This is a genomic window from Actinomyces oris (assembly GCF_006546825.1).
GTDB lineage: Bacteria > Actinomycetota > Actinomycetes > Actinomycetales > Actinomycetaceae > Actinomyces > Actinomyces oris.
On sequence record NZ_VICC01000004.1, the window covers coordinates 1 to 57,671 of the forward strand.

Genomic DNA, 57,671 nt, shown 5'->3' on the forward strand with positions numbered 1-57,671 from the left:
GGAGCACCCCCGGGGCTGAACCTATCCCCGCATCCCCGCACCGGGACGGCACGAAACCCACCTCGATAACCCGGGGAACAGCACGATCACCCACCCCGAGCCGCACCCCCCGCCCACACAACCAGCACAAGGGTTCTGCGCCCGCTTCGGCTCGCCTCTCCCATGCGTGGCTGACGGCGAGAGCGTGGCCGGTCTCCTGAAAGACAGTGACGCCGCTGTGGTCGCACTGCGTCCGCCCGCAGGTCACGAGAGCGACCTGGCCCAACTGACGACGGCCGTCCTGGACGCCGCTTTCAGGAACCGAACGCCCCTGCTCATCATCGGGGGCGCGGCTCCGCTGAGCTCGCCCGGCAATCCCGGCACCCTCGCCATTGAAGACCCCACCATTGTGCCGCCGGCCTGGAGAGACGTGGCCCAGGCAAGCCTCGATCAGTTCCGGGCGTGCCAGGCGCACAACTACAAGGGCTGGGTCTATCTCAGCCCTCCGGCGATCTTCGCTCCAGGAGATGCCACCGGCTCCTACCGCCGCGGAACCACCACGCTTCTGCGGGACGCCCATGGTGAGTCCCGCATCAGCCCTGAGGACCTGGCTCTCGCCGTCGTCGACGAGCTGGAGCATCCCGGCGGCGATCAGCACATCACCGTCGTCGCCGCGGACCCAGGGGACTTAGATCCAGGACGACAGGAACATGTGGGAGACCCAGAAGGAGCGTGAGACCGTCTGCCCGGTCCAGATCGGCCACCAGAAGGCCGTTGCCACGCAGGCCAGAAGCGTGACCACGATGATGAGGCCGATGCCCTCGGTGCGGATCTGCCACGTGGGGGCCATCGTCCACTTCGCCAAGGAGTCCCACGGGCTGCGGCGGCCAGCCAGCCGTGGCACCCCGCCGTCGGACCACGCCGGCTTGGTGGTGTCCCCCGATGTCGACGGGGCCGGGTAGCCGGTCAACTCGTCGTAGCTGCGCGCCAGGGCCGCATCGGTCCGCGGGTCGCTGAAGGGGACGCCGGGCTCGAGGTCGTCGTCGACGTCGACCAGAGCCGGGTTGATGCGGTAGATCCCGGGGTCGGTCTCCTCCACCGGCGGCGTCCACACGGGTGTGCGCGCGAACTGCGGGCCGAAGCCCAGGAATCTGGCGCCCATGCCGCGCCACGGCCGGATGCCCGGGCCGATCTGCCGCCTGAGGAGAGCCTCCAACTGGGTGTCGGCGCTCGCCGAGCCCGGCAGCGGTGGCAGCAGCCCGGAGGCCATGCCCAGCGCCAGCACGAGGACGAGCACAACGCAGGGCACGAAGGCCACCGTGTAGAAGGTGAAGATGGTGCGATCCCGGTACTGGAACCAGGGCACGTACAGGCCCAGGTAGCCGATGAGCGGCACCCAGGCCCGCCAGTCGCGGTTCTTGACCCCGATGATGACCACGGCCACCAGCGCCACCACGGCCGACCACCAGATGACGATGTTCCCGATCGAGGTGATGGCCTGAATGCAATCCCCACCCCCGCAGGTCTGCGGCACCTGAGCCTTGTCCTCCCAGAAGAAGGAGGTCGGGCGGGTCTGCAGCAGCCAGCCCGAGGGCTTCGACTGGTACGTGTGCGGGGCGTCCAGGCCCACGTGGAACTCGTACATCTGCTGGTGGTAGGCGATGAAGTCGTTGATCTTCTCGAACACCGAGTTGTCGACGTAACCGGACAGCCAGGGGGCGGGAACCGGCAGCCCCTGCTTGATCTGCTCGGCCGTCCAGCCGTGCTTGAAGGCACCCAGGTGGGTGAACCAGGACCACCAGCAGCCGACGTAGACCACGATGACCACCGGAATCGCCTGCAGGAAGTCGCTCACGCCCTGGGCGACCGTCCCCTCCAGGAACCAGGCCCGTGCGCGCACTCGCCGTAGCGCCAGAGTGTCCCAGATGACGACGGCGATGCCGGATACCGCCACGAGGTAGAGCCCCGACCACTTGATGGAGCAGGTCAGCCCCAGCGCGATGCCCGCGGCCAGCAGCCAGGGACGGATGGTGGCGTGCGGGGCGCGCGCCCCGGGCGTGGTCCCCGCCATCCTGCGGGCCAGTCGCGCCCGTGACCACTCCCGGTCGCGGACCAGGCAGTACAGGGACAAGGTGGCGAAGAAACCGATGAACACGTCCAGCAGCCCGATGCGGGACTCGGTCAGGGCCACGCCGTCGATCGCCAGGAGCAGCCCGGCCAGGCCCGCCAGCAGCGGTGAGCGCGTCAGGCGCATCGTCAGGCGCGCCAGCAGCATCACCGTGAGGATCCCGGCGACGGCCGGCATGAACCGCCAACCGAAGGGCGACTCCGGCCCGAAGATCTCCATGCCGGCGCCGATGAGCCACTTGCCCAGCTGCGGGTGGACGACGTAGGCGGCGCTGTCGGTGAGCTTGGAGAAGTCCCCCATGGCGAAGGCCGCGTCAGCCGAGCCGGCCTTGTCGTCCCACGCGGCCTCATAGCCCAGGTGCCACAGGGAGTAGGCGTCCTTGACGTAGTAGATCTCATCGAACATGAGTGTCTTGGGGTGGTTCAGTCCGATGAGGCGTAGCAGGGCGGCGATGACGCCGACGACGCCGGTGACGATCCACCCGCGGGCCCTCACGCCGAGGGGCATCACGGCACCCACCGGGCCCAGCCCGAGCATGGTGCGCAGTTCGGCCTCGGTGCGCTCGGCGGCGGGCTCGGTGTCGCGTTCGGTGATGACGGGCTCGGCGACGGCGACCTCGACCGGCGCGGGGCTCGTGGCCTCGTCCCGCGCCGGGGCGGCTTCCTGTGCTCGTTCCTGCTCCGCGTCCGGGCCGGGGGAACCGTCGCGGGACTGCTCGGGGGACTGTTCGGGAGACAGCGCGCTCAGAGTCGTCACACCCCGAGTGTAGGCGGAGGCTACATCGAGGGCGCACCGACATACTGTGTCCTATGACTGAGAGCAGCCCGCCCCCACCTGCCGCCGCCGACGACGCCGACGTTGATCCCGTCGATGCTCCCGCCGCCCACAGCCCGGACCTGCGCGGCGGGACGATCACCCTGGCTGCCACCCCGATCGGCAATGTCTCTGACGCCTCACTGCGTCTGCGTCGCGCCCTGGAGCAGGCCGACCTCATCGCCGCCGAGGACACCCGCCGGTTGCGGTCCCTGGCCCAGCGCCTCGACGTCGAGCCCCGAGGGCGCGTCATCGCCTTCCACGAGCACAACGAGCGCGAGCGCGCCGCCGAGCTGCTCGAGGCCGCCCGCGCCGGCCTGCGCGTCCTGGTCGTCTCCGATGCCGGCATGCCCTCGGTCTCCGACCCCGGGTACCGACTCGTCCAGGCGGCGGTGCGCGAGCAGGTGCCCGTCACGGTCGCACCGGGCCCCTCAGCGGTGCTGACCGCCCTGGCCCTGTCCGGACTGGCCTCCGACCGCTTCTGCTTCGAGGGATTCCTCCCGCGCAGGCCGGGGGAGCGGCGCCGGGCCCTGGAGTCCCTGGGCACCCAGGAGCGCACCATGATCTTCCTGGAGTCCCCCCGCCGCGTCCACGACTCCCTGGTCGCCATGGCCGAGGCTCTCGGCGCCGAACGCCCCGCGGCACTGTGCCGGGAGCTGACCAAGACCCATGAGCAGGTGCTGCGGGCCCCCTTGTCCGAGCTGGCCCTGGCCACGGCCGACGGCGTCCTGGGGGAGGTGGTCCTCGTGGTCGCCGGAGCCGAGCCTGTCGCCGCCAGCCCTGAGGCCGCCGCGCGCAAGGCCCTGGCGCTGGCCGAGGCCGGCATGCGCCTCAAGGCAGCCGCGGCCCAGGCGGCCGGTGAGGCCGGTCTGCGCCCCAACGAGGTCTACCGCGCGTCCCTGGCGCTGCGTGACACCACAGACTGAGCCGACCGGGCTCCTGTCGGGGCCGATCCCGCTATGGTCGTGTCATGAACACCGAGCACCGCACCGGTTCCCAGGCCCCCGCTCGGCGGGCCCTCATCATCGTCGACGTCCAGCCCACCTTCTGCGAAGGAGGCGCCCTGCCGGTGACCGGCGGCAACGCCGTCGCCGAGCGCATAGCCGCCCACCTGTCCTCCCACCGGGGGGACTACGACCTGGTGGTCACCACCCAGGACTGGCACATCGACCCCGGTGAGCACTTCTCCAGCGAACCCGACTTCATCGACACCTGGCCCGTTCACGGCGTGGCTGACTCCGCCGAGGCCCAGCTCCACCCCGCCCTGAGCGCCCTGGAGGCCGACGCCGCCGTGAAGAAGGGCCAGTACGCCGCCGCCTACTCCGGCTTCGAGGGCGTTGACGAGGACGGACGCACCCTGGCCGACATCCTCAGCGCCGCTGGAATCGAGGCCGTTGACGTCGTCGGCCTGGCCGAGTCCCACTGCGTCAAGGACACCGCCCTGGACGCGGTCCGGCAGGGCTACCGGGTGCGGGTCCTGACCGATCTGACCGAACCGGTCAGCCCCGAGCTGGGGCGCGCCGCCCGCGCCGACATGAGTGCTGCCGGCATCGAGCTGGTGCCCTCCCACTGAAGGACTGCTCGCACCGGCCACCGGGGCCGGTCGCCGGGGTCGGGCCCCGAATCGCCCCGAACACCATGGGTGCCCTCACCGATTGTCTCGGTGAGGGCACCCATGCGTTGCCAGAGGTGGGCTACTGGGCCGGCCAGCCGCCGGGCTGCTGGTACGGGCCCGGCTGCCCGGGCTGAGCCTGCTGCTGCCCCTGCTGCACGGGCTGGGTGAACACCGAGGGCTGTGCGGGCTGAGCCTGCTGCTGCGCAGGTTGCTGAGCCGATTGCTGACCCGTCCACCCGAACTGGGCGGTCGGGGCCACCTGCGAGTACTGGGGCTGGGCTCCCGCCCCCGCAGCCGAAGCCGCGTAGGGGGCCTGCTGGGGGGTCGGCTCCGGCTGCTGGTACTGGGGCTGCTGGGCGTACTGCGCCGCCTGCGGCTGCTGGTCGGACTGCCAAGTCCCCTGGGTGTAGACGGTCGGAGTCCCGGGCGTCGCACCGGCCGTTGTGCTGAAGGCCTCACCTGCCGCAGCCGGGGCCGTGCCAGTGGCGGCCAGCTTGGAGCGCCAGGCCATGCCGCCGGCACCCATCGCCAGACCCACGACCGCCATGATGATCGCGCCGACGGCCCCGAACAGTGACAGCAGGGTGGCCGTCGCCGACGAGGGGGCGATGATCTCACCGACGGAGACCCCTGCAGTGCTATTGCAGTCAACGGTGTAGGCGCCCGACTTCTTGGAGGAGAAGGTCGAGAAGAGCTTGCCGCCCTTGACCTTCGTGGACGACGAGCTGGACTTCGTGTCGACGTCGTCGCCATCAGGAGAGGTCACCGAGCACTCCGGCGCGTCGTCGCCGTCGCTGTAGAACAGCCCGTAGGTGCTGCCCTTGTCCAGCTCCACCGTGGCGGCCTGGTCATCCGGCAGGCTGGTGACGGTGGCGTTGAACTGGCCGCGGGTGACCGCCGAGCCGATTCCGCCGATGATGGCGATGAGGAGGATGGCCAGGCCGGCCACCGCCAAGGCCGTCGGGGCGGCCAGGCTCTTGGACGTCGCCGGCTGGCTCGCGGCACCTGAGTAACCGCCCTGAGGCGTCTGGAATGGTGCGGCCGGCGGGTACTGCGAAGACTGAGCGCCGGCGAGAGCCGGGTCGTAGCCGTTGGCCGACCAGCCGGCTGGGCTCGCTGGGTACTGGGAGCCGGGGTACTGGGACATAACTGGCCTTTCTGGTCCATCGTGTCCGTGTGAGAGGCGCGTGGGAACACGTCATGACGGCGTGCACGGCAGCATGGTGATGCCGGAAGCCCGCAGCGCACCCGAGACCTCACAGGAGGCGTCGATATGTCGGAACAATCACCGGGCGGGAGCCGCACGACTCGGACAGACTACCGGGTGACGGTGCACCCCCGCAGGCCGTGGACCAGATCCGTGGCCCTGGACTGAAGCGGCCGCGGAACCCGATAGGCTGACCTCCATGACCCACATCCTGTCCGCAGTCGCCTGGCCGTACGCCAACGGCCCGCGTCACATCGGCCACGTCGCCGGCTTCGGTGTTCCCTCTGACGTCTTCTCACGCTACATGCGCATGGCCGGTCATGACGTCCTCATGGTCTCGGGCACCGATGAACACGGCACCCCGATCCTCGTCGCCGCCGACGAGGAGGGCCTCAGCGCCCGGGAGCTCGCCGACCGCAACAACCGGCTCATTGTCGAGGACCTCGTGGCTCTGGGGTTGTCCTACGACCTGTTCACCCGCACCACCGCCGGCAACCACTACCACGTGGTCCAGGACATGTTCACCACCGTGCGGGACAACGGCTACATGGTCCAGCAGGTGACCCGCTCGGCGATCTCCCCCTCCACCGGGCGCACCCTGCCTGACCGCTACATCGAGGGCACCTGCCCGATCTGCGGCGCCGAGGGCGCCCGCGGGGACCAGTGCGACACCTGCGGCAACCAGCTCGACCCCACCGACCTCATCAGCCCGCGCTCGCGGATCAACGGCGAGACCCCCGAGTTCGTGGAGACCACCCACTGGTTCCTTGACCTGCCCGCCCTGGCTCAGGCCCTGGGCGCCTGGCTCGACGAGCGTGAGGCCTCCGGCACCTGGCGGCCCAACGTCATCAAGTTCTCCCAGAACCTCCTGGGGGACATCCGTCCGCGCGCCATGACCCGGGACATCGACTGGGGCATCCCGGTGCCCGGCTGGGAGGACCAGCCCACCAAGCGCCTCTACGTCTGGTTCGACGCCGTCATCGGCTACCTGTCCGCCTCCGTGGAGTGGGCGCGCCGCAGCGGCGACCCCGAGGCGTGGCGCGCCTGGTGGAACGACCCCCAGGCCCTGTCCTACTACTTCATGGGCAAGGACAACATCGTCTTCCACTCCCAGATCTGGCCCGCCGAGCTCCTGGGCTACAACGGCCAGGGCGCGGCCGGCGGCGAGCCCGGGCGCCTAGGCGTGCTCAACCTGCCCACCGAGGTCGTCTCCAGCGAGTTCCTCACCATGGAGGGCAAGAAGTTCTCCTCCTCCCACGGCATCGTCATCTATGTGCGCGACTTCCTCGAGCGCTACCAGGCCGACGCCCTGCGCTACTTCATCTGCGCGGCCGGCCCGGAGACCGCGGACGCGGACTTCACCTGGGCGGAGTTCGTGCGGCGCACCAACGGCGAGCTCGTGGCCGGCTGGGGCAACCTGGTCAACCGCACCGCCTCCATGATCCACAAGCGCTTCGGACAGATCCCCGAGCCCGGCGAGCTTCAGGACATCGACCGGGCCCTGCTCGACGCCGTCGAGGCCGGCTTCGCCTCCGTGGGCGACCTCATCTCCCAGCACCGCCAGAAGGCCGCCCTGGGGGAGGCGATGCGCCTGGTCGGCGAGGCCAACAAGTACGTGGCCGACACCCAGCCCTTCAAGCTCAAGGGCGAGGACCCCGCCACCCAGGCCCGTCTGGCCACGGTCCTGCACACACTGGCCCAGGCAGTCACTGACCTCAACCTCATGCTCTCGCCCTTCCTGCCGCACGCCGCCAACGACGTCGACCGGGTCCTGGGCGGGTCCGGCCGGATCGCCCCGATGCCCCGCATCGAGGAGGTCGCCGAGCTCGACCCCGAACACCTGCCCGAGGCCTTCGACGGCCGCACCGGTTACCCGATCATCACCGGCGACTATCAGGACGCCCCGACCTGGGGACGTCACCCGGTGACCGTCGGCACCCCCGTGGCCAAGCCGGCCCCGGTGTTCACCAAGTTGGACGAGTCGATCGTCGAGGCCGAGCTGGCCCGTTACGCCGGCTCCGTGCCCGACGACGTCACCGGCTTCTGAGGGCGCATGGGATCGAGGAAGCGAGACCGCTCCTGGCCGCCGGCCGACGCCGTCGCCCCCCTGGCGGCCCCGGTCACAGACAACCACACGCACCTGCCGGTCGCGGCGGACGCCGGCGGCCCCGGCTCCGAGGCGCCGCTGAGTGCCGCTGAGCTGGTCGCGCGCGCCGCCGCCGTGGGTGTGACCCGCGTGGTGACCTCCGCCTGTGAGGTCACCACCTGGCAGGAGAGCCTGGCACTGGCGCGCCAGCTGCCCGGCGTGCGTGTGGCCCTGGCCGTGCACCCCAACGAGGCCGTCCTCCACGCCGGGGTGCGCGAGACCGGCCCCGACGGGCTCGAGCCCCGGGCTCAGGAGCACCATGCCGAGCCGCTCGAGGAGGTCATGGTCCGCCTGGAGGAGACGCTCAGGGCGAACGCCGACGTCGTCATCGCTGTCGGGGAGAGTGGTCTGGATTTCTTCCGAACCGGTGAAAAGGGGGCCGTCGCCCAGCGCGAGGCCTTCCGGGCGCACATCGCCCTGGCCAAGGACCTCGACCTGCCCCTGCAGATCCACGACCGTGACGCGCACGCCGCCTGCGTGGAGGTTCTCAAGGCCGATGGCGCCCCCGATCGCACCGTCTTCCACTGCTTCTCAGGCGGGCCGCAGCTGGCCGCCGCCTGCGCCGAGCACGGCTGGTACGCCTCCATCGCCGGCCCGCTCACCTACCCGGCCAACGACACCCTGCGGGAGGCAGTCGCCGCCCTGCCCGAGGCGCTGCTCCTGGTGGAGACCGACGCCCCCTACCTCCCGCCCAAGCGCTGGCGCGGCCGCCCCAACGCCTCCTACCTGCTGGGCGACACGGTCCGCTTCCTGGCCGAGCAGCGGGGCCTGAGTGAGGAAGACCTCTGCCGGCGTCTGCAGGCCACCACCGAGACGGTTTACGGGACCTGGTGATCGCCGTCGGCCGCCGAGGGGCGACGGGATCCGTCTAAGACTCCGACTTATGGACCCTGACGTCCTGCGGGGAGGATGCCCGCCATCGGAGGGAAAGGAAAAGACCCCGCGACCGTCCCGGTACGGCCGATTTTGTCCGGACGTTGCCTCCCAGGTTGCCACCGTTCGTCCAGGGGTGTCCCAGGTGGGAGACAGGTTGGAATCAGGGCCTATCTGCACGGTTCCATCACAAGCCCACAGGGTGTGAGCAGGTGCATTGGCACGCCCTTGGGTCATCGGTTACGGTGACATGCAGTCGTCAAAACGAAGGAAGTTCTATCGTGGGTCGTCACTCCCAGACCAGCTCCCTGAGTACTACACTCGCCGGCCTCGGGTCCTTGGCCTCCAAGAAGCGGGCCGTCTCCGCAAGTCACGGCCGTCGTCGCGCCGAGGGGCCTGCCAAGACCTCCCTGACCCCCATGCTCTTCAAGGCGGGGGGTGCTGCTGCGGCCTTCTCCCTGGCGGTCTCCGGTGCCGCCTACGCGGCCATCTCCGCGGGGGATGACGAGGGGCGTTCCTCCTCGGGCGGCTCCTTCGGGTTGATCGGTGGCGAGTCGGACGGACAGGCCAAGGCCGCTGCCACCCCGAAGGCCGGCGCCGGCAAGATCGCCAGCGCCCAGACCTCCACCACCACCGTCGACGAGCCGCAGGTTCACAGCACGGTGAAGAAGGAGACCGACTCCCTGCCCAAGGGTGAGACCAAGGTTGAGACCGCCGGCGTTGACGGTCTCGTGCGCACCACCTACGAGGTCACCACCCAGGACGGCAAGGAGGTCTCCCGCACCCCCGTCGCCCAGGTCGTCGTCACCAAGAAGGTGGACGAGGTCGTCCTGGTAGGTACTGGAGAGCAGCAGGATCAGCAGGCGCAGCAGGATCAGCAGCAGGCCGCCCAGCAGGCCCAGTCCGCCGGTGACGGGCAGGCCGCCCAGGCCAACGGGGGCAGCGAGGGCTCGAACGGCAGCACTCCGGCTCCCGCGGCCAACCCCGGCGCGGGGACCGACCCCGACAGCGCCAAGGCCATTGCCCGCTCCATGATGGCCAGCCACGGCTGGGGGGACTCGGAGTTCTCCTGCCTGGAGAGCCTGTGGACCCGTGAGTCCAGCTGGAACTACCAGGCCGAGAACGCCTCCTCGGGCGCCTACGGCATCCCCCAGGCGCTGCCCGGCACCAAGATGAGCGAGGTCGCCGACGACTGGGCCACCAACCCCAGCACCCAGATCACCTGGGGCCTGAACTACATCTCGGGCCGCTACGGCACCCCCTGCTCGGCCTGGGCCCACTCCGAGTCCGTCGGCTGGTACTGAGCCGAAGTAGTCGCCCGGAACGTCGTCGACGGCGCCCGTCTCCCAGTGGGACTGGCGCTGTCGCCATTGTCATGGGACGCAGGTCACGCCGGCGTGAGGTGGCTCATTGTCGCCGCCGTGACGCTTCCACTACCGTGGCACTCGCCGTCAACTGGAAGGACGTCTCCCCATGACTCCCCTCGCCCGTTCCCACGCCCACGCCCTGCCGGAGGAGCCGCAGGCGCCGGTCCCGCAGGAGACGGCCCTTGGGGAGCATGGGCAACATGGGCAACACAGCATGCGCGCTATCGCGCTGCGCGCCGGTCTGGCGGCCCTGGCTCTGTCGGTCGCGGTCTCCGGGGCCGCGTACGCCGCTGTCCGCGCGGGGGAGCCCTCACGCACCTCCGGTGTCGAGGCGGCCGCGAAGGGCACCGATGGTCTGGGGGCTGAAGGCGGTCGCAGCCGGGTCTCGGTCACGCCGAGCACCCAGAAGGTGACCACCGAGACGGTCGACGCCACCGACCCCCACGGCTCGGTCCAGCAGGAGAGCGGCGATCTGTCCGAAGGTGAGACCAAGGTGGCCACAGCCGGTGTCGACGGCGTCGTGCGCACCACCTACGAGGTCACCACCGTGGGCGGCAAGGAGGTCTCCCGTACTCCCGTCGCTCAGGTCGTCGTCACCCAGAAGGTTGATGAGGTCGTGCTGGTCGGCACCGGCGCGGCCAAGAAGCAGGAGAGCAAGCCGGAACAGTCTCAGGGCCAGGCTCAGTCCCAGGGGCAGGGTCAGACTCAGGCACCCTCGGCGTCGTCGGAGTCCTCCGGAGGCTCTGGTGGTTCGGCGTCCGGCGGCAGCGCCGGCACGACCGGAGGCGAGGTCGGCGACGACGTCTGGGCCCAGCTCGCCCAGTGCGAGTCAGGCGGCAACCCGGCCACCAACACCGGCAACGGCTTCTACGGCATGTACCAGTTCACCCTGGAGACCTGGCAGTCCCTGGGCGGAACCGGCTACCCCTACGAGGCCGATGCCGCCACCCAGACCGCCATGGCCAAGAAGCTTCAGGCCCAGGCCGGCTGGGGCCAGTGGCCCGGCTGCGCCGACAAACTCGGCCTGCGCTGAGCGGCCCGAGCCGCGTCCGGGGTGCCGCGCAGACCCCGGAGTGAATGATGCAGAGAGCATGCGGCATGTTCCCAGATATCTCACAGTGACAAAAGGCGGGCGCCGGTTACTGTGTCCTCATGACGTTGCCGGCCCCCGATTCACAGGTGCCCCCGGCAGGAGCCGCCCCCACCGACGGGCCCGACCCTGCAGGAGCCTGTGAGGCCACCTCCGAGCCCCCCGCCGATGCCGCCCTCGCGGAGCACCCCCACCCGGGCCCTCGGGATCCTGAGGATCCTGAGGATCATGGCGCCTCCCCGAGTTCCCGTGCCGCCGGCCTCCTGGGCCCCACGGAGGTCCGCGGCCTGTCCCAGGCGCTGGGCATCCGCCCCACCAAGACGTTGGGGCAGAACTTCGTCCACGACGCCGGCACGGTGCGCCGCATTGTCAAGAGCGCGGGCGTGCGCCCCCAGGACACGGTCCTGGAGATCGGGCCGGGTCTGGGCTCCCTGACCCTGGCCCTCCTGGAGACCGGGGCGCGAGTGATCGCCGTCGAGATCGACCCCGCCCTGGCCCGGGCACTGCCCGTCACCGTCGCCGACCGCATGCCGTATGCCGCCGGCCGCCTGACCCTCATCCAGGCCGACGCGCTGAGTATCACCGGCCCGGACTCGCTGGGCGAGGCCGGGCCCCCTCCCACCCGCCTCGTGGCGAACCTGCCCTACAACGTGGCCGTCCCCGTCCTGCTCACCGCGCTGGAGGCCCTGCCCAGCCTGGAGAGCGTCACCGTCATGGTCCAGGCCGAGGTCGCCGACCGCCTCGCCGCCGAACCCGGCTCGCGGACCTACGGGGTCCCCAGCGTCAAGGCCGCCTGGTACGCCGCGGCCCGCCGCACCCTGACCATCTCCCGCCACGTCTTCTGGCCCGTGCCCAACGTCGACTCCGCCCTCGTCGAGCTCGTGCGCCGTCGTCCCCCCACCACGCGCGCCACCCGCGGGCAGGTCTTCGCCGTGGTCGACGCCGCCTTCGCCCAGCGCCGCAAGACCCTGCGCAAGGCCCTGGCCAAGCTCGCCGGAGGGGCCGACGCCGCCGAGTCCGCCCTGCGCGCCGCCGGCATCGACCCGACCCGGCGCGGCGAGACCCTCGACATCACCGCCTTCGCCGCCCTGGCCGAGGTGCTGCAGCCCGTCGTCGCCGACGAGACCGCTGCGCCAACGCCTCCCACCTCACAGGAGCAGTCATGAGCCATCTGCATGCCGTCCCCGACGGCCCCGCCGGTCCGCGCGAGTCCACCGTGCCGCCCCGCAGCGGCTCGGCCAGCTCGGTGCGCGTCGAGGCCCCCGGCAAGGTCAACCTCTTCCTGTCCGTCGGCGCCCCCGGCCCCGACGGCTACCACCCGCTCACCACGGTCTTCCAGGCGGTCCGCCTCATCGAGACCGTCACCGCCCGCAGGCAGTCCGCCCAGGACCACGGCACCGTCACCCTCACCCTCGAGGAGCCCGACGGCGACGTGCCGGTGGACGAGTCCAACCTGGCCGTGCGGGCCGCCACGCTCCTGGCGCAGACCACCGGCGTCAGCGAGGGCGTCGACCTCCTGCTGCGCAAGCGCGTCCCCGTCGCCGGCGGGATGGCCGGAGGATCCGCCGACGCCGCCGCCGCCCTCGTGGCCTGCAACGCCCTGTGGGGCACGGGCCTGTCCCTGCCCGAGCTCTCCGCCCTGGCCGCGCGCCTGGGGGCCGACGTCCCCTTCCCCCTGACCGGGGCCACCGCCGTCGGGAGCGGCCGCGGCGACCTGGTCACCCCGATCATGACCCGGGGCGCCTACCACTGGGTCTTCGCCCTGGCCGAGGAGGGCCTGTCCACCCCGGCGGTCTTCCGGCGCTTCGATGAGCTGACCGGTGGCGGGCAGCCCGCCGTGCGCGACGTGCCCGAGGCCCTCACCGCTGCCCTGCGCGCCGGGGACGCCCGCGCCCTGGCCGACTCCCTCCACAATGACCTCCAGGCCGCCGCCCTCGACCTGCGTCCCGAGCTGGCCGAGGTCATCGCCGTGGCCGAGGAGGCCGGGGCCCTGCGCGCCATCGTCTCCGGCTCCGGCCCCACCATCGCCGCCCTCGTCGAGGACCCCGGCAGTGCCCAACGGGTCTCGCGCGCACTGAAGGCCTCGGGCCAGGTCGCTGACGTCCTGCGCGCCGACGCCCCCGTGGCCGGCGCCCGGGTGGTGGGCTGATGGCGCACCTGCTCGGCGTGGAGAACCTGCGCCTGACGGTCGGCTCCCGCCTGCTCCTGGACGAGGTCACCCTGGGACTGGAGGACGGCACCCGCGTCGGCGTCCTGGGCCCCAACGGCGCCGGCAAGTCCACCTTCCTGGCGGCCCTGGCCGGTCGGCGCGAGCCCGACGGCGGCCGCGTCACCCGCACCGGCGGCGTGAGCGTGGCGGTCCTGAGCCAGGCCGACGACCTGGTGCCGGGCACCACCGTGCGCACCGCCGTCCACGGCCAGGCCCCCGAGCACGAGTGGGCCTCCGACCCGGCCGTGCGTGACATCCATGCCGGCCTCATCGCCGACCTCGACCTGTCCGCCGACGTCGCCACCCTCTCCGGGGGCCAGCGCCGCCGCGTCGCCCTGGCCGCGGTCCTCACCCGCCGCGCCGACGTCGTCATCCTCGACGAGCCCACCAACCACCTCGACGTCGAGGGCGTGGACTGGCTCGCCCGTCACCTGCGGGCCCGCTTCAACGGCCCGGGCGGCCGGGCCTCCGGCGCCCTGGTCACCGTCACCCACGACCGCTGGTTCCTGGACGCCATCTGCACCAACGTGTGGGAGGTCGTCCCCGGCATCGACCCCGGCGGCGGGCGCCCCCAGGTGGCCGGTCGTATCGAGACCTACGACGGCGGGTACGCCGCCTACGTCCTGGCCCGGGCCGAGCGCGCCCGCCAGGCCGCGGTGGCCGCCGTCAAGCGGGAGAACCTCCTGCGCAAGGAGCTGGCCTGGCTGCGCCGCGGCGCCCCCGCCCGCACCTCCAAGCCCCGCTTCCGCATCGATGCCGCCGAGGCCCTCATCGCCGACGTGCCGCCCCCGCGCGACACCGTGGCCCTGACCGCCATGGCCACCGCCCGCCTGGGCAAGAAGGTCCTCGACCTCGAGGACGTCACCGTGCGCTACCCCGGGCCGCCCACCGACACCGGCGAGGCGACCCAGCGGGAGATCCTGCGCCGAGTCACCTGGCGGCTCGCCCCCGGTGAGCGCGTCGGCGTCGTCGGCGTCAACGGCGCCGGCAAGACCACCCTGCTGCGCCTGCTCGAAGGCGTCCAGGATCCCACTGAAGGCCGTGTCGCCCGCGGCAAGACCGTCCAGGTGGCCACCCTGTCCCAGTCCACCCACGAGCTCGACGCGCTCGCGGACCTGCGCGTCGTCGAGGCCGTGGCCATGGTGGGGGAGAGGGTTGTCGTCGGGGACAAGGAGATGACGGCGGCCCAGCTCGTGGAGCGCCTGGGCTTCACCCGTCAGCGGGCCTGGACCCGGGTCGGGGAGGTCAGCGGCGGGGAGCGCCGCCGGCTCCAGCTCCTGCGCCTGCTCATGACCGAGCCCAATGTGCTCCTGCTCGACGAGCCCACCAACGACCTGGACACCGACACCCTGGCCGCCGTCGAGGACATCCTCGACTCCTTTCCCGGCACCCTCGTGGTCGTCTCCCACGACCGCTACCTCCTGGAACGGGTGACCGACCACCAGGTGGCGCTTTTGGGCGACGGCAGTGTGCGTGATCTGCCCGGCGGGGTCGAGCAGTACCTCCAGATGCGCCGCGAGGCCATGGTCGGCGCCGGGAGCCCCAGAGCCTCAGCGGGCGCTGCGGCATCGGCGGCGACGCGGGCGGCAGCGGAGGCCTCTTCTGAGCGCAGTGCTTCCAGCGGGGCCCGTCGGCACGAGGCCCGCAAGGCCCTGGGGCGCATTGAGCGGAAGATGGAGCGGGCGGCTCAGTCTCTCGCCGCCCTGCACGCGCGCATGGAGGAGGTCTCGGCCGATCCGAACCGGGTGGGGGAGCTGGCCGGGCTCGGCCGTGAGCTCGTGGCCGCTGAGGCGATCCACGCCGATCTGGAGGAGCAGTGGCTCGAGGCGGCGGAGGTGCTGGAGGCCTGAGGGGCGCTGCCCCCGCGCCCTGGCGGGGCCTTGTCGCTGGAAGCGGTGGGGAGGGAACGGGGCTCGGGGAGAGGGATCGGGGAGGTCAGCGGTGACGTCGCCGCTCACGAACGCCCGGGCCGTCTGCGCCGATCAGACGACGGGAGCGACCTGGCGGGCCAGCTCGACGAGATGATCCAGGTTGGGGGCGATGTCCTCAGCGGCGGCGCCCCACAGGCGCATGACCAGGTCCACCGGGACCGTGGGCAGTCCCGCCAGCCTCAGGACGACGACGCCCTGGGTGGGGCCGTTGGACTCGTAGAAGGCGGAGAACCCCACCATGTCCGGGCCCGGCCGCAGGCGCACCAGCTCGGCCTCGGGCAGGAGCGCGGCGACGATCTGGCGCTGGGTGGCGCGGCGCCCCTCCTTGGAGCCGTCATCCTTGGCGATCTCCAGGCTGAGGTCGATGACGAAGGGCGGGTGGGCGACGTCGTCGATATGCATGAGGCGGGCGAAGCGGCCCTGGCGCTCCATGGCCTGCAGCTCGTTGAGCAGGGACTCCAGCTCGGAGCGCCACTGCGGCCCGGTCACTCCCAGGTGGGCGCTGCGGTGCCTGGCCTCCTCCCGCGCCCATCCCGGCGGTGGGAAGGGCGGGATGATCACCCATCGCTGGGGATCAGGAGTGACCGCGATCTGCACTGTGTGTTCCTTCCGAGACCTCGTCCGACTGCGAGGCAGTGGGCTGGGCGCCTACCATGTCTGTCCTATGAGGACCCGAGAGCGACATACGACAATTATGCCTGCATCCGCACGCCGACGTGTGGTCCGCGTGCTGGTGGATGCGGGGCTCATCATCGCACTGTGTGCCGTCACGGAGCGCTGCTGTGGAATCTTATTCGCTGTCGGGGCGGTTGTGCTGCTTATTGCTGTGATGACTGCCATGATGGCGATGACAGGCGCCACACCCGGCGGGCTGGTGACGGGGGTCCGGCTGCGGAGGGTGGCGGACACAAACGGTCCGCCCGGACGCTCAGCGGTGATTTACGTCGCATTTTTGGGCCTCTCTTTGGTGGCAACCGCAGGCCTGGCCCCCCTGGTGTTGTGGATCCTCTCACTATGGCGTGCTGAACAGCGCACCTGGTTCGACCGACTGGCCGGAACGGTTCTTCTCAGCGCCAGGCCGACCTCGGTGTCGGCCTGTTCTCTGGTGGTTGAGGGCTCAGTAATCCCAGTTCTGGGGCCGATTGTTCTCGGGCGCCGGCCGGCCCCGATCGAGTCCCACCCCGATGCGCAGCTCGTCGCGGTGCTCCGTTCGGAGGACTCCGTGTCCAAGACGCACGCCCTGTTCGTGCCCGCTTCGGATGGGGTACTCGTCACAGATCTGGGTTCGACGAACGGAACCCACATCGAGGACGAGGAGGGCGTTCACCGACTCTCACCCGGCCGACCGGAGTACGTGCACCGGGGACGGCAGGCATACTTGGGTGACGGTGTCTGTATCGTCCGTTGAGGAGAAAAATGATGACAAACAGCCCGAACAGCAGCGCGAACAACGAGGTCTGGTGGACCGAGGGTTCGTGGACAGGCGTGGTCACGCCACGTGCTGTGATGATCCTGCCCCCGTCGGTGCCGCAGGACCTCACCGAGCGCCTGTGGCGGCTGCTGCGCAGTGAGGAGGCCTCGCTGACGCGGGCCCTGGATGAGCTGGTGATGGGGATGGGCGGACGTCTGGGTGCGATCCCGGACTTCGTGCTCGCCGTCTCGGCGCCCGAGGATGTCTTCCACGTGGCGCTGCGCGGTGCCCCGCAGATGGAGGTCGACGGCAAGGCGCTGGACGCCTCCGCGGTCACCACCTGGTTCGAGACGACGGTGACCGCCCCCAACTCGGTCATCGTCAGCGCGCCCGACGGCGCCGGACAGGTGCGCCGCCCGGCGGTCGACGCCGTCGTGAGCACCGGCCACCTGGTGCTGCGCGGATCGGAGAAGTCGAGCGGGACCCCGTCCCCCAGCCGTGCATCGTCGAAGGGGTCCGGTGACTCCGACGACGATGACCCTGACCCGGCTGGTCCTGACTACTCCACCGCTTCTGCCGGCTCCGCCGGAACCCCCGCTGCTGCCGTGAGGACCTCTCGGTCCTCACGTCGGGCATCGCGTCGCGCCTCGCGCCGTCAGTCCGCCTCGTCGGACCACTCGGAGCAGGACGACTCGTCTGAAGGGGCGCCTGCCGAGACCGCCGAATCCGCCGACGTCGTCGACGACCTCATCGAGATCGCGCAGGACAACGCCGAGCAACAGGCCCTCGATGGTGCTGAGCTCGCCGCGTCCCTCGAGAGCGCCGAGGCCGCTGAAGCCGCCGGTCAGTCGGAGGACTCTGCTGAGGACTCCGATGCTGCTGAGGAGTCGGCCCTGATCGCCGACTCCGAGGGACCCGCTGACCTGCTGGCCGTCGTGGCGGGCATCTCCGAGGCCGCTGAGGCGACCGAGGTGACGCCGTCGCCCGAGCTGCCCGAGTACTCAGAGACTCCCGACGAGACCCCGGAAGCCCAGACCCCTGAGGCCGCCGAGGTCGCCACTGAGTCCTCACCGGAGACCTCCGATGAGGATCTGCTGATCGCCCCCGTCTTCGATATCCCGGCCCTGCCGATCCCCTCCGCTCAGGAGGCAGAGGCCATGATCCCGCCCCCTCCGCCCCCGTCGAGCGAGGATCTTGAGGCTGCTGGTATCAAGGACGCTGCCGCCGAGGTAGCCGAGGTCGCCCAGACCCCGGCCGACTTCGTGCCCGTTGAGGCCGCCGAGGCTGCCGTGGTCGCGGAGGCCACTGCTGTTGCCGAGGCCGCCGCGCAGGCGCACGCCGAGGAAGAGCCCGTACGCTCCGGGGACCACGACGGACAGACCATCAACAGTCTGCCCGAGGACCTCTCCCAGGAGCTGCGTGCCGAGCTGCTCAACCAGGGGCTCGGTCCCCTGGAGCCGAGCCAGTCGGCGGAGGCCGTCGAGTCGGCCGGTTCCGCGGCTGTGGATGCCGCAATGGTCGAGCTCGTGCAGCCCTCCGTCGGCGAGCCGGCGACTGCCGAGCTCGGTCGCGGGGACCACGATGGTCAGACCATCAACGGTCTGCCCGAGGACCTGGTCGGCGAGCTCGTCTCCCTCGTGGGCACCGGGCCCTCCAGCCCGGCGTCCCCGGTCTCGGCGAGCTCTCCCAGTGAACCCGACGCCATCCGGATCGTGCTGTCGGCGGTGTGCCCCCAGGGCCACCCCAACCCCACGAACTACACCGTGTGCCGCGTCTGCGGAGCTGAGCTCAACCGTCCGGCCAAGTCGGTGGCCTGCCCCCCTCTGGGGCGCGTGGTCACCTCCGGCGGCGAGAGCATCGAGCTCAACCGTCCCCTCCTGGTGGGTCGCAACCCTGTGGCCGACGACATCAGCAGCGTCGCGGAGGTCCCCCTCCGTCCGCTGACTGTCGCCAGTCCCAACCAGCTCGTCTCCCGCAACCACATCCTCATCGACCTGGATGCGTGGAGCGTTCTGGCCCAGGACCTGGGCAACTGCAATGGCACCGTTCTCAACCGCCAGAACGAGGCGCCCGTGCGCCTGTCCTCGGCGAATCCGGTGCTCCTGCGCAGTGGAGACGTCCTCGACCTCGGCGATGGTCAGACCCTCGCCTTTGAGAACCTCCCCTGATGCTGGATCACAAGGGACCGCCTCCGGTCATCTCCGGGTTCACGTACCTGGAGAGACTCGGAGCGGGAGGCTACTCCACGGTCTACCTCTTCGAGCAGCACATGCCCCGCCGCGAGGTCGCGGTCAAGGTCATGAACGCTGACGTGGAGGACAAGACCGCCTCCCGCTTCGAGTCGGAGGCGAACCTCATGGCGCGGGTCTCCTCCCACCCGGCCATCCTGTCCATCTACGGCGCGGGCGTCTCCGCCGACGGCCACCCCTTCCTGGTCATGGAGTACTGCCCGCCGCCGCAGCTGGGCGCCATCTTGCGCCAGGGTCCCCTCAATGTCGCTGAGACCCTGTCGACGGCGATTCAGATCGCCGGAGCGGTGGAGACCGCTCACCGGGCCGGCATCGTCCACCGGGACATCAAGCCCGCCAACATTCTGTTCACCACCTACCGCCGCCCGGTGCTCTCCGACTTCGGCATCTCCGCCATGAGTGGCCCGGAGGGTGCCGAGGAGCTGCGGGGGATGAGCGTGCCCTGGGCTCCCCCCGAGCAGCTGGTGGGGATGCGCTCGGCCAACCCGGCCTCCGACATCTACTCCCTGGGCGCGACCACCTTCGCGATGCTCACGGGGCGCAGCCCCTTCGAGACCGACGGCATTCCGGACGTCTACGAGCTCTCCCGCCGTATCGTCAAGGACCCCCTGCCGCCGCTGGGGCGTCAGGACGCCCCGCCGTCGTTGCACCGCGTGCTGTCGGTGGCGATGGACAAGAACCCGGACTCGCGCTACCCGACGGCGCTGGCCTTCGCCCGGGCGCTCCAGCAGGTCCAGGCCGAGCTCGACCTGCCCATCACGACGGTCGACCTGTTCCAGGAGCCGGACAAGGCCGCGAAGTCCGCCCGGCGCCCCAACCCCGACGAGGCCGACACCGCCACGAAGATGGGGGTCTTCAACCAGGTCGACGTCACCAGCGAGCACATCGCCATGCGGGTGGAGCCCGACAGTGAGGACAAGGGCTCGTCGTCGGACTCGGAGGCCGGTGAGTCGAGCCGCCCCAACCGCATGCGGGCCGTCCTGACCGGTCTGCTGGTCGTGGCCATGGTCGCCGCCGTCGTCGCCGCGATCGTCGTCTCCCAGAACCAGGACAAGCAGAAGAAGCCCAACAACCCCATTGCCACGATCGCCCCGCAGCCCGGCGCCAACCCCCTGCAGGCCTCAGTGCCCATGGTGGGAGATATCGTCGGTGAGGCACAGGGCGACGGCACGGTGAAGTTCAGCTGGGGTGAGCCGGAGACGAACTGGTCCGGCAGCTACCTCTACCGGGTCAAGCTGCCCGACGAGGAGACCGAGGTGGACTCCACCCGCACCAACGAGGTCACTGTCAACGCCCAGCCGGCGCGCACCTGCCTCGAGGTCACCGCGGTGCGCGCGGATGGTAAGGCCTCGCCGGCCAAGACCGCCTGCGTCGACACTCCCTGAGGTCGCCTCCCGAGGGCGATCACGCCCGAGACATCGTTGAAGTGAGCGCCGTCGAGACATAGCCACTGGGGCCCGCACTCCCGGACAGGAGTGCGGGCCCCAGCGCTTGAGGGAACCGGTGCGGAACTCAGACGACCTCCACCTTGAAGGCGATGCGGCCGAAGAAGATCGTGCTGCCCTCCAGGGCGGACAGCGCCTTGTCCGGTACGGCCTCGACGGTGCGCCCGTCGCGGTACTCCACCCGCGTCCCGTTGGTGGAGTGCAGGTCGGTGACCCACACCCCGTCCAGCAGCGGGAAGATCGCCGCGTGCGTCTTGGACACCGAGCGCGTGGGATCGTCGAGAGCCACGCGCTCCGCCCCGGGGTAGGCCGAGATGTTGTCGGGGTCGCGTCCCACCACCGTGGGCTCGTGGATGACGATCGGGTTGCCGCCCAGCAGCGGGACGAGACGCACCGACAGGGCCGGGGCGGCAGAGGAGGCCGACGGCAGCGACGGTGTGGCGGTCTGGGCGCTTGTGGCGGGAACCTGGGTGAGCGGGGGCAGAGAGACGCCTGCTGCGGGGGCGGAGGCAGGCGCGGCCGCCTCCGGCATGCTGCCGGCACCGTGCCTGGACGCGCCGGTGTGGGGCTGCGCCGACGCCTGGACGGAGGCGGAGCGCTCGTGACGAGCGGCGCCGGCCTCCGCGGCGGGGGCATCGCTGCGGGACTCGCCGGGGACGGCGCGCTCATCCGCGGGAGAGGGGATACCCGGCCCTGAGAAGCGGTGCGAGGCGTGGGGCCGACGCGCGGAGCTCCCCTCCGCAGCGGCCGTGCTTGCTGCGCTGCCGGCGGAGGTTCGAGCGTGGCTGCGGTGACTGCGCACGGTCGGGTGCGTGTTCCCCTCAGAGGAGGCCGGCACACCACCGGGCACGGTGGCCGGGTTGGTCAGATCCATCGGGGACGCGTGCTGCGCAGGCGCCGAAACCGTCTTCGGCTGCTGCGGCAGGCCGTCGTCGGAGACGATGGCTCCTTCCGGCAGGGAGTCCACCGTGGCGGCATCGACCGAGGTGGGAACCGAGGACCAGGGCACCGAGTCGATGAGGGCCTGCGTGTTGCGGTCTCCTGAGGGCAGGATGCTGGAGGTGTCGAAGGTGTGCGCCACCTCCGGGACGGGGCCTGCTCCGGCAGCGAAGCGCTGCCGATCGGAGGCGAAGAGGCTCTCGCGACGAGGAACGCCGGGCTGTGACACCGACTCTCGCTGATCCTCGGCAGGTGCAGCAGACGAGCCGGAGGTCTTCTTGCCGGTGTGACCGGGCTGAATCCTCCAGCGCTGGGCGTGGGCGTGTCGTGGTTCCATCGTTTGTGATGTTACGGGTTTTGTGGCTTTCGAGCGCGGGACTTGTGGTGTGGAAGTCGCATCGTGCGACGTGGAGGACTCTGTTGCCTCGGAATCAGCAACTGTTTTGGAGGATTCCGCTGAGGGCGTCGTCGCTTCGGACTGCTGCTGATCGGCCGGGTGCTCAGGTGAGGGCGGTGCGTGGGACGAGGGCTTCTCGGCGTCGTCACCCTGACCGTCGGCGGCATCCGTGGACTGAGACGGCGCGTCCTCCACGACGTCGAGCGTAGCGGTTTCGGAATCCGTCTGCGAGGGCTGCTGCGTCGGGGCGTCGTCGGAGTCCGATGATGCGGCCACCGGCGGCTCCTCGGTGTCCGTCTCAGACGGCTCGTCGGACGGTTCCTCGACGTCCGCAGCCGGTTCATCGACCGGTTCCACGGCGTGCTCGTCAACCGCCTCCTCAGCTTCCTCTGCCGATTCTTCGGCCGTCTTTTCGGTCGGTGCTGGGCCGGCCGGCTGTGATGATGCGGCCGGGGCGGCGTCGTCCGCCTCCGGCTCGGTGGCCTCGGCGGGGGCGAGCGGTGCCGGCTCCGTGTCCTGATGAGCCGGGGGAGCGGCGTCCTCCGCGGCCTCGGGTGCGGTTGCGACGGTGTCCTCGTCGGCCGGACCCGTCGAGAGTTTCGATGCTCCCGCCACGGCCGGCAGGGAGTCGGCCCGGGCCGCGGCCATGGCAGCGGATGCCTGAGGGTCCATGGGGGTGGCCGAAGCGACGGCGACGGCCTCGGCGTCGGTGTCCACAATGGCCGGACCGGCCTCCGCCGCCGACTTCGCGGAGGCGGACGATGACACGGTCGCCGCCTTGGTGGCCTTGACGGTGACCTGAGGCGCGGCTGCGATCGTTGCGGCATCCGTGCTCGCGGCCTGGCTGGCGGCGGAGCCTCCTGAGACCACAGGCGCGTAGCCGTCCGAGGAACCGGCCTTCAGGGCGCGACCGGCATGGCGCGCGGGTCGGGCCGGACGGGGCCGACGGATCGAGGAGGAGACCGGATCCGACGTCGTCGGGTGCGCGTTCCTGCCGGAGGAGTCGGTGATGCCGGCCTCGGTGGCGCTCTGGGCGCCCGCGGTGGCGGCCTGCTGGGTCTCCTGTGCCGTCTCCTGGCCGGCCATGGCGCGTGTCGAGCCCGGACGGGGGCCGCGTTTCCTGGGCTTCCTGCCCCGTGCCGTCTTGCCCGCCTTCTTCTCGGTCTTGCGCACGGCTCGCTCGGAGGGCCGAGTGCGGGGGGCGGACTCGCCTGACTTCTCGGTGGCCTGAGTGGACAGTTCCGCGGCGGGTTCCTGGCCCGCGGCGCTGCGCTCGGCGGGGGAGGAGACAGACGCGCGCCTGGCGGCGTCCCAGGCCTCACCGATGTCCTGAGCGGAGGACGTCTCGGGCTCCTCCGGCGCCACGGCACCGGCGTCGGCCCGGGGGCCGAGGGAGGCGGGCTCGGTGACTGGGCGGTGTGCCGACCCGGCCTCTGAGGGAGCAGGTCGTGCGGGACGCCTCGGCCTGCGGGCGTTGAGCAGCGCCATCCCGGAGAGCTTGTCGTGCCAGCCGCGCCCCTCGGGGTCGGCGGCCGCCGTGCGCATGAGCGCGATGGTGCCCAGGCCGAGCGTGGTGATGCTGACGGCCAGGATGAGATCGGCGTGGAGGAACGAGCCCAGTGGTGAGGGGGTCTGGTTGCGGGCCCCCAGCATGCGGATCCTGAGCAGGCGCCCGCCCAGGGACCAGCCGGTGGCGGCGATGGCCAGCCAGCGTGCCCCGACGACCAGACCGAAGGCGATGAGCCCGCTGGTCAGGGCCGGGCGGCCGCCCACCTGCCAAATGACCGTGGTCAGGCCCCCGACCAGAAGCGAACCGATGACGAGGTCGATGACCCCGGCGACCACGCGTGCCCGCACCGGGGCCGGGGGGAGGCGGTGATGCGCAGCTGAGGGCGTGTGCGCGCCGGCCCGGGCCGCGTCGGGCTCCGGGCCCCGGGAGTCGGCCGTCTGCGCTCCGCCGTGCGGATCACCGGGGGCGCTCGGCGCCGTGCCGTACGGACTGACGACGTCGGTGCGCGGCGCGTCATCGGATGGACGGGAGGACGTCGGTCGGCCCGCAGCGGTCGAGGCGCTGCTACGGGCGTCAGCAGTGATCGTCATGACCGCAACCTCCTGGGGCGACGTGACCGCCTGTCGGCGGGATGGACGAGGGAGCGCGGGGACAAACGGGCCCATACCCGTCCCAGGCGCGAGCGGTCCGCCCCCATGCAGCGGACGATCGCATCTGAGGATTCCCACAACTCCCCTAGAGCGTACGATGGCGGCTCCCCGGAGCTGAAGACCTGGGTGTCAACTGCTCCGGCGAATCGAGGCAGATCGACCTGTGGGAAGTGAGGAGCCAGCTGCGCGGCCGCCTCCCTCCGAGTGGCCCCCCACCCGGGGTAGCGCCCCAGGTCGCGGGCCCGGTCAAGGATCTCCTCCCAGGCTCCCAGGGCCTTGCCGACGCCGGTGCGTGCGCGTCGGCGTCGGCGCCGCCAGGCCTTCCACCCCAGGACCGAGCCCACGATCATCGCGATCGCCAGGACGGAGCCTCCGACGGCGATGACCGCCGTCGGCAGACCGCCCTTGTCCTTGTCCTGGGGGTCGTCGCGCTGCGGGTCCTCGTAGTTGGGGGGCAGCTGGGCCGGGTCCTCATTGGGCAGCGGGGGCTGGAGGACGTTGGGCTCGGGGTTGGAGACCTTCTGGGTGGTCTGCTGCTGGGGAACCTGGTCGCGGTCCGGCGTGACGTCGAAGGACACCCAGCCCAGCCCCTCGAAGGGGATCTCCACCCAGGCCTTGACGTCCTCGCCGGTGACGGTCTTGGCGTCGCCGTCGGTGGCCGGGTCGAAGCCCATGACGACGCGGGCCGGGATGTTGAGCGAGCGGCACATGAGCATCATGAGCACCGAGTACTGCTCGTCGTCGCCGATGAGGGAGTCGGCCTCCACCATGGAGGCGATACGGGCGGCCCCGTGCCCGGGCTGGGAGGGGCTCTTGGTGCCGTCGGAGTAGTAGCTCGTGCGCAGGCGCTGCTGAAGCGCCCGGACCTGCGCGATGGGGTTGGACTCGGCCCCGACGATCTCCTTGGCCAGGGAGGCCACCGACGACGGTACCTGCTCGACCGGTCCCAGCGAGGTCTGCGCCAGGGAGGCCTTGTTGAGGGCGGCCTCGGAGGGCGCGGTGTAGGGGGCGACCCGCTCGGTGAGGACGTCACCCGAGGCCAGGCCGCTGGTGGCGATCCCGGTGGAGGAGAACTTGTCGTAGTACATGCCCTCGCGCAGGGCCGACTGACGCGGCCCGGAGGACTCGATGCGGATCGTCTTGGGCATGGTGGGCACCCAGGGGAAGCTGTAGTCCTCGATGGTCAGGGAGGAGGTCTGCTTGCGTCCGTCGAGCCGGTTGGCCGTCAACTGGGTCTTGTCGCCGATGCGCTCGAAGCGCGACTGGCCGTTCTCGTTCTGACCGATGTGGGCCGACAGGCCGTCGTAGGAGTCCAGGGCGGCGATGCGGATGCGTCCGCCCGAGGGCAGGTTGATCGGCTTCATGAGCCGGGTGTGGGCCTTGTCCGTCTCCAGGGTGCGCACCAGGGACAGGGGGCTGGCGTACTCGGTCACGTCCAGCGGCGGCTGGAACAGGTCGCGCACCACCGTCCGGGAGGCGGGGGCGGCAGGGGTGAGGACCATGGCGGCCAGGGAGGTGACCAGCAGCAGCACGGCGGCGATGACCGTTCCGCGCAGGGCCGCCCGCCCCAGGTCCCCGGTGGAGCGGGCGCTCGTGGCGCCCGAGGTGGTCGAGAAGGAGCTCAGGTCCAGGGCCTCGACGACGTGGCTGCGCCGCTGCCGCAGGGAGCCGCAGGTCCACAGGGCCAGGATCCCGACGACGAACAGGACGCCCAGCACGGTGGGGCGCACGGTCTCCTGCCCGCCCCAGCCGATGCCGACGGCGGGCAGGCAGGTCAGGGTCAGGCCGGCCAGGACCTCACGGCCCGCCAGGATGAGGCGGGTCGCCAGCGCCGAGACCACCAGCCCGGTCATCCAGGGCAGCACCGTCATGCCGCTGAAGGAGCTCAGCGGCATCGGCACGGTCAAGGCGTCGCGCCACACGGTGATCGTGGAGCCCAGCACCGTCTTGATCGCCGCGGTCCCGGAGCCGACGTCGGTCAGCAGCCACGGGGCCACCAGGACGTGGACCAGCGCCAGGGCCGCCATGCTCGGCAGCACCGACAGGCGCAGGCGCGAGCAGAGCATGGAGGTCAGGGCGCCGATGAGCGCGCCGTAGCCGACGGCGAGGCAACCCACCACGGAGGCGAAGATCGGCAGGAAGGGGACCGCGCCGATGGCGAGGATCCCGGCCATGAGGACCAGCTCGAGGGCGGCGGCGGCCGGCGTGGGCGGCTTGGCACCGCGCCGGGGAGGCAGGAAGCGGCGGGCGGAGAGCGCCGGCCGGGAGGGACGCGACAGGAGCGGTCCGGCGCCGGTGATCGAGCGGGCCTGACGAGTCGTCTCGTTGCTGTAGAGACTGCGCGTGCGCGACGACGTCGCCGTCGACCAGGAGGAGGGCGACTCGTCCGAGCCTCCGGAGGGTGCGGCGGTGACCTGCGAGGGGGCCTCAGCCGGAGAGGGCGCCCCGGCCGGCGAGGCGCCCGAGATCGGGGAGCCCGCGGTGCGGGGGGATGCGGTGGTGAGGGTTGTCGTGGGGGTCATAGTGCTCGCCTCAGGGCGGTGGGAAGCTGCTCAAGACGGTCCATGTCCACGACCGGCATCGTTCCGGCGTGGTGGCGCGACAGGCCGCGCTGGCCGGCGCGCAGGGCAACGGTCACCATGGGCAGCGGTGCGAAGCCGCGGGCCCGGGCCAGCACGGCGCGGTCGACCTGCTGGCCGGTGACGAGGACGACGATAGAGGCATCGGGGTGCGCCGTGCAGGCGTGTCGCACCAGCAGGTCGCAGCCGTAGTCGTCCTCACCGGTGCTCAGCAGGCAGGACGTGTCCAGCATTCGCAGGGCGGAGGAGGTGGGCAGAGCCCCGATCTGGGTGATGAAGCGGACCTCGCGCCCGTCCTGGATCGCGTCCATGGCCAGTGAGCAGGCGATGGACACCGCGGTCTCGAAGTCCTCCTCGCCGGCGTAGTCGTCCTGACGGGTGGACAGCAGGACGAGCAGGCTGGAGCGGCGGGTCTCCTCGAACTGACGCACCATGAGCCGGCCGGTGCGGGCCGTGGTGCGCCAGTGGACGTTGCGCCGGTCATCGCCGGGGACGTACTCGCGCAGGGCGTGGAAGGCGACGTCGGAGCTGGACAGGTCCTGGGTGACGGCGCCCTCGATGTCTCGCAGGACGCCGTGCAGGACCGTGCCCAGGCGCACGGTGCGCGGGTGGATGTGGATGTGCTGCGGGGTGCTCAGGGAGCGTTCGCGCTGGAGCAGCCCCACCGGGTCTCGCTGGACCGCCAGGACCGGACCGACGGTGACGATGCCGCGGCGCTGCGTGGGCAGGACGAAGCCGCGCTCGTGGACGGCCCCGGGGGTCAGGGTGGGGACGACGAAGACGGCACGCCCCGGCCCCACGGGCATCTCCATGCGCGAGGGCAGCAGCGGCCGGGTACGGGGGTTGGTGACGGTCAGACGGATGAGGGCGTGGTCGCCCACGGTGACGCGGGACTCGAGCAGGTTGTGGTTGACCGAGTAGCCGCGGCGGGGGATGAGCCACAGCCAGGCGCTCACCGCGACGATGCCGACGGCGGCCGCGGCGCTCCACGCCTCCTGCCAGCCCATGACGGCCCCGGTCAGTCCGCAGGCCGCCAGCAGCACCAGGCTGCCCCATCCGATCGGGGTCACGGTGTGCAGCAGCCAGCGCAGCGGTCGCAGCGCCACCGCGGCCGCTGCGGCCAGTCGGGACTGCGAGGGCCTGGCGGTCAGGGCCTCGTTCGTGGAGGTCGACGACGCAGCCGATGCCGCGGGCTGCGCGGAGGCCGGAGCCCCCGAGGAGGTGGGGGCTGCGGCGGAGGAGGCGGATGCGCCGGTCCCGCCCGCCGAGCCCGGACGGGCCTGGAGGGCAGGTTTCTGCGACGTCGTCTGAGGCGTCATACGGCTCAGTCGCGGGTCGTGGGGGCGGGGACCTGGGCCAGCGCGGCGGTGATGACGCCGGAGGCGGTGGCGCCGGTGAACTCGGCGTCGGGGTCCATGACCAGGCGGTGGGCCCACACGACCTCGGCGAGGTCCTTGACGTCGTCGGGCAGGACGTAGCTGCGGCCCTGGGAGGCCGCCCACACCCGGGCGGCCCGGGCCATGCCGATGGCGCCACGGGTGGACACGCCCATGCGGGTCTCGTCGGCTGCACGCGTGGCCTCCACCAGCGCCCCGATGTAGTCCAGCACCGAGTTCTCGATGTGGTTCTCGGCGGCGAGGTCGGCCATGGAGGCCACCACGGAGGAGGCCACGACCGCGGACAGGCTCTTGGAGCGGTCCGGGTGGGCCGAGCTTGACAGGATCCGGGTGAGCGCCTCCCGGTTGGGGTAGCCCACGGAGGTCTTCATGAGGAAGCGGTCGAGCTGGGCCTCGGGCAGGCGGTAGGTGCCGGCCTGCTCGATGGGGTTCTGGGTGGCGATGACCATGAAGGGGCGCTCGGTCGTGTGACGCACGCCGTCGACCGTCACTTGGGACTCCTCCATGACCTCCAGGAGGGCCGACTGGGTCTTGGGGCTGGCCCGGTTGATCTCGTCGGCCAGGACGATGGAGGAGAAGATCGGGCCGGCGTGGAAGTCCCAGGTGCCGGTCTTCTGGTCGTAGATCGTCACGCCCGTGATGTCGCTGGGCAGCAGGTCGGGGGTGAACTGGATGCGAGAGTGCGTCCCCTGCACCGAGGCCGCCAGGGCCCGGGCCAGGGCGGTCTTGCCGGTGCCGGGGGCGTCCTCGAGCAGGAGGTGGCCCTCGGAGAGCATGGTGGTCAGGGCCAGCTTGATTACGTCCTCCTTGTCGAGCAGCGCCTGACCGACGTTGTTGACAATGGTGGAGAAGGCGTCAGCGAACCATGTCGCGTTCTCGGGAGTCATCGGCATGGAATCAATGATCCTTCGGGTGGAGAGAGGTGGGTGTGTGACTTGTTGCGTACTGGGCATCGATCCGGTTAATGAACCGGTTACTGCTGGGTACAGGTGATGGTCTGGTCCCAGTTCGGTGTCCGGTGGGGGAACTTGTGCCGGGCGTATCCGTTCTTATCGAGGGCGATCTCCTCCTCGTTCCAGGCGGGCTGCCAGTTCCAGGTGTCCCAGTACCAGTAGCCGCAGGACACGGTGCTGTTGGGGTTGCCGGTGATGTCAAAGACCATCTGGTAGCAGGTGCCCCAGGGGCCGAAGGGGTGGCACCTCTGCGTGTAGTCCACGTAGAACTTCTGCTCGGTGCCGACCGGGTAGGCCTGCTTCTTGTCATCGTCATCGTCGTCGTCATCGTTGTCGTGCTTGGACGGCCGGGTGACGGTGTCGCAGCCCCACTCGGAGGTGCCGGCGTTGGTCCTGGCCCGCACGCACCAGGTGAGCGACTCGCCGCGCTTGAGCTTGCCGTCATAGGTGTCACCGATCTCGATGTCCTCGACGGACTTGCCGCCGTCGTCGGTCTGCTCGTACTCGGCGCTGGCGCCGTTGTTGGCACCGGGGCTCCAGGAGCAGGAGACCTTCTTCTGCTTCTTGCCGGTGAGCTCGCAGCTGACCGAGGGGGCCGACGGCGGACCGTAGGGCGCCACCGGTGAGGAGGCGACGACATCGGAGTACTGCCCGCCGCCGTTGGCGCGGGCGTAGACGGTGTAGGCCTGCCCGTCGTTCAGTCCCCGGATGGTCGAGGAGCTGGTCCAGGTGACCTGGTTCACGGAGTACTCCACCGTCAGCTCGCCCACGCTCCAGCCGTTGCCGGCCCGGGGCGAGGAGCTCACGGACAGCTCGCCGCTGTTGCCGGTGGCCTTGACGGCGGGGGTCGACGGCGTCAGCGGGGTCGGCTTGTAGGTGTAGCTGGCCTGGCCCGAGGTCTTGGAGCCGTGACCGTTGTCGGCCTCGACCCAGAAGGTCCAGGTTCCGCGCGAGACCGAGACCGTGGTGGAGGTGGCCCCTCCCACGTTCTTGGAGTCGCTGGTGTGCCCGTTGGAGTAGTGCAGCGTGTAGCTCACGGGGCTGCCGTTGCCGTTGGCGGCCTGCCAGCCGATGGTGACCGTGTCCCCGTTGGGGGTGATGACAGGGGTCCCGGGGGTGCCGGGTTCGCCGTAGGGCGTCACCGAGTTGGACGGGGAGGACCACTCCGAGACCGTCCCCTGGCTGGACCTGGCGCGCACCTGAGCGGTGTAGGCGCGTCCCGGGGAGACGTCGAAGGAGGCCGAGTCCCCGGAGATGCCCGACTGCACGGTGCCGTCGGACAGGCGCACGTCATAGGTCGCCGTGCCCCCGAAGGGGTCGTCCACTTGGGTCCAGGCGGCGGTGACCTTGCCCGAGCCGGCCGTCAGCGTGGGCGCGGCCGGGGTCTTGGCGGTGGCGTTGTGCTGGTAGGACACCGTCGCGGCCTCGGAGTCGCCGTACTTGTTGGTGGACACGACCTGGATGCTGTAGCTCTGACCGGGCGCCAGGCCACTGATGAGGCAGTTCGAGGTCGAGCAGGACTGCTCGGAGCCGTTGACACTGACCTTGTAGCCGGTGATGGGGGAGCCGTTGGCGGAGCCGTCGGTCCAGGACACGCGCGCCGAGTCGGCGTCCACGGGGGTCACGCTCAACCCGGAGGGGGCTGCGGGCGCCACCCCACCGACCTGGACGGTGATGGTGCCGGTGACGGCCCGGGACTCCGAGCCGGTGGAGTCCAGCACCTTGTACTGCGCGGTGATGGTGCCGTGGAACCCGTTGTTGGGCGTGATCGTCACGGTCGTTCCCGAGGCGCTGATCGAGCCCTGGCCGGAGGTGATCGTCGGGGTGCCGGACAGGGTGATCGGCTTGTCCGGGAAGGGGTTGCTCACCGCCTTGGACACGTCGGTGCTGACCGCCTCGCCGTTGCGGGACTCCAGGTTGATCGGGGCCGTGGTCATGAGGGGCTTGTTGGAGGCGCTGACCCGCACGGGCAGGGAGGCGCTCACCGGCGGGTTGACGCCGTCGGAGACCGTGATCGGGATGGAGCCTGTGGTGCCCTCGGCGGTCTTGTCGGAGGCCTTGACCGACAGTGTCGAGCCGCTCAGGGAGATCTCGAATCCCGCGGGGGCGGGACCGGCCTGGAAGGAGAGCTTGTCATTCGGGTCGGGGTCGGTGGCCATGGCCGCCAGGTTGGCTGTCACGGCCCCCTCGCCAGGGGCCACCGTCATCTCGGTGGGGGTGAAGGTCGGCGGCCGGTTCGTCGAGGATTCCACGATGATCGGCAGCGTGAGCGTCGCGCTCAGGGCGTCGGAGCCGGTGCCGTCGGCCACGGTGAAGGTCACCGAGGTCTGCCCGGTGAAGCCCGAGTCGGGGGTGAAGGACAGCGCCGACCCGCCCGAGGCGACCTTGGCGTCCTTGGTGCCCTTGGCCATGTGGATGGAGGAGGTGTCCGTGATGACGGGCTTGGTGCCCTCCCGGGTGAGGATGTAGGAGGACAGGTTGATGTCCGTGGTCTTGTCCGCAAGCACTCGGGCGGGCACGGCCGAGGGGTTGATGCGGGGCCGCAGGGCCGAGCGGGCCGGCACCACGACGACGGCGTGGCCGGTCAGCCCGTCGGCGTCGGTGATCGTGTAGAGCACGAGCCGCTGGGTCTCGCCCACCGTCAGGCTCAGCGAGTCCTTGCCCACCTCGACGTCGGGGTCGGAGGAGGACAGCTTGAGGTCCCACGGCGAGCCGTCGGTGTCCTTGTCGTTGTCCAGGACCGGGACGGTGACCTTGCCGTTGGCGTCGACCTGGTCGACGGTGACGTAGTCGTCCACGCCCACCGGGTTGGCCAGGGGGGCGTTGCTCGAGACCTGGACGGTGACGGTGCCGGTGTCGGTGCCGCCGCGTCCATCGGAGACGGTGTAGGTGACCGAGTGGTTGCCCTCCTTCTCGGGCAGGTCGAGCACCAGGCGGCCGGCGCGGGTGGACACGCCCAGGGAGGGGTCGCTGGAGGCCGGGTCGCCCTCCAGGGACAGGCTGTCGCCGTCGGTGTCCAGGTCGTTGGACAGCACGTCCACGGCCACGGTGCGCCCGGGCTTGGCCACGACCAGGTCGTCAGTGGCCACCGGGGCCACGTTGAGCGGTGAGGCCTGGGCCACGCCCACTCGGACCGTACCGGTGGCCTGGGCCCCGAAGCGGTCCTCGACGACGTAGGTGAAGGTGTCGGTACCGGTGGCCCCCTCGGAGGGCGTGTAGGTCAGCCACGAGGAGTTGATCTCCACCGAGCCCAAGGAGGGGGCCTGGTTGAGGCCCACGAGGCTCACCGAGTCGCCGTCGGGGTCGATGCCGTCCAGCGGCACGGTGATGTTCGTGGTCGAGCCGGCCAGGGTGCGGGCCTCCAGGTTGCGCGGTGAGGGCGCGGAGTTGTGCTCGGCGTCCTGGGCGCGCACCTCCACCGTCAGAACGCCCGAGGCGGTCTGGCCCTGGTCATCCTTGGCCGTGTAGGCGTAGGAAGTGCGGCCGGGCTGGTTGCCGGCGCGGAAGCGCACGGTGTTCTCGCTGACCCAGGCGGTGCCCAGCTCGTCGCCCACCAGGCTGACCTGGGAGTCCACCGACAGGTTGAGACCGGCGGGGGAGGAGTCGTTGTCCAGGACGGAGGCGGTGACGACGTCGCCGGCTCGCACGACGGCGGTGTCGTTGGTGACCACCGGTGGCTGAGGCTGGGACTGGGTCACCGGGACGATGGCGACCTTCCCGGTGGCGCTGGAGGTGCCGTTGGTGACCGTGTACTCCACCGTCAGGTTGGCCGGCACGGTGCTGGCCGCACTGATCTGCAGCAGGGAGTGATCCACGACCGTGACAGTGACCCCGGAGTCCGGCGGGGCCTTGACCGACTGCAGGACCAGGATCCCCCCGGAGGGGTCGAAGTCGTTGGTGAGCGGGGCGATGGTCGTCGAGCCGCCGTTGCGCAGCAGGGCGGTGTCGTTCTCGACCTCGGGAGGCACGGTGGCGTCGGCCTTGGGCGTGACGTCCACACGCACGATGCCCTGAGCCGTGTTGGCCCCGTCCATGACGTCGTAGGTGAGGTAGTAGGTCTGGGCCTGGGCATTGGCCTCGGTGGAGAAGGTGAAGACACCGGCCTGCTGGTCGACGCTGATCGAGGTCCCGGCCGGGGCCTCCTGCACCGCGGCCAGGCGCAGGGTCCCCCCGGAGGGGGAGGTGTCGTTGTCCAGGGGCGAGACGACGGCCTTGGAGCCGGCGACGACGCGCACGTGGTCGGCATTGGCGATCGGCTTGGCCGACTGGGCCGGCTGCACGTCGACCTTGACCACGCCGGAGGTGGTCTCCCGGCCGTCGGAGACGGTGACGGTCAGGTCGCGAGTGCCGGTGCCGGCACCCAGCTCGCGCACCGTGACGGTGCCCTCGTTGGAGACCTTGGTGTCCAGGCCCTCGCCCTGGGCGGAGACCAGGTACAGGTCGTCCCCGTCCGGGTCCAGCCAGTGGCCCAGCACGTCCAGGGAGCCGGAGGCCTTCTCGGCGACGGTCAGGGTGGGGGTGGTGATCTGCTTCGGGGCGCCGTTGACGTCCCAGCCGTGGACGTCAACGGTGGCGACGGCGGAGTCGCTCATGCCGCGGCCGTCGTCGGCCGTGTAGGGCACGGAGAAGCTGCCGGAGGCGTTGTCCGGAACGTCCATGCGCAGAGCCAGTCCGCCCTGGGCCTTGGTGGCCTTGAGCGAGCCTCCGTTGTCCTGGGGGGTGGCGGTGAGGACGTCGCCGTCAGGATCGGAGTCGTTGGCCAGCACCGGCAGGAGCGCGGAACGGCCCGGGCGCACGCCGAAGCTGTCATCGGCCGCCTTGGGGGCGTGGTTCTCCTCGGTACGCTCCGGCGGGGTCTGGGAGTCCGAGGTGTTGGCCGAGTCGTCCTTCTGGTCGGCGTTGTCGTCGGTCTGGGCGGTCTTGTCCGTCCAGTCGTCGATGAGGACGAGGTCCTCGTTGGGCAGCCACACCGAGCCCGTGTCCAGGTCGTTGAGCACGATGGCGTCGCGGTTGACCCGGAAGACCGGGGCGGAGGAGGCGGCGAGCTTGTCGTCGTGGGCGGTGTCGGTGCCGCCGCCGAACAGCCCCGAGCAGCTGCGCACGAACTGGCCCGAGCCGGACCAGGCCGCGTAGACGCACTTGCCCAGGCGCACCGGCTGAGCGGGCACGCCCTCGGGGGCGGAGCCCTCCTTGGCCGACGGCGTCCTGGTGACCTTGCCCCCGTCCATGGGGACGGAGATGAGCTCGTTGCGGGAGGCGACCAGGACCGAGTCGGCATCGGGGCCGGGCTGCTGGAGCACCAGACCGGAGGTCCCCAGGCTGACGGACTTGCCCTCGGGCAGGTGGAGGATGCCGGTGCCGCGCTCCAGGACCACGGGCTGGTCACCGACGGCGGTGATCGCCAGATCGGTGCCGGCGGTCAGCTTCAGGGAGGTGTTCGTGGCCTCCTTCCAGCCCTTGTCGCTGGTCTCCAGGGAGACCAGCGACTTGCTGGTGGCCGAGACGGCGTGGATGGCACCGTCCTTGCCGATGGCGGCCACGACGTCGGGCATGCCGGTGACCACGGGGGCGGCCGCGGTCAGGGAGCCGGCCTCCTTGGCCTTGGCGGCGCGGATGGTGCCCTGGACCTTGTCGACCGCCATGACCCGGTCCCCGCCCTGGGCGATGGTCACGCCCTTGGTGAGCTGGGTGCGCCCGGAGAAGGCGACCTGGGAGGGGTCGACCGAGGAGACGGAGGCGTCGCCGGAGTCGGGGACCAGGACGTCCTCGGCGTTCTGGGTGACGTCGAAGGAGGACGAGGAGGTGCGGATCGCGCCGTCGACCTCGCGGGAGGGATAGTTGAGGCGGGCCACCAGGTGCTTGGAGGTGGAGGTGACCCACACGCCGCCGTCATTGAGGTGCAGGTCGGCCTGGGCCACGCCCTCGTGGAGCCAGGCGGCCGTTCCCAGGGCGGTGACGCAGACGACGGCGGCCAGGGTCGACAGGCGCTTGCGCAGCCGCACGCGCTGGGCGCGCGACTGGGGGATGCGGAAGGTCGCGGCCAGTCGGGAGGTGGTGGTGCCGGAGGTCAGACCCGAGTCGACGTCCTGAACGTCGTCGGACCGGGAGGCCTTGCTGCGCCGCCGGGGGCGCAGGGCGCCGACGGCACGGGCGAGCAGACCGGGACGGTCCGCGGCGGACGGTTCGGTCTGAGCGGTGCCGGAGTCGGATCGGTTGCTTCCGCCGTCACCGGCACCGGAGGTGGCTGCGGCGGAGTCGATGCTGCTCGACGGGGTGTCGGGCGTCTCGAAGTCGTTACGTGAAGTGGTCACTTGGCCCCTTGGGGACTACGGGATGCGACCTCCTGGACGAGGGTGCGTCGCAGCATCGTCGAGGAGGTGGTGGGTGTGTAGGGCAGGTAGATCACCGAGGCCCCGACCTCGGCCATCTCGGCCTCCAGACGGCGGCCCTTGTCGGTCCCCTCCCAGTCGGTGCCCTTGAACAGCACGTCGAAGGGGGAACGCTTCCAGGCCAGACGCTTGTCCTGGTCATAGTCGGGGACCACGGAGTCCACCATGCGCAGGGCGGCCACCATGGCCATGCGCTCGGCCAGGGGCACGATGGGGCCGCGCCCCTTCATCCGCTCCAGCGACTCGTCGGTTGCGACCCCCGCGATGAGGTGGTCGCAGCGCTTGGCCGCCTCGGTGAGGATGTTGAGGTGCCCCACGTGCAGCATGTCGAAGCCGCCGGGGACGTAGCCGGTAATCATCAGTAGGCTCCCTTTCCGCCGATGACCGCGCGCAGCGTTCCGGCGAAGATCTTCGCGTCCAGGGCTCCGCCCCGGTTCTCCACGTAGTGACGGTCCAGGGCCACGGTCGAGGCCCAGGACAGGTCCGAGCGTCCGGAGATCTGCCACAGGCCGGTCAGCCCGGGCTTGACCAGGAGACGACGCAGCGCCTCGGCGTCGTACTTGGCGACCTCGACGGGAAGTGCGGGGCGGGGCCCCACCAGGCTCATGTCCCCGCGCACGACGTTGATGAGCTGGGGGAGCTCGTCAATCGACAGGCGGCGGATCCAGCGGCCCACACGGGTGATGCGCGGGTCCTGACGGTCCTTGAACATGACCTCGTTGCCGGCGTCGCCACCGGCCTTGACCACCGAGGCGCGGCGCGCGTCGGAGTCGATGTACATGGAGCGGAACTTCCACATGGTGAAGGGCTTGCCGTCCTGGCCCACACGGGTCTGGGTGTAGAAGACTGGACCGGGGGAGTCGATGCGGATGGCGAGCGCGGTGGCCGCCAGCAGCGGCGAGATGAGGGCCAGCCCGATGGCGCCGGCGAGCCGGTCGAACAGGGCCTTGCCCGCGGCGCGGGTGCGGCGGGTCTTGACGGCGATGAGACCGGTCCAGCCGTGCGTGACGGTCAGGGCCCGCATGCGCCCGGGCACGACGTCCTGCAGCCCCGGGGCGACGACGAGGCGCACCTGGGTGCCCTCCAGGCCGCGCATGAGGGTGACCAGGTCCTCGGGGATGACCGAGCCGACCGTCATGACGGCGTCGATGCGCTCGGCGTGCAGGGTCTGGGCGATGTGCTGGGGGCTGCGCACGGGCTCAGCGGAGTGGAAGGCCCGGTCCTGCCCGGAGGACAGGTAGCCCACGATGAGGAAGCCGTCCATGGGGTGGCGGCGCAGCTGGGTGAGCATGGGCTGGGAGCCCGAGCCCATGACGATGAGGGTGCGACGCAGGGCGTGCCCCTCGAGGCGGCGGCGACGCAGCCACCCGGCCTCGATGGAACGTCCGGTGACGGCCAGGAGGAGCTGGGCCGCCAGAGTGGCCAGGAGGGTGGTCCGGGCGACTCCGGACAGGTCGGCCAGCAGCAGGGCCACCGGGACGCTCACGGCGGCCGCGGCGACGAAGCGGCCCGTACCAGGGCCGGCCTGCTCGACGGCGTCGATACCGAGAGCTCCCAGGAACCAGGCGACGAGCACCATCGTGATGCCCACGGTGGTCGCGGACCAGACCAGTGGCAGGTGGCCGCCCAGGAGGGCGAGCCAGAAGGGGACGGCGACGGCGAAGAGGTCGGACAGGACGAGCCAGATGACGAGGTCATGGCGCGTGCGTGCCCAAGGACTGCGCGGAGCGGTGGGGCAGGTGGCGTCGGCTGCTGCTGCTGTCGAGGGACGCCGGTGCTGCTCGCGCTGGGGCAGTGTCAGGGTCGAACTAGACAAGGTGGACTCCGCAGGGATGATCGTGGGTGGGCAATAACTGGTCGGCTAGTGCTGACGGGACGTCGCGAACAGCAGCGTTTTAGAATGCTACTAAGTCTTGCGGACGTTATTTGTGGGAAGTGGCCAAGATCGCAGGGGCAAGTTGAGGAGTCGAGAGGTTTCTGAGGTGTCTGTATGTTACAGGTGCGCAACGATATGGAGGCGTCAATGCACCTCTGAGAAACCTTTCAGAGTTCTTCCAGTGGGCGGCGTTGTTGCAGGTCAGGGCCGGTTTGCTGGGTTTGTGCCAAGGGGGGTGGGTGGGGGACTGCCTATGTCACAAGACGATAAACAAAAGATACCAGGTCGCCGGTCCTGATGCGTCTACTCTCGTGCCTGTCTTCGGGCGTCTTTCCGATGCCGGATTGTGACCTTCCTACAACATCAGGAGTGCTACGTGACCCAGTCGAGTTCTTCGGCGTCTGAGTCGGCTTCCGAGCCGACCGAGGTGCGGGCGGTGGGCGGCGCCGCCCCGGCGGGTGCCGTTGAGTGTGGGCGACCTGCCGATAGCTCAGTCGCCGCAAGCCTCTCGGCGGTTGAGGTGAGTGATGGGGTCGTCCCGTCGCGGGCCTCGCGCCCTTCGCCGCTGCGACGGCTCGGCGGGATCCTCAAACGGGGGTCGTCGTCAGGCGCCAGCTGGTCGTCTGTGGGAACCACAGCCGTGGCCAAAGTGGTGGTCATGGGGGTGTCCGGCGTCTTCGGGCTGGTCAACACCAGCCTCATCATCAGGCACTTCGGGGCCGATGCCTTCGCCCAGTACGGCCTGCTGGCCACCTTCCCCACCCTCATGCCCTTCACCGACCTGGGGATCGGCGCGGTCATCCTCAACACGGTGGCGAGCTCGAACGACCCGGCCCACGACTCGACCGTGCGGCGCACGATCACCACCGCCGTCCGGGTGCTGCTCGGCTCCGCCCTGGTCATCAGCACCGTCGGCGTCGTCATCCTGCTGCTGGGCGCCTGGCCCGGGCTGCTGGGGGGCAAGCTCATGGAGGGCGGCGGACTCACCGCCACCGTCTGCCTCATCATCTACGCCGCGGCCCTGCCACTGTCCGTGGGGCAGCGGGTCATCATCGGGCTGGGGCGCTCGACCACCCAGGTCATCAGTCAGGGGGTCGTCTCCCCGGCCATGTCCTGCTTCCTGCTGCTGGCCATCGTCACCGGGCTGGGGCGCGGCAACGCCGTGTCCATCTACTCCTACATCGCCAACGCCCTGGTGTCGGTCATCTGCATCGTCGTCGCCTGGCGCGCCACCCGCCCCCTGTTCAAGGGTGCCCTGAGGGACGTGCCGCGGCTGCGCAGTGTGCGCGGTGTGCGCATCGTCAACACCGCGGGCCCCCAGCTGCTGCAGTCCCTGGCCATCCCGATCGCCTTCCAGACCGACCGCCTCCTCCTGTCCCACCTGGGGCAGTCTCAGGCCCTGGCCGAGTACAACCTGGCCAACAACCTGTTCAACATGCTCACCCAGACTGTCATGGCGGCCGGCGTCGCCATGTGGCCCATGTTCGCCAGGGCCCGGGCCGACAAGCGCGTCGAGAGCCCCTTCAAGCCGGCCATCGCCTTCAGCGGGGGCGGTCTCCTCCTGGCCCTGGCCCTGGTGGCCATCACCCCCTGGGCCGCCCGAGTCATGTCCCACGGCAAGATCGTCCTGCCGGCCGCGCTCGTGTGGGCCTTCGCCGCCTACGTCGCCGTCGAGGCCGGCAAGCAGCCGCTGGGCATGTACATGACCGACCCGCGCGGCCTGCAGTTCCAGGTCATTCCGGTGCTCATCCTGGTGCCGATGAATCTCGCCATCTCCTGGGTCCTCATTGGGCCCTTCGACGCCGCCGGGCCTATCCTTGGCTCGGTGATCTCGGTGGTCCTGTGCCAGATCCTCCCGTATGCCTGGTGGGTGCGCCAGGACGTGGCCAGGCGTCGTCGAGAGCTGGCCCAGCAGTGAGTCCCTCCTCGTCGGCCGCCGGTGCTGAGCCGGCTCGCGCAGCCCGGGAGTCGACGCCGCGCCCCTACGCCCGACCACTGCCCGACATCCCCCGACTCCCTCATCTCGCCGTTCCTCATCTGTCCAACACCCGGCCCGGTTCCTCGGGCCCCGCTCAAGGAGAAGCCTCATGAGCTCCCCTGCTGGTTCCCCCACCATTGCCGAGAACATCAGGGCCCTGTCCCGGGCTCAGAAGTCCAAGGCCGGTGCCCCCCTCTACTCCCGCATCATCAACCGCCCCGCGGGCCGGGTCCTGGCCGCGATCGCCCACCGGCTGGGCGCGACCCCGGACCAGGTGACGGTCCTGTCGGCACTGTGCACCTACAGCGGCATCGCGCTCATCGCCCTGTGGCGTCCCACAGTCGTGTCCGCCGTGGCGACCGCCCTGCTGCTCATGTTCGGATACGCCCTCGACGCCGCTGACGGACAGCTGGCAAGATTGCGTCACGGTGGTTCCAAAGCCGGTGAATGGCTCGATCACGTTGCCGACGTCATCAAGCTCTCGACAATTCACGGGGCCATTGCGATCTCGCTGTTCCGTTTTGCAGAACTACCTCCCTCGGTTCTGCTTATTCCGCTGGCTTTCGGAGCGGTTCAGAATATTCACTTCTTCAGCTACATCCTGACGTATCAGCTGCGTTATCACGGTGGGACGCCTTTGGCTAAGGATGAATCCCGACCGGGCATTCTCAAGTCGGTTCTGTCGGCCCCCACGGACTACGGGCTCATGTGCTTCGTGCTCATGACCCGCTTCGCGCCCACGGTCTTCCTGTGGGTGTACGGCATCATGCTCCTGGGCTACGCGGGCTACGTGGCGCTGGCTCTGCCCAAGTGGTACCGCGACCTGCGCAACGACCTCCAGTAGGCCCTCGTCGTCGGCCCTCATCGGGCATGGGGAGGCCGACCCGTGACGGGCTGCGGCGAACCGATCACCGGCACTCCCGCTGAGATCTCCATCTATTCCCCCTCATATCTGTTAAGGAATCTTATGGCTCTGCTAACCGGGCGCAAGGCGCTACTGGTCTATACGGGACGCAAGGACGGGTTGGGCAACCGTGTGCGTGCGCTGCTGTCCGCCCAGGAGCTCGCTCGGGTCGAGGACCGCGACCTCTACTACGTGTGGAGCACCGATGAGTACTTCGGCCCCCGGATGGATGAGCTCTGGCGATTCGAAGGGGGCAGTGCCGTATCGCGCCTGACCTCCCGGGCGCTCCTGCCCGTGGCCCGGTACCGCCAGCCCAAGGGGGTTCAGATCACTTCCGATCTGCGCCGCCGCCACCTGTGGCAGATCCACTCCCACGGCCTGCCCGTCACCTGGGAGGACCCGGCTTGGAAGGGGGGCGCCGCGGAGGGGACGGCGCCCGCCGGGCCGCGCCCCTGGACCGAGCGGCTGCGCGAACTCACCCCGGTTGACGAGATCGCCGATGAGGTCCGCTCCCTCTACGACGCCCACCTGCGGGGACGCCCCTACGTCGGCATCCAGGTACGCACCCACGCGGTCTCCCACGCCAAGACCATCGAGTCCTCACCGGTGGAGTGGTTCGCCGACCGGATGCGCCAGATCCGCGCCGACCACCCCGACGTCCCCTTCTTCCTGTCCTGCGACACCCCCGAGGCCCAGAATCAGCTGGCCGGGGAGTTCGACGGCTGCGTCTTCCTGACGGACAAAGGTGGTTACAACACCGTCAAAGGCGTGCGCTCGGGCCTGGTCGACCTCTACCTGCTGGCCAGCTCCCAGCACCTCATCGGGGCCTCCTTCTCCAGCTTCGTGGAGATGGCCGTCTTCCTGTGCGACGGCGTTGTCCCCTTCGAGCGGCCCGACCAACCCCTTGACGGCGAGTTCAGCCTTTCCCTGGGGCTGGCCGAGGACCCGCTGCGCCCCGCCCAGCGCTGACGGCCCACAGGTTGGTCAGCCGGCAGGACGCCTGCCGGCGGGGTCAGGCGGGAGGGGTGCTCCCGCCCGACCCGGTGGAGCGGGGGCCTCAGTGCCTGACGAGCTCGTCGATGATGCGGGTCATCGTGGCGCGATACCCGGCCACGGAGAAGCGCTCGGCGGCCTCGCGCGCACCCTGCGCGGCGAGCCGGGCTGCCAGGTCCGGGTCGGCCGCCAGGGATCCCAGGGCGTCGGCCAGGGCCTGCGCGTCGTCGGCGGGAACGAGCAGGCCGGTGGCCGAATCGGTGACGACCTCGGCCAGGCCCTGGACCCGGGAGGCCACCAGCGGCCGGGCCGCGTGCATCGCCTCGACCGCCGTGTTCCCGAAGGGCTCGGCCCGGGAGGGCACGACGACGGCGTCGGCGGCCTCCAGCACCGGCCAGGTGGGGTGCACATAACCCAGCAGCTCGACGTGCCCCTCCAGGTCCGCCCGACCTGCGCGCTCACGCAGCTCGGCCTCGTACCACTCGTAACCGGGGAAGACCGAGCCGCACACGCTTAAGGAGGCATCCACCCCCGAGCGGCGCAGCAGCCCGACGGCGTCGAGAGCCACGTCCACACCCTTGCGCGGGGACAGTCGCCCCACCATGGCGATCCGGAAGGAGTCCCCGGCTTGTCTGGGGCGCAGGGGCTCCAGAGGCTGGTCCGGTCCGGCGACCCCGTTGTGGACCACCTCCGTGCGTGAGGCCAGTCGCGGCTGGGCGTCCAAGAGCGCGTCGCGGGCCGCCCCGGAGTTCGCCACGATCCGGGAGGCCGCCAGCAGTGGGGCGTTGAGCCCGGCGCGGATGATCCGGCGCTGGGTGTCCTCGGCCTCGTGCACGTGGGCCAGCACCGGGATGCCGGCCGCGCTCGCGGCCACTGGCCACCAGGGGATGGTCACCGTGTTGCTGAGAACCACGTCGGCGCGGCTGGCACGGATGACCGACCGCAGGCGGGCGATCTCCGGGGCGGCCTGAGCGGAGAGCCTCGCCAGGCCGGAGGGGCTGAGCAGGGCCTTGCGCAGGACCGTGAAGGGCATGACGGCCACGCGGGCGCCGGCGTTGCGCAGCACCGCCACCAGGGGGCCGTCCTGGGGCAGGGCCACGAGGACCTCGTGGCCGGTCTCGATGAGTCCGTGAATGGTCTCCACCAGCTGCCAGTCCGAGCCGTACAGGTCGGGGGAGGGGTGGGCCACGAGGACTCGGGCGGCACCGGTGCGGGCGCCGGCCGCCCCACCCCGGTTCACCAGCCGGCCTTTCCGGTGCGCCGTCCGGAGGGGCGCTGGCGGACGGGGCCCTCGAGCGCGAGGCGCCGGGCCAGGGCCTCGTAGCCGGAGGCCACCTCGTCCCAGTCGTAGAGGGCCGCACGCTTGCGGGACTCCTCGCCGCGCGCGGTTTGGGCCTCCACGTCGGACTCGGCGGAGACGACCAGGGCGGCCACCTCCTCGGGCGTGGTCCAGTAGCGGCCGGCCTCGCCCAGGACCTCGCGGTTGAAGGAGACGTCGAAGGCGTCCACTGCGGCCCCGGCGCCGATGGCGCGCAGCAGGGAGGGGTTCGTGCCGCCCACGGAGTGGCCGTGGTAGTAGACCAGGGCGCCGGAGTAGAGGGCGTCGAGCAGATCCTGGTCCCACAGGCCGCCGAGCAGGCGGACCCGGCCGTCGGCCAGGGACTCGATGCGGGCGGTGTAGTCGTCGGCGTAGGGTGCCGATCCGACGACGACCAGGGGAAGCGTCGCCCCGGAGCGCACGTAGCCCTCCACGATGACGTCGACGTGGTTCTCCACCTCGAAGCGGGCCACCACCAGGTGGAAGCCCTTGGGGTTCAGGTCCAGCTCGGCCAGGCGCGAGGTGTCGGCGCTGATGCGGGGCGCCCCGTAGGCGAGAAGGTCGGTGGGGGCGTTGAACTCCTCGGTGTAGTAGTCGGCGATGCCCTGGGCGTCGGCGATGAGTGCGTCGGAGTAGCGCACGGCCAGGGCCTCGGCGGCGCGGTAGTAGCGCTTGCCGGTGGGACCCCACTTTCCGCGACGCCACTCCAGGCCGTCGACGTGCGTGGCCACCGGAATGCGTGCGGCGCGCAGGGCCGGCAGGAAGGGGGAGTTGGCGGCGTTGAAGACGAAGGCCGCGTCCGGGTGGGTGCGGCGCAGCAGGTGGGCCACTGACAGGGCCGTGTGTGACAGGGTCTCCAGGCTGCGGTTCTTCACCGAGGGCAGCTCAACCAGTCGCATCCCCAGGTAGGTGTTGGGCAGCGGGGTGTCCGGCTCAGGGTTGCGGCAGTAGACGAGGACCTGGTGGCCGCGGTCGGCCAGGCGCCGGCCGACCTCCTCGATGGCGGTCTCGAAACCTCCGTAGCGGGCGGGGACGCCTCGCGTCCCGATCATGGCGATACGGAGCCTGTCCGGGTTCACAGCAGTCAACGGAGTCCTTTCGAAGGGCGGCGGGGCCGCTCAGGGATGGGAACCAAAGGTCCTCTTCGATGCGACTGCCAGTCACGGTGACGGCGGAGGATCATCGACGAGGCGGATGGGGAGGCGGTGATGATGGTGGTGATGATGATGGCGATGAGGCAACGGGCGAGGAGGCGGGGGCTTGGGCTCTTGCCCTTGAGGTCGCAGGTTCCCGCGGAGCGCCTACGAGCTCGTGGTACCGCGCCTGCCCGGTACACCCGGTCAGCAGTCTAGGGGCAGGCGACCGCGGGCATGTGCCGAAGGGAGTGTCACGTGAATACCTCCGGTGCACTGGAGCGTGGGTTCAGGGTGCCGCACTGGTGATGCGCCAGAACTATGGTGGAGGGATCGCGTTCGACTGGTCCACACCACCTGGGCATGCGCTGAGCATTCCAGCCAAGAATCGGGTGTGGAACTGCGCGGCGGTTAATGAGAGTCTATCTGTGAGAAAAGTGGGTGGGGCGAACCCTGTCACGTGAGAAGTGATTGATTGCACAACGGGAGCTGGAACAAAGGCCCCTGGAGTCGTTATCAAAGCGTTATCGCTGTAATACTCTCGTGACTGGCGCCGGTCTTGCTGAGGCAGGGCCGTCCCGTCATACCGCGCCACTTACCCACGTTCCCTCACGTCTTAAGAACGGAGCACTCGTGCATCCTTTCCGTGCTGCCTCCAGTGTGGGGGCGGTCCTGACCGCCCTCCCCCTCGCCCTCGGTGCGCTCGTCGCCCCTACTGTTGCGCCCCCGGCCGCCGCCGCCCCGGGGCAGGTCGCTCTCGCCTCCCCGCAGCCTCTGCCCACTGCTCAGATGGACGGCATCGTTCTCGACCAGGCGGTGGTGGGCAATACCGTCTACGTCGTCGGAGAGTTCAAGAACGCCCGCCCGGCAGGGGCGGCCGCCGGCGAGAACGAGTCTCCTCGTTACAACGCCATGGCCTTCGACATCACGACCGGTGCGCTGCTGGACTGGGCCCCCAAGGTCAATGGCAAGATCAATGCGGTCGAGGCGTCGGCCGACGGCTCCACCATCTACCTCGGCGGCAACTTCACCTCCGTCAACGATGAGACCGTCTACCGGGTGGCGGCGGTGGATGCTGCAGGCAAGCGCAAGCCACTGGGGGCCTCGGCCAACGGCGCGGTGATGGATCTGGAGCTCTCTCCCGACGGCTCCACCCTGTACCTGGGTGGTTCCTTCACCCAGATCAACTCCTCCGCGAGGCAGCGCGCCGGTGCTGTGGATCTCAAGACGAACAAGGTCAACAGCTTCGCCCCTCAGGTCGACAACTCCCTGGTTCGTTCCATCACGGTGGCCGCTGACAACTCCGCTGTGGCGATCGGTGGCTCCTTCACCTCGGTGGACGGATCGTCCGACGCCTATGGAATCGCCGTGCTGGAGAAGAGCGGTTCTCTGCGGCACACCAACATCTCCAGCGTCATCCGCAACGCGGGCTCGAACTCCGGCATCATGAGCCTCAAGTCGGACTCCCGAGGCCTTTACGGCACCGCATACTCCCAGGAGGGGGCTTTCGAGGGGATGTTCCGCGCCAGCTGGACCACCGGGGACATCGACCTCATGGCCGACTGCCACGGTGACACCTATGACGTGCTGCCCACCACTGACGTCATCTACATCGCCAGCCACACGCACGACTGCAGCAACATCGGCGGCTTCTCCGACGGGGAGGAGAGCGGCAAGTATCACCATGCCGTCGGCTTCTCCAGCACGGCCACCGGAACCGTGCAGCGCAACAAGGTCTGGGGCTACACCGACTTCGAGGGGCAGCCTGCGCCCACTCAGTACAGCGGCTTCCTGCCGGGGTTCCAGATCGGCGAGTACAGCGGCCTGAGCCAGGCCGTGTGGACCGTCGAGGGCAACAGCCAGTACATCGTCTACGGCGGTGAGTTCCTCGCGGTCAACGGCACCAAGCAGCAGGGGCTCGTGCGCTTCGCCGCTAGTGGGGGCGACGCCAACGCCGCTGCGCCCGGTGACGAGGGTGGCAACGACAACGGCGACAACGGCAAGGACAACGGCGACAACGGCAAGGACAAGAAGAACAAGGATAAGAAGGACAAGAAGAACAAGAAGAAGAACAAGAAGAAGCAGGACGACTGGGACAACCAGGACGACTGGGGCCAGGATGGCTGGGACAACCAGGACGGCTGGGGCCAGGATGGCTGGGGCCGGGGCGGCTGGGACAACCAGGACGACGAGTGGTGATGATGACCATGAGAACCGTTCGGTCTGTGGACCTGCACGGCGTATCTCCTGAATCCTCCGGTTCTATCGGCAGTGGTGGTGTGCTTCCCGACTCAGTGGTCGCTGAGGGCGGTGCGGCGCGCGACGGAGGTCGTACGCTTCGGCACGTGTCACGAACTCGAATGCTGATCCTCCCCGCTGTCCTGGTGCTGGGTCTGGGGCTGGCCGCCTGCGGAGGCGGAAAGTCTCAGAGCACTGCCAGTCCCTCCGCCTCTGCTGCAGCCTCTGCCAGTGGCTCGGCCTCCGCTCAGGCCGTCCCCTCGAACGTCGCCACCCCGACGGTCCAGACCGCGAAGCCGACGGCCGCGCCTGCGTCCCCCTCGGAGGATGTCTCCACTCCGGACGCCTCCTCGCTCGACCCCAAGGCCGTCGAGACCGGTGATCTGTCGAAGGATGAGTACCCCGAGGTGGGCCTGGACAAGTCCGTCCGCGTTGACGGGGACCTGGTGATCTCCCTGGGCCAGATGCAGGCGAAGGACTTCGCCAGTGGGCCCGGCGAGGTGGGGGGTGCTGGAGTCCTGGTTCCGGTGACGGTGACGAACAAGTCCAGCCAGGACCTGCCGCTGGCCAGCGTGCTGTCCACCACCGTCAACTACGGTGAGGGGGCTGGTACGCCCGCCAGCGAGATCGTCTCGGCCTCGGACGCGGTCCCTGCCACACTCGCGGCCGGTCAGACGGTGACTGTCAATCGAGCCTTCGTCATCCCTGCGGAGGGGCGAGGAAACGTCAAGGTCGTCGTGGACCTCGGGGCGGGCCGTGGGGCCGCCACCTTCCGGGGGTCTGCCGGCTGATCCGGGGCGAGCCTTCCAAGGCTGACTCCTCTTCGGCGGGTCTGTTCAAGGCGCCGTCCGGTACTCATGAAAGTGAGTGTCGGACGGCGCCTTGGCGTGCGGGGTGATCCGCTCGAGCAGCTCGGCTCGGGGGTCGGCGTCGTTGCTTCGCTGTGACACGAGACGAGCCGGCGCCGAAGGCAACCTGAGTCGCGTCTATATAGAAGGCGGCACCAATGTCGGGTACTTATGAGTGTCCCGCAGTCCTTGAGACGCTTGGAGTGTGGCGGGATTTGAACGAAGGGTCAGTGTCTGGCGGATTTGTTCTGCTCTGTGGTGTGCACCAAAACAGGGGCGCGCAAGTTGTTGACGGTGTACGATGAGCGCGCCCGTCGACCCGTGCCGGGCGCGGAATACCAGCCATTCGTAAGGTTGCGTGTCCGTGATCTGAGTATGTTCTGAATGGAATACCTGTGAAGCTCCCCCGCCGACTCCTGAGCGGCCTGCTGGCCGCGGCTCTCGTTCCCCTCGGTGCCGTCACGCTCGCTCCGGCCTCCCCAGCCGCCGCGGACCCGGCCCCTGCCCCAGCCGGCGCCGCCGGTACTCCCAGCACCGTGTCCGCCGATGCCCTGCCCACCGCCCAGATCAATGGCATTGTCTGGGACCAGGTCGTAGTCGGCGACATCGTCTACGCCGTCGGGAAGTTCTCCGCGGTCCGGCCGGCAGGCTCGCCGGCCGGCCAGAACGAGTCCCCGCGCGGCAACGCGATGGCCTACAACATCAACACCGGTGAGATCCTCAACTGGGCGCCCACCACCAACGGCACCATCAATTCCATCGCCGCCTCCGCTGACGGCCAGACCCTCTACCTGGGCGGGGAGTTCACCACGCTGAACAACCAGACCGCCTGGCGCGTCGGCGCGGTCAGGGCCTCCGACGGTCAGCGCGCCCCGTTGGGCGCCGCGGCCAACGGCAGCGTCAAGGCCCTGAGCGTCTCCCCCGACGGACAGACCCTCTACATCGGTGGCGCCTTCACCCAGATCAACTCCTCGGCCCGTCAGCGCGTCGCGGCGCTCAACCTGGGCAGCCAGCAGCTGACGAACTTCGCTCCGAAGATCGACAACTACTACGTGCGCAGCATCGTCGAGGCCGTGGACGGCTCGGCCGTGGCCATCGGCGGCGCCTTCGAGTCCGTCGGTGGCAGCGACAAGCCCGGGCACGGCATCGCCATCTTCGAGAAGGACGGCAGCCTGCGCAAGAACAACGCCTCCAGCGTGGTTCGCGGTGCCGGCGCTGAGGCCTCCGTCATGAGCGTCAAGGCCGATGAGCACGGCCTGTACGCGGCGAGCTACTCCCGACTGGGCACCTTCGAGGGCGTCATGCGCCTGAACTGGGTCACCGGCGACATCGACTACATGGCCGACTGCCACGGCGACTCCTATGACGTCCTGCCCGCCGGTGACGTCGTCTACGCCGCCAGCCACTCCCACGACTGCTCCAACATCGGTGGCTTCCCGGACGTCTCGTACCACTACCACAACGCGGTGGCCTATACGAACGCCGCCACCGGAACGGTGGAGGACAACCACGGCGCGGGCTACAAGAACTACGCCGGCCAGAACGCCACCACGAACCTCAACTTCTACCCCGACTTCACGCCGGGCAAGATCTCCGGCGCCATCCAGGCGACCTGGACCGTTGAGGGCAACGACAAGTACGTCGTCTACGGCGGCGAGTTCCTGGCCGTCAATGGCACCGCCCAGCAGGGACTGGTGCGCTTCGCCCGCCGCGACATCGCTCCGAACAAGCAGGGGCCCATGGACAAGGGCGGTGCCTTCAAGGTCTCCGGCAGCTCGCCGCGCGCCGGGGTCGTCTCCCTGTCCTTCAAGGCCAACTGGGACCGGGACGACAAGACCCTGACCTACAACGTCTACCGTGACGCCATGAACGGTCAGCCGGTCACCAGTCAGACCGCGACCGCCGGCTTCTGGGAGCGCCCCGATCTGAGCGCCACCGACGTCGTCGAGCCTGGAAGCACGCACCGCTACCGGGTCCAGGTGACCGACCAGTGGGGGGCCTCCACGGTCTCGGACTGGGTGACGGTCAAAGCCGCTGAGGGCCAGGGCCTGAGCAAGTACGGCGCCCGCGTCCTGGCCGACGGCGCCGCCCACTACTGGTCCTTCGACGAGACCAGCGGCGACAAGGCCGAGGACTTCGTGGCCCAGCGCAACCTGACGATTCGCGGAAAGGCCTACAAGCGCGGAGCCGGGTCCGTCCTGGGCTCGGGCGCCTCGCTCGGCCTGACCTCGGACAGCGCCAACAAGTCGCACGCCGCGACGCGCGTCGCCTCCCAGGCCCCCACTGCCTTCTCCATGGAGGCCTGGGTCCGCACGACCTCGACCTCGGGCGGCGAGATCATGGGCTACGGCTCCTCCGCGGCCAACCAGTCGTGGAGCCGTGACCGCATGGTGTACATGCGCAATGACGGTACGCTCAGCTTCATGCTCTACCCGGGCAAGCTGACCACCATCACCACTCCCAAGAGCTACAACGACGGGCAGTGGCACCACATCGTGGCCTCCCTGAGCCCGACCGCCGGCGCCATGCTCTACGTGGATGGCAACCTCGCCGCCTTCGACGGCGCCATGACCTCGGGGCAGAGCTACTCCGGTTACTGGCGCATCGGCGGGGACGCCCTCAGCGGTGTCAACGGCCAGCCCTCCAACACCAACATCCAGGCCGACATCGACGAGGCCGCCGTCTACAGCACCCCGCTGTCGGCGCGCCAGATCGGCGAGCACTACACCGCCGCCACCGGCAAGCAGGTCGAGCCGGACAAGGGCGACGACAAGGGTAAGGACAACGGCAAGGACAACGCCGGCAAGGACAAGGACAACGGCAAGGACAAGGGCAAGCAGCCCGAGGGCAAGGCCCTGCTGGACGACTCCTTCGAGCGCAGCGTGAACGGCGGCTGGGGCAAGGCCCAGGCCGGCGGTGAGTGGAAGACCACCTGGAACGCCGCGGCATTCTCCGTCGACGGCACCAGCGGCCGGATCGCCATGGCCGGTCCGCGCTCCTCGGCCTCCATCATCTCCGACCCGGTCAAGTCGACCTCCACCGACGCCGTCGTGGACTTCTCCCTGGACGCGGTGCCCACTGGAAACGGAGCCTTCATCTCCTACGCCGCCCGCACCACCAAGGCCGGCCAGTACCAGGCCACGGTCCGCATCGGCAGCACCGGCAACCCGGTGGTCACGGTCTCGCGCGTGGTTAAGGGCAAGGAGACCTCCCTGGGCTCCTACGTGATGAAGCAGCCCTACACGGCCGGTCAGCCGCTCCACCTGCGCATGGTGGTTGACGGCGCGGAGTCGACCAACATCCAGACCAAGCTCTGGGCCGGAGACGCCGAGCCCGCCGAGTGGGGGATCGAGGCCGTCGACAACGACAAGACCCTCAACGAGGCCGGAACCGTCGGGCTGACCACCTACATGTCCAGCTCGGCCGGACCGGAGACCGTCACCCTGTCGGTCGACAAGGTCACCATCAAGCAGCACTGACGCCGTCGAGCGCAGCGCGCATACGGGGCGGGCCGGGAAGATCAGATCTTCCCGGCCCGCCCCGTTCTGTTCGCGTGCCGCGAGGGGGTGTCGTCGAGGTGCAATACCGCTCGTGTTATACCAAAAACTGGTAGGTTAAGGGCATGTCAGTGAACACCTCCGTCAGCCTCGATGACCACTTCGTCGGATTCATCGCGAGCCAAGTCGGGTCCGGACGGTACCGGTCCGCGAGCGAGGTCATCCGCGCCGGCCTGCGCCTTCTGGAGGACCAGGAGACAGAGATGTCGGCGCTGCGCGAGGCACTCGCATCCGGTGAGGCAAGCGGACAGGCGGAGCCCTTCGACTTCGACGCCTTCATCGCCGCCAAGGCGGCAAGGACGTCGTGAGCACCTACCGTCTGACCCCGGCTGCGCGCCGCGATCTGTCACGTATCTGGGACTACAGCGAAGAGCGCTGGGGGCTGCGGCAGGCCGAGGTCTATCTGCGTAATCTTCAGACGTGTCTGGAAAGACTCGCAGACGATCCTCGTCGAGGGCATCCCAGAGACGAGGTACGTCCCGGCTACCGAAGCCGCGCCGTCGGAAGCCATGTCGTCTTCTACGTCATCAGTGATGGTGGCGTTGACGTGATCCGTGTGCTCCACCAACGCATGGACCCCGACAGGCACGTGTAGCCCTGTCGGTCAGACGGTCACTCCCCGACATGTCACACGCAGGCAACACGGGGCGTCCCTAGGATCATCACTTGTAGTGAGAACCCACTAGGAGGAACCATGCTCAGGGTAGCGATCAACGGATACGGCAACCTCGGCCGCGGTGTCGAGCAGGCCATCACCAAGAACGCGGACATGGAGGTCGCCGTCGTCTTCACCCGGCGCGACCCGGCCACCGTCACCACCCAGGGGGCGCCCATCGCCCACGTCGACGACATGGCCTCCTGGGCCGACAAGGTCGATGTCTGCCTGAACTGCGGAGGCTCGGCCACCGACCTGATCGAGCAGACCCCGGCCGCCGCCACCCTGTTCAACACGGTCGACTCCTTCGACACCCACGCCCGCATCCCCGAGCACTTCGCCGCCGTCGACGCCGCCGCCAAGGCCTCGGGCCACGTCGCCCTGATCTCCGCCGGCTGGGACCCGGGACTGTTCTCCATGCTGCGGGTCCTGGGCGAGGCCGTCCTGCCCGACGGCGCCACCACTACGTTCTGGGGGCCCGGCGTCTCCCAGGGGCACTCCGATGCCCTGCGCCGCATCGAGGGCGTCGTCGACGCCAAGCAGTACACCCGCCCGGTGGAGGCTACCGTCGCCGCCGTCAAGGCCGGTGACGACGTCGAGCTGACCACCCGCTCCATGCACACGCGCGACTGCTACGTGGTGGCCGAGGAGGGGGCCGACCGGGCCCGCATCGAGCGGGAGATCGTGGAGATGCCCAACTACTTCGCCGACTACGACACCACCGTCACCTTCATCACCGCCGAGGAGCTGGCCGCCGAGCACGCCGGGATCCCGCACGGCGGCTCTGTCATCCGCCGCGGGCACACCTCCGAGGGCGTGGCCGAGACCGTGAGCTTCGAGCTCCAGCTCGACTCCAACCCGGAGTTCACCGGCTCGGTCCTGGTCGCCACGGCGCGAGCGGTGGCCAGGCTGGCCGCCCGCGGTGAGACCGGTGCGCGCACCGTCTTCGACGTGACGCTCGCCGACCTGTCCCCGACGAGCCCCGAGGAACTGCGCGCCCACTACCTGTGAGGCGGGCGGACGGCCCGAGGCGTCCCGCCACCGGCACCGCGCCGGTGGCGGGACGCCTCGTCTCCGGCTGAGTCAGTCGCGGATGAGGGGGACGTCGACGTCGGGCAGCTCGCCGCGGCGGGCGGCACGCAGGAGCCTCATCCCGTCCCGGGTGGCCTGCGCCGCCGTGATGAGCGGGCGGCGAGTGCTCAGGAGCTGGCGCCTGCCGCCGCGCAGGACGATCTCTCGGGCGGCCCGGCCCGCGGTGGCCACCCACCGGCGCTGTGTGGCCCGATCCAGGTGCAGCCCCGCATACAGCAGCCGGTTGCGCACGTTGTAGTAGTAGTAGATGTCCGACTTGGCGCGGTCGGACTGGTCGTCCTCGGAGTGGGTGCCGCCCTCATCGTGGACGGCCACGGCGTCGCGCACCAGGGCCAGGCTGCCCCCGGCCGCCAGCACCCGGGCCGAGAAGTCCACGTCCTCCCAGTACAGGAAGTAGCGCGCGTCCAGGCCGCCGGCGGCCTCGAACAGGTCCGCCGACAGCGCCAGGCAGGCCCCCGAGAGCCACGGCTGGGTGCCGCCGGGGGGAATCGGGCGCGGTGAGCGGCGCGAGCGCATCGAGCCGTCGGCCAGGCACACGACGATCCCGTCGGAGACGATGCGGCCACTGGAGTCCTTGAGCACCGGTGCCACCAGGGCGAGCCGGTCCGCATGCGCCCTGGCCGCCAGGCGGATGAGGTCGGCCCGGGCGATGACGGCGTCGGGATTGAGCAGGACCAGCAGGTCGGCGCCGAGCTCGCGCGCCCGGGCCGCCCCCAGGTTCATGCCGCCGCCGAAGCCGGTGTTCGTCTCCGGCAGGACCGCCTCCCAGCCCCGCGAGGAGGCCAGCGCCACCAGCTCTCCGCGGGCGGCGGGCGTGGAGTAGTTGTCGACGACGATGATACGGGCCTCGGGGGAGTCCTCGGCCACACGCGCCAGCGTGCGCTCCAGCAGCGCCGCCGAGTCGTAGCTGACGACGATGACCGCCGTGCGCGAGAGCAGCTCGCCGCCGGAGAGAGCCTCGGAGGCCTCGGTGATCTCGACGGCCTGGGCGGGGGCACCGGTGTCGGGGCCGGTCGGATCGGCGGGCTCGGGGGTCTCGGCGCCCTGGGCGGGGTCAGAGGTGGCGGTCATCGGAGCAGGAGCCTTCCGGGTGCGGGACGACGTCGTGGCTCGGGTGCTCCCACCGTGGGGCGCACCCGCTTCGTGATAGTACCGTTAGACCCTGATATCAGGCCGCGATCCGCCGGCAGGCGGGAGGAAGGACGGGGCTGGACGTGCACCTGACCATCGCGATGCTCACCTACCGCCGCAACGACTACCTCGCGCAGGTGATCCCCGAGCTGCTGGCGCAGGCCGACGACGTCTGTGACGCGCAGACGACGGCGAGCGTGCTCATTGTGGACAACGACCCGCAGGCCGGGGCGAGGGCCGTCGTCGAGGCCGCCCGGGCGGCGCTGGCCGGCGGGCAGTCGGAGGCGGCGGAATCGTCCGGGCAGGCAGGGCCCTCCGGGTCGGCTGACTCGGATGCGGCGGCGACGTCGCGGCTGGTCTACGTTCACGAGCCCGAGCCGGGCATCGTGGCCGGCCGCAACCGGGCCCTGAGCCAGGCCCACGGCTCTGACGCCCTCGTCTTCATCGACGACGACGAGATCCCCTCACCGGGCTGGCTCAAGGCCCTCGTGAGCACCTGGCGCGCCCAGGGCTGCGCCGCCGTCACCGGCCCCACGCCGCCGACCTTCGAGGTCGACCCCTCGGCGTGGGTCACCGCCTCAGGTGCCTTCGACTCCTGGGAGGCCGCCGACGGCGCCCAGGTCCGCAGCGCCGACACCGGCAACTTGCTCCTGGACCTGGCCGTCGTCGAGGACCTGGGGCTGCGCTTCGACCCGCGCTACGGGCTCACCGGCGGCGAGGACTCCCTGTTCACCCGCCAGCTCACCCGCGCCGGTGGCGTCATCCGCTTCGCGGCCGGGGCGGTCGTCACCAAGCGCGTGCCCGCGGCCCGCGCCCGGCGCACTTGGGTGCTGGAGCGCTCCCTGCGCTCGGGCTCGTCCTGGGCCCGGGTGCGCATCGACACGGCCGGGCCTGCCGACGGCGGTGCCTCCGGCAGACTCGCGCGCCTCAGACTGCGCCTGGGCTATGGCGCCAAGGGACTGGCCAAGGCCGGAATCGACGGGGCGCGCGCCGGCGTGGCCCGCATCCGCGGTGACGTGCCCGCCCAGGCCCGCTACGAGGTCTCCTCGCGCGGGGGACTGGGCATGGTCGTGGGCGCTCTGGGCGTCCACGTGCGCGAGTACGGACGCCCCCGGCGCCTGAGGAGCACAGCACGCCCCGGCAGGAGGAGCGCATGAACCGGCTGACGATCGCCATCCCCACCTTCCGTCGCCCGCAGGACCTCAAGCGGGCCGTCCGTGGGGTTCTGGAGCAGGCCGGGGAGCTGGTTGGTGGCCTGAGCGCCGAGGCCAGGGAACCCGAGGGCGATGCCGCGGGTGCGGCGGACGGGGACGGGGGAGCCAGGAGGGGCGTGAGCGACGTTGAGGTCCTCGTCATCGACAACGACGCCCAGGGCACCGGGCGCGAGGCCGCCCTCGCCGCAGCGGCAGACGCCGGGGTACCGGTGCGTTCCTCAGCGGAGGGAGCGGATGAGCCTGAGGCCGTCGGCCTGCGCTACGTCATCGAGGAGAGGCCCGGTGTGGCGGCGGTGCGCAACCGTGCCCTGGATGAGACCGGCGGGCGCGACCTGCTCGTCTTCATCGACGACGACGAGGAGCCCGAGCCCGGCTGGCTCGCCGCCCTCGTGGGGCTGTGGGCCTCCACCGGCTGCCAGGCGGTGGCCGGCCCCGTCGTCCCCGTCTACGAGGTCGAGCCCGAGGCGTGGGTGCGCCAGGGCGAGTTCTTCGTGCGCAGGACCTGGCCCACCGGCACGGTCCGCCCGGTGGCGGCCTCCAACTGCCTGCTGCTGGACCTGGGTTTCGTGCGCCGGGCCGGGCTGCGCTTCGATGAGGCCTTCGGCGCCACCGGGGGAGAGGACACGCTCTTCACCCGCCGGCTGAGCGCCGCCGGCGGCGTCATCTGCTGGTGCGATGAGGCGCGCGTGCGCGACCACGTGCCGGCCTCGCGCCTTACCCGCCCCTGGATCCTGCGACGGCAGCGCTCCCACGCCGCCACCTCGGTGCGCGTGGAGCTGGCCCTGGCCGGCGGCGGGGCTCAGCCGGCCATCCGGGCCAAGGCCGCGGCCGGTGGCCTGGTGCGCATCGTCGTCGGCGGCCTGCGAACCGCCAGCGGAACCCTCATCGGCAGCCCCCGGCACGCGGCCAAGGGGGCTCGGCTACTGGCCCGTGGCCGCGGCATCCTGGCGGCCAGCGTCGGAGGCGGCGTCCACCGCGAGTACGACCACTGAGGGCCCGAGGCTCGAACCCACTGCGGTGCTTGGCCGAGGGGGTCCCCCGACGTCCTGCCCATCACTGCACGAAGGTCGGGGGTTACTCGGCGAGGGCCGGGTGTACTCCATGGGGGTCGGGGGGGGGGGGGTCGTGCAGTATGCACAACCCTTGGCCAGTGGGTCCCCACCCTCGTGGAGTGCGCTGGGATCACGCCTGCTGGGCGGGCGCCACAGCGGAGTCGGTGGGCTCATCCCGCGGTGGGGCGGCCGGCTCGTCGTCGATGCCCAGCTGGGCGGCCTCGCGCAGGGGAGGTTGCAGGACGGCGGCCCCCAGCACGATCGGCAGGTAGGCGGGCAGCACCGTCCAGGGCCCCACGAAGACGTTCTGCACCACGGTCAGAGCCGCGAAGAACAGCCAGGGCGTGGCCTTGAGGCGTCCCAGGTCGCGCATCATCGCCGCCAGCGCCATTCCCGCGATGAGCAGCAGCAGCAGGCCGCCCGGGATCGAGGCCGCCGCCCACATGTCCATGAGGCCCGAGTGCAGCTCGATGCGGCCGCCGAACATGAAGTTCTCGACGTAACCGTTCTCCGGGTCGTAGCCCAGGGCGGCCATCCCTTGCTTGGCCACCCACAGGTCCTCGAAACGGGGCTTGACGCCGGCTCCGTACCCCCAGGGCCGGTTCTGGAACAGTGCCCAGGAGGCTCCCAGCTCGGGGCGGGCGGACAGGAGCAGGCCCGCCGAGCTGGAGGACTGGGCAATGGTCCGGTTCTGGGCGTCCTCGCCCAGGGTCCCGGACTCCGAGGCCATGACCACCCCGACCATCGCCACGATCCCCACGACCGCCAGAACGAGGATCTGGGAGATCGCCAGGCGCCGGGGAGTGGGCACGTGCCATCGGGCCCAGGACGCCAGGGCCTGCCAGATGACCGTGCCCAGGATGATGGCCAGGAAGGCCAGGGTGGAGCGCGAGTCGGAGACGAGGAAGACGCCGCTGAGCACCAGCAGGGCCACGATCTGCACCAGCCGGCGCTGGTCGGCCACGAGACTGAGGACCATGATCGTCACCGCCGCACCGATCCCGAACTTCCACGGGTTGGAGCTGGTCTGCAGCAGGGGCAGCGCGTCCAGGAACATGCCGAAGCCGACCGCCAGGGCCGCGCGCCTCGCGCCCAGCCGGCGGGCCCCCCACACGAAGACGGCCACCGCACAGGGCACCGCCAGCAGGCTCAAGGTGGTGACCCGGCGGGCCCAGGCCTCGACGACGAAGCTGCTCTCGGCCAGCAGGGACATGATGTAGGCCGTGCCCGACGCCAGGATGGACAGCACGAGCAGCAGCGAGAAGCGGCGCGCCTTGCGCACGGCCGTCCAGGTGATGGGGACCGAGGCGAGTGCGGCACAGTCCCCGACGCTCAGGGCTGCCGCCAACTCGCGGCGCACACCCACGCAGACCAGCAGGACGACGGCGATCGCCATCTCCAGCCGCCGCCATGTCGTCCCCGGTTCGCGGCTCGATTCAGGATCAGCGCCCGACGGCGTCCGCGAGTCCTGGTGGGAAGTGCCCTGCGACCATGTCTGGGCCACGGCCGGTCAGGCGTCTTCCCGAGAGCGACGACGCCCAATGATGAGCAGCGGGTCCTCGACCTTGTCCTGCGGGTTCTTCTGACTCAGGAAGTACAGCAGGATCGCCACGATGGCGCCGGCGGCCAGCCCGATGGCGGTCCCGATCAGCGCGGTCGACATGGCCGACAGGCTCGAGGGGGCGGAGGGGGTCGTGGGGGAGTCGACCACCTTGAGCGTCGCGGTGGTGTTTCCCGCCTGCCCGGAGCTGGACAGGTCGCGGGCCACCGAGTCCAGGGCGGTCAGCTCGGCCTCGGCGATCCTGTGGGCGCGCTGGGGATCCGTGCTGGTGGCTCGGATCTCCACCAGGGTGGTGCCGGTCTTGCTTGTCACCGAGACGGACTTGCGCAGCTCGTCCTGACTGATCCCCGTGTCCTTGGAGACCTCCGCGAAGGTGCTCTCCGAGGTCCCGATCTCCACCAACGTCGGCATGATGGAGGTCAGGTAGTTGAAGGTGTTGGGGAGGTTGGCCTCACTGTTCTCCACACCCAGATTCGCATTGGCGGTGGAGGTGTACTGCGCCGGCGTCAACAGGCCGAAGACAGTGCCGATGATGGTGCCCAGCACAACGTGCATGACCACCAGGACTGCGTTCTTGCGCAGCGCGATGATGAGGGTTTCCGGGTCCATGGGTTCCGTTTCGGTGATTGCGGGAGCAACAGAATAGCGCGCCGTTTGGGGCAAGAGCCGGGCACAGGAAGTGACTCACCTCCTTCCCGGGCACTTCTCAGAACTCGTTGGGTCGTCGGGGTTTGAGGATTGCTGGCACTCGCAGGGTGATCGACCGGTCGGGTAGTGACCAATGCGACGAGACGCCGCCAGGCGCGGTGGGACCAACGACGATGCGGGGGCGAGTGACTCCTCG

The 57,671-nt window shown here is 70.3% G+C and carries 39 protein-coding genes; 24 read left to right on the forward strand and 15 right to left on the reverse strand.

Annotated elements, in window-relative coordinates:
- The first annotated feature begins 166 nt into the window (after positions 1–166).
- Positions 167–715 carry an NAD(P)-dependent oxidoreductase gene (locus FK267_RS04300; protein ID WP_232622506.1) on the forward strand — a complete coding sequence of 183 codons (549 nt, stop codon included), beginning with the start codon at positions 167–169 and terminating at the stop codon, positions 713–715.
- Here the strand turns inward: FK267_RS04300 and FK267_RS04305 are convergent.
- Positions 668–2,863: a dolichyl-phosphate-mannose--protein mannosyltransferase gene (locus FK267_RS04305; RefSeq protein WP_141406404.1), complete on the reverse strand. Its 2,196-nt coding sequence runs from the start codon at positions 2,861–2,863 to the stop codon at positions 668–670. The genes FK267_RS04300 and FK267_RS04305 overlap by 48 nt on opposite strands.
- A 53-nt stretch (positions 2,864–2,916) precedes the next feature.
- Here FK267_RS04305 and rsmI point away from each other — a divergent pair, with 53 nt between their 5' ends.
- Positions 2,917–3,846 carry a 16S rRNA (cytidine(1402)-2'-O)-methyltransferase gene (gene rsmI, locus FK267_RS04310; RefSeq protein ID WP_141406405.1) on the forward strand — a complete coding sequence of 310 codons (930 nt, stop codon included), beginning with the start codon at positions 2,917–2,919 and terminating at the stop codon, positions 3,844–3,846.
- Between the two features lie 44 nt (positions 3,847–3,890).
- Positions 3,891–4,493 carry an isochorismatase family protein gene (locus FK267_RS04315; protein WP_070510127.1) on the forward strand — a complete coding sequence of 201 codons (603 nt, stop codon included), beginning with the start codon at positions 3,891–3,893 and terminating at the stop codon, positions 4,491–4,493.
- 121 nt (positions 4,494–4,614) lie between these two features.
- Here FK267_RS04315 and FK267_RS04320 read toward each other — a convergent pair whose 3' ends face one another.
- Positions 4,615–5,682 (reverse strand): hypothetical protein, encoded by a 1,068-nt coding sequence (locus FK267_RS04320; protein WP_141406406.1) that lies wholly within the window; start codon positions 5,680–5,682, stop codon positions 4,615–4,617.
- A 259-nt stretch (positions 5,683–5,941) separates the two neighbouring features.
- Here FK267_RS04320 and metG point away from each other — a divergent pair, with 259 nt between their 5' ends.
- The 7 genes from metG to FK267_RS04355 all read left to right on the forward strand — a co-directional run bounded on the left by metG (position 5,942) and on the right by FK267_RS04355 (position 15,277).
- Positions 5,942–7,789, forward strand: coding sequence for a methionine--tRNA ligase (metG, locus tag FK267_RS04325; RefSeq protein ID WP_141406407.1), 1,848 nt, complete (start codon positions 5,942–5,944; stop codon positions 7,787–7,789).
- Between the two features lie 6 nt (positions 7,790–7,795).
- Positions 7,796–8,722 (forward strand): TatD family hydrolase, encoded by a 927-nt coding sequence (locus tag FK267_RS04330; RefSeq protein WP_141406408.1) that lies wholly within the window; start codon positions 7,796–7,798, stop codon positions 8,720–8,722.
- A gap of 320 nt (positions 8,723–9,042) precedes the next feature.
- Positions 9,043–10,065: a G5 domain-containing protein gene (locus FK267_RS04335; protein WP_141406409.1), complete on the forward strand. Its 1,023-nt coding sequence runs from the start codon at positions 9,043–9,045 to the stop codon at positions 10,063–10,065.
- A gap of 169 nt (positions 10,066–10,234) precedes the next feature.
- On the forward strand, positions 10,235–11,161 hold the full coding sequence (locus FK267_RS04340) for a resuscitation-promoting factor (protein ID WP_141406410.1): 927 nt from the start codon (positions 10,235–10,237) through the stop codon (positions 11,159–11,161).
- Positions 11,162–11,280: 119 nt separating this feature from the next.
- A complete protein-coding gene (gene rsmA, locus FK267_RS04345; RefSeq protein WP_141406411.1) occupies positions 11,281–12,384 on the forward strand; it encodes a 16S rRNA (adenine(1518)-N(6)/adenine(1519)-N(6))-dimethyltransferase RsmA in 1,104 nt (367 codons plus the stop codon).
- Positions 12,381–13,367, forward strand: coding sequence for a 4-(cytidine 5'-diphospho)-2-C-methyl-D-erythritol kinase (locus tag FK267_RS04350; RefSeq protein ID WP_141406412.1), 987 nt, complete (start codon positions 12,381–12,383; stop codon positions 13,365–13,367). Before rsmA ends, FK267_RS04350 begins: the two co-directional genes overlap by 4 nt.
- Complete coding sequence (locus tag FK267_RS04355) at positions 13,367–15,277, forward strand: ABC-F family ATP-binding cassette domain-containing protein (RefSeq protein WP_141406413.1); 1,911 nt, start codon at positions 13,367–13,369, stop codon at positions 15,275–15,277. The genes FK267_RS04350 and FK267_RS04355 overlap by 1 nt, the downstream gene beginning before the upstream one ends.
- A gap of 132 nt (positions 15,278–15,409) precedes the next feature.
- Here the strand turns inward: FK267_RS04355 and FK267_RS04360 are convergent, their stop codons facing one another.
- Positions 15,410–15,955, reverse strand: coding sequence for a hypothetical protein (locus FK267_RS04360; protein ID WP_003780678.1), 546 nt, complete (start codon positions 15,953–15,955; stop codon positions 15,410–15,412).
- Between the two features lie 97 nt (positions 15,956–16,052).
- On the opposite strand from FK267_RS04360, the gene FK267_RS04365 reads away from it, so the two are divergent.
- The 3 genes from FK267_RS04365 to FK267_RS04375 are packed head-to-tail and all read left to right on the forward strand — an operon-like array spanning position 16,053 to position 20,403.
- Entirely contained in the window at positions 16,053–16,766 is a 714-nt protein-coding gene (locus tag FK267_RS04365; RefSeq protein WP_198498130.1) for an FHA domain-containing protein, read from the forward strand.
- 8 nt (positions 16,767–16,774) lie between these two features.
- Positions 16,775–18,937, forward strand: a complete 2,163-nt coding sequence (locus FK267_RS04370) for an FHA domain-containing protein (RefSeq protein WP_141406414.1) — start codon at positions 16,775–16,777, stop codon at positions 18,935–18,937.
- A complete protein-coding gene (locus FK267_RS04375; RefSeq protein ID WP_141406415.1) occupies positions 18,937–20,403 on the forward strand; it encodes a serine/threonine-protein kinase in 1,467 nt (488 codons plus the stop codon). Before FK267_RS04370 ends, FK267_RS04375 begins: the two co-directional genes overlap by 1 nt.
- 127 nt (positions 20,404–20,530) lie before the next feature.
- On the opposite strand, the gene FK267_RS04380 is transcribed toward FK267_RS04375, so the two are convergent.
- The 7 genes from FK267_RS04380 to FK267_RS04410 form a co-directional block, all read right to left on the reverse strand.
- A complete protein-coding gene (locus tag FK267_RS04380; protein ID WP_141406416.1) occupies positions 20,531–23,899 on the reverse strand; it encodes an RDD family protein in 3,369 nt (1,122 codons plus the stop codon).
- A complete protein-coding gene (locus tag FK267_RS04385; protein ID WP_141406417.1) occupies positions 23,896–26,481 on the reverse strand; it encodes a transglutaminase domain-containing protein in 2,586 nt (861 codons plus the stop codon). The genes FK267_RS04380 and FK267_RS04385 overlap by 4 nt, the downstream gene beginning before the upstream one ends.
- Positions 26,478–27,857, reverse strand: coding sequence for a DUF58 domain-containing protein (locus FK267_RS04390; RefSeq protein WP_070510086.1), 1,380 nt, complete (start codon positions 27,855–27,857; stop codon positions 26,478–26,480). Before FK267_RS04390 ends, FK267_RS04385 begins: the two co-directional genes overlap by 4 nt.
- A 5-nt stretch (positions 27,858–27,862) precedes the next feature.
- A complete protein-coding gene (locus tag FK267_RS04395; protein WP_003787581.1) occupies positions 27,863–28,828 on the reverse strand; it encodes an AAA family ATPase in 966 nt (321 codons plus the stop codon).
- Between the two features lie 80 nt (positions 28,829–28,908).
- Positions 28,909–35,199 (reverse strand): Ig-like domain-containing protein, encoded by a 6,291-nt coding sequence (locus FK267_RS04400; RefSeq protein ID WP_141406418.1) that lies wholly within the window; start codon positions 35,197–35,199, stop codon positions 28,909–28,911.
- Positions 35,196–35,636, reverse strand: a complete 441-nt coding sequence (locus FK267_RS04405; RefSeq protein WP_009407724.1) for an FAD synthase family protein — start codon at positions 35,634–35,636, stop codon at positions 35,196–35,198. The genes FK267_RS04400 and FK267_RS04405 overlap by 4 nt, the downstream gene beginning before the upstream one ends.
- Positions 35,636–37,093, reverse strand: coding sequence for a sugar transferase (locus tag FK267_RS04410; RefSeq protein ID WP_141406419.1), 1,458 nt, complete (start codon positions 37,091–37,093; stop codon positions 35,636–35,638). The genes FK267_RS04405 and FK267_RS04410 overlap by 1 nt, the downstream gene beginning before the upstream one ends.
- A 718-nt stretch (positions 37,094–37,811) precedes the next feature.
- Here FK267_RS04410 and FK267_RS04415 point away from each other — a divergent pair.
- The 3 genes from FK267_RS04415 (at position 37,812) to FK267_RS04425 (ending at position 41,004) form a co-directional block, all read left to right on the forward strand.
- Positions 37,812–39,071: an oligosaccharide flippase family protein gene (locus tag FK267_RS04415; protein WP_141406650.1), complete on the forward strand. Its 1,260-nt coding sequence runs from the start codon at positions 37,812–37,814 to the stop codon at positions 39,069–39,071.
- Positions 39,072–39,240: 169 nt separating this feature from the next.
- Positions 39,241–39,975 carry a CDP-alcohol phosphatidyltransferase family protein gene (locus FK267_RS04420; protein WP_070510083.1) on the forward strand — a complete coding sequence of 245 codons (735 nt, stop codon included), beginning with the start codon at positions 39,241–39,243 and terminating at the stop codon, positions 39,973–39,975.
- Positions 39,976–40,098: 123 nt separating this feature from the next.
- Positions 40,099–41,004 carry a NodZ family protein gene (locus FK267_RS04425; protein ID WP_141406420.1) on the forward strand — a complete coding sequence of 302 codons (906 nt, stop codon included), beginning with the start codon at positions 40,099–40,101 and terminating at the stop codon, positions 41,002–41,004.
- Positions 41,005–41,092: 88 nt separating this feature from the next.
- On the opposite strand, the gene FK267_RS04430 is transcribed toward FK267_RS04425, so the two are convergent.
- On the reverse strand, positions 41,093–42,268 hold the full coding sequence (locus FK267_RS04430; protein ID WP_141406421.1) for a glycosyltransferase family 4 protein: 1,176 nt from the start codon (positions 42,266–42,268) through the stop codon (positions 41,093–41,095).
- Positions 42,265–43,398 (reverse strand): DUF1972 domain-containing protein, encoded by a 1,134-nt coding sequence (locus FK267_RS04435; protein WP_141406651.1) that lies wholly within the window; start codon positions 43,396–43,398, stop codon positions 42,265–42,267. The genes FK267_RS04430 and FK267_RS04435 overlap by 4 nt, the downstream gene beginning before the upstream one ends.
- Before the next feature lie 714 nt (positions 43,399–44,112).
- Here FK267_RS04435 and FK267_RS04440 point away from each other — a divergent pair.
- From FK267_RS04440 to FK267_RS04465, 6 genes are all read left to right on the forward strand, one after another.
- Complete coding sequence (locus tag FK267_RS04440; protein WP_141406422.1) at positions 44,113–45,678, forward strand: hypothetical protein; 1,566 nt, start codon at positions 44,113–44,115, stop codon at positions 45,676–45,678.
- A 146-nt stretch (positions 45,679–45,824) separates the two neighbouring features.
- A complete protein-coding gene (locus tag FK267_RS04445) occupies positions 45,825–46,508 on the forward strand; it encodes a hypothetical protein (RefSeq protein WP_232622507.1) in 684 nt (227 codons plus the stop codon).
- Between the two features lie 452 nt (positions 46,509–46,960).
- On the forward strand, positions 46,961–50,044 hold the full coding sequence (locus FK267_RS04450; RefSeq protein WP_141406423.1) for a LamG domain-containing protein: 3,084 nt from the start codon (positions 46,961–46,963) through the stop codon (positions 50,042–50,044).
- Positions 50,045–50,187: 143 nt separating this feature from the next.
- Positions 50,188–50,430, forward strand: coding sequence for a type II toxin-antitoxin system ParD family antitoxin (locus tag FK267_RS04455; RefSeq protein ID WP_075379422.1), 243 nt, complete (start codon positions 50,188–50,190; stop codon positions 50,428–50,430).
- A complete protein-coding gene (locus FK267_RS04460; RefSeq protein WP_141406424.1) occupies positions 50,427–50,717 on the forward strand; it encodes a type II toxin-antitoxin system RelE/ParE family toxin in 291 nt (96 codons plus the stop codon). Before FK267_RS04455 ends, FK267_RS04460 begins: the two co-directional genes overlap by 4 nt.
- Positions 50,718–50,816: 99 nt before the next feature.
- A complete protein-coding gene (locus FK267_RS04465) occupies positions 50,817–51,788 on the forward strand; it encodes a diaminopimelate dehydrogenase (RefSeq protein ID WP_141406425.1) in 972 nt (323 codons plus the stop codon).
- A 72-nt stretch (positions 51,789–51,860) separates the two neighbouring features.
- Here FK267_RS04465 and FK267_RS04470 read toward each other — a convergent pair whose 3' ends face one another.
- Positions 51,861–52,940: a glycosyltransferase family 2 protein gene (locus tag FK267_RS04470; protein ID WP_141406426.1), complete on the reverse strand. Its 1,080-nt coding sequence runs from the start codon at positions 52,938–52,940 to the stop codon at positions 51,861–51,863.
- 143 nt (positions 52,941–53,083) lie between these two features.
- Between FK267_RS04470 and FK267_RS04475 the strand changes: the two genes are divergently transcribed.
- The gene (locus FK267_RS04475; RefSeq protein WP_141406427.1) at positions 53,084–54,157 is read left to right on the forward strand and encodes a glycosyltransferase family 2 protein; all 1,074 of its coding nucleotides are present in this window, start codon (positions 53,084–53,086) and stop codon (positions 54,155–54,157) included.
- A complete protein-coding gene (locus FK267_RS04480) occupies positions 54,154–55,206 on the forward strand; it encodes a glycosyltransferase family 2 protein (RefSeq protein ID WP_141406428.1) in 1,053 nt (350 codons plus the stop codon). The genes FK267_RS04475 and FK267_RS04480 overlap by 4 nt, the downstream gene beginning before the upstream one ends.
- Positions 55,207–55,396: 190 nt before the next feature.
- Here the strand turns inward: FK267_RS04480 and FK267_RS04485 are convergent, their stop codons facing one another.
- Positions 55,397–56,662 carry a hypothetical protein gene (locus FK267_RS04485; protein WP_141406429.1) on the reverse strand — a complete coding sequence of 422 codons (1,266 nt, stop codon included), beginning with the start codon at positions 56,660–56,662 and terminating at the stop codon, positions 55,397–55,399.
- A gap of 114 nt (positions 56,663–56,776) precedes the next feature.
- Positions 56,777–57,436, reverse strand: coding sequence for a YveK family protein (locus tag FK267_RS04490; protein WP_075254898.1), 660 nt, complete (start codon positions 57,434–57,436; stop codon positions 56,777–56,779).
- Positions 57,437–57,671: the final 235 nt, after the last annotated feature.

What these genes read in the sequence shown, in the direction of transcription:
- rsmI (WP_141406405.1), top strand. Translation starts at nt 2,917, where the DNA reads ATGACTGAGAGCAGCCCGCCCCCACCTGCCGCCGCCGACGACGCCGAC.
- FK267_RS04315 (WP_070510127.1), top strand. Translation starts at nt 3,891, where the DNA reads ATGAACACCGAGCACCGCACCGGTTCCCAGGCCCCCGCTCGGCGGGCC.
- FK267_RS04320 (WP_141406406.1), bottom strand. Translation starts at nt 5,682, where the DNA reads ATGTCCCAGTACCCCGGCTCCCAGTACCCAGCGAGCCCAGCCGGCTGG.
- metG (WP_141406407.1), top strand. Translation starts at nt 5,942, where the DNA reads ATGACCCACATCCTGTCCGCAGTCGCCTGGCCGTACGCCAACGGCCCG.
- FK267_RS04330 (WP_141406408.1), top strand. Translation starts at nt 7,796, where the DNA reads ATGGGATCGAGGAAGCGAGACCGCTCCTGGCCGCCGGCCGACGCCGTC.
- FK267_RS04340 (WP_141406410.1), top strand. Translation starts at nt 10,235, where the DNA reads ATGACTCCCCTCGCCCGTTCCCACGCCCACGCCCTGCCGGAGGAGCCG.
- rsmA (WP_141406411.1), top strand. Translation starts at nt 11,281, where the DNA reads ATGACGTTGCCGGCCCCCGATTCACAGGTGCCCCCGGCAGGAGCCGCC.
- FK267_RS04350 (WP_141406412.1), top strand. Translation starts at nt 12,381, where the DNA reads ATGAGCCATCTGCATGCCGTCCCCGACGGCCCCGCCGGTCCGCGCGAG.
- FK267_RS04355 (WP_141406413.1), top strand. Translation starts at nt 13,367, where the DNA reads ATGGCGCACCTGCTCGGCGTGGAGAACCTGCGCCTGACGGTCGGCTCC.
- FK267_RS04365 (WP_198498130.1), top strand. Translation starts at nt 16,053, where the DNA reads ATGCCTGCATCCGCACGCCGACGTGTGGTCCGCGTGCTGGTGGATGCG.
- FK267_RS04370 (WP_141406414.1), top strand. Translation starts at nt 16,775, where the DNA reads ATGATGACAAACAGCCCGAACAGCAGCGCGAACAACGAGGTCTGGTGG.
- FK267_RS04375 (WP_141406415.1), top strand. Translation starts at nt 18,937, where the DNA reads ATGCTGGATCACAAGGGACCGCCTCCGGTCATCTCCGGGTTCACGTAC.
- FK267_RS04380 (WP_141406416.1), bottom strand. Translation starts at nt 23,899, where the DNA reads ATGACGATCACTGCTGACGCCCGTAGCAGCGCCTCGACCGCTGCGGGC.
- FK267_RS04385 (WP_141406417.1), bottom strand. Translation starts at nt 26,481, where the DNA reads ATGACCCCCACGACAACCCTCACCACCGCATCCCCCCGCACCGCGGGC.
- FK267_RS04390 (WP_070510086.1), bottom strand. Translation starts at nt 27,857, where the DNA reads ATGACGCCTCAGACGACGTCGCAGAAACCTGCCCTCCAGGCCCGTCCG.
- FK267_RS04395 (WP_003787581.1), bottom strand. Translation starts at nt 28,828, where the DNA reads ATGCCGATGACTCCCGAGAACGCGACATGGTTCGCTGACGCCTTCTCC.
- FK267_RS04405 (WP_009407724.1), bottom strand. Translation starts at nt 35,636, where the DNA reads ATGATTACCGGCTACGTCCCCGGCGGCTTCGACATGCTGCACGTGGGG.
- FK267_RS04415 (WP_141406650.1), top strand. Translation starts at nt 37,812, where the DNA reads ATGGGGGTGTCCGGCGTCTTCGGGCTGGTCAACACCAGCCTCATCATC.
- FK267_RS04420 (WP_070510083.1), top strand. Translation starts at nt 39,241, where the DNA reads ATGAGCTCCCCTGCTGGTTCCCCCACCATTGCCGAGAACATCAGGGCC.
- FK267_RS04425 (WP_141406420.1), top strand. Translation starts at nt 40,099, where the DNA reads ATGGCTCTGCTAACCGGGCGCAAGGCGCTACTGGTCTATACGGGACGC.
- FK267_RS04435 (WP_141406651.1), bottom strand. Translation starts at nt 43,398, where the DNA reads ATGATCGGGACGCGAGGCGTCCCCGCCCGCTACGGAGGTTTCGAGACC.
- FK267_RS04455 (WP_075379422.1), top strand. Translation starts at nt 50,188, where the DNA reads ATGTCAGTGAACACCTCCGTCAGCCTCGATGACCACTTCGTCGGATTC.
- FK267_RS04465 (WP_141406425.1), top strand. Translation starts at nt 50,817, where the DNA reads ATGCTCAGGGTAGCGATCAACGGATACGGCAACCTCGGCCGCGGTGTC.
- FK267_RS04470 (WP_141406426.1), bottom strand. Translation starts at nt 52,940, where the DNA reads ATGACCGCCACCTCTGACCCCGCCCAGGGCGCCGAGACCCCCGAGCCC.
- FK267_RS04480 (WP_141406428.1), top strand. Translation starts at nt 54,154, where the DNA reads ATGAACCGGCTGACGATCGCCATCCCCACCTTCCGTCGCCCGCAGGAC.
- FK267_RS04485 (WP_141406429.1), bottom strand. Translation starts at nt 56,662, where the DNA reads ATGGCGATCGCCGTCGTCCTGCTGGTCTGCGTGGGTGTGCGCCGCGAG.
- FK267_RS04490 (WP_075254898.1), bottom strand. Translation starts at nt 57,436, where the DNA reads ATGGACCCGGAAACCCTCATCATCGCGCTGCGCAAGAACGCAGTCCTG.